The sequence below is a fragment of the Streptomyces sp. GbtcB7 genome (genome assembly GCF_019091445.1).
Lineage (GTDB): Bacteria > Actinomycetota > Actinomycetes > Streptomycetales > Streptomycetaceae > Streptomyces > Streptomyces mirabilis.
This window is the reverse complement of sequence record NZ_JAGXJM010000016.1, coordinates 113,232-170,112: the sequence shown is the minus strand read 5'-3', so window position 1 is coordinate 170,112 and position 56,881 is coordinate 113,232. Positions and strand designations below refer to the sequence as shown.

Annotated in this window: 52 protein-coding genes (2 of these 52 only partly in view); 25 read left to right on the top strand and 27 right to left on the bottom strand. The window is 69.8% G+C overall.

All coding sequences use genetic code 11. From position 1 onward, the window contains the following. Positions 1–793, top strand: partial view of a 2,3-diaminopropionate biosynthesis protein SbnB gene (gene sbnB / locus KVT44_RS26080; protein WP_217569019.1) — the 3' portion only. 242 nt of this gene lie to the left of the window's left edge; the window shows 793 of its 1,035 coding nt (coding positions 243–1,035); its start codon lies off the left edge, out of view; the stop codon is at positions 791–793. A gap of 60 nt (positions 794–853) precedes the next feature. Here the strand turns inward: sbnB and KVT44_RS26075 are convergent, their stop codons facing one another. Further along, the gene (locus tag KVT44_RS26075) at positions 854–1,279 is read right to left on the bottom strand and encodes an ATP-binding protein (protein ID WP_099924824.1); all 426 of its coding nucleotides are present in this window, start codon (positions 1,277–1,279) and stop codon (positions 854–856) included. A gap of 197 nt (positions 1,280–1,476) precedes the next feature. On the opposite strand from KVT44_RS26075, the gene KVT44_RS26070 reads away from it, so the two are divergent. Continuing rightward, positions 1,477–2,241 (top strand): IclR family transcriptional regulator, encoded by a 765-nt coding sequence (locus KVT44_RS26070; protein WP_060899177.1) that lies wholly within the window; start codon positions 1,477–1,479, stop codon positions 2,239–2,241. A gap of 42 nt (positions 2,242–2,283) precedes the next feature. Further along, the gene (gene glpK / locus KVT44_RS26065) at positions 2,284–3,798 is read left to right on the top strand and encodes a glycerol kinase GlpK (protein ID WP_217569017.1); all 1,515 of its coding nucleotides are present in this window, start codon (positions 2,284–2,286) and stop codon (positions 3,796–3,798) included. Positions 3,799–3,943: 145 nt separating this feature from the next. Here the strand turns inward: glpK and KVT44_RS26060 are convergent, their stop codons facing one another. The 4 genes from KVT44_RS26060 to KVT44_RS26045 all read right to left on the bottom strand — a co-directional run bounded on the left by KVT44_RS26060 (position 3,944) and on the right by KVT44_RS26045 (position 9,371). Continuing rightward, positions 3,944–5,995, bottom strand: coding sequence for a DUF1996 domain-containing protein (locus KVT44_RS26060; protein ID WP_217569133.1), 2,052 nt, complete (start codon positions 5,993–5,995; stop codon positions 3,944–3,946). A 177-nt stretch (positions 5,996–6,172) separates the two neighbouring features. Continuing rightward, the gene (locus KVT44_RS26055) at positions 6,173–7,456 is read right to left on the bottom strand and encodes a sugar ABC transporter permease (RefSeq protein WP_217569015.1); all 1,284 of its coding nucleotides are present in this window, start codon (positions 7,454–7,456) and stop codon (positions 6,173–6,175) included. A gap of 5 nt (positions 7,457–7,461) precedes the next feature. Beyond that, complete coding sequence (locus KVT44_RS26050; protein WP_217569013.1) at positions 7,462–8,244, bottom strand: ATP-binding cassette domain-containing protein; 783 nt, start codon at positions 8,242–8,244, stop codon at positions 7,462–7,464. Between the two features lie 38 nt (positions 8,245–8,282). Then, positions 8,283–9,371: a substrate-binding domain-containing protein gene (locus tag KVT44_RS26045; protein ID WP_217569011.1), complete on the bottom strand. Its 1,089-nt coding sequence runs from the start codon at positions 9,369–9,371 to the stop codon at positions 8,283–8,285. A gap of 181 nt (positions 9,372–9,552) precedes the next feature. Here KVT44_RS26045 and KVT44_RS26040 point away from each other — a divergent pair, with 181 nt between their 5' ends. Together KVT44_RS26040 and KVT44_RS26035 are read left to right on the top strand one after the other, a co-directional pair. Then, entirely contained in the window at positions 9,553–12,087 is a 2,535-nt protein-coding gene (locus KVT44_RS26040) for a SpoIIE family protein phosphatase (protein ID WP_190171685.1), read from the top strand. After that, on the top strand, positions 12,084–13,169 hold the full coding sequence (locus KVT44_RS26035) for a sugar ABC transporter substrate-binding protein (RefSeq protein ID WP_217569009.1): 1,086 nt from the start codon (positions 12,084–12,086) through the stop codon (positions 13,167–13,169). The genes KVT44_RS26040 and KVT44_RS26035 overlap by 4 nt, the downstream gene beginning before the upstream one ends. A 61-nt stretch (positions 13,170–13,230) precedes the next feature. On the opposite strand, the gene KVT44_RS26030 is transcribed toward KVT44_RS26035, so the two are convergent. Further along, positions 13,231–14,025, bottom strand: a complete 795-nt coding sequence (locus KVT44_RS26030) for a polysaccharide deacetylase family protein (protein WP_217569007.1) — start codon at positions 14,023–14,025, stop codon at positions 13,231–13,233. Between the two features lie 210 nt (positions 14,026–14,235). After that, positions 14,236–15,183, bottom strand: coding sequence for a DUF4982 domain-containing protein (locus tag KVT44_RS26025; RefSeq protein WP_217569005.1), 948 nt, complete (start codon positions 15,181–15,183; stop codon positions 14,236–14,238). Between the two features lie 18 nt (positions 15,184–15,201). On the opposite strand from KVT44_RS26025, the gene KVT44_RS26020 reads away from it, so the two are divergent. Further along, complete coding sequence (locus KVT44_RS26020; RefSeq protein WP_217569003.1) at positions 15,202–15,927, top strand: GNAT family N-acetyltransferase; 726 nt, start codon at positions 15,202–15,204, stop codon at positions 15,925–15,927. Between the two features lie 80 nt (positions 15,928–16,007). Here the strand turns inward: KVT44_RS26020 and KVT44_RS26015 are convergent, their stop codons facing one another. Together KVT44_RS26015 and KVT44_RS26010 are read right to left on the bottom strand one after the other, a co-directional pair. Further along, a complete protein-coding gene (locus KVT44_RS26015; RefSeq protein WP_217569001.1) occupies positions 16,008–17,786 on the bottom strand; it encodes an MFS transporter in 1,779 nt (592 codons plus the stop codon). Beyond that, positions 17,783–18,244, bottom strand: coding sequence for a MarR family transcriptional regulator (locus KVT44_RS26010; protein ID WP_308314113.1), 462 nt, complete (start codon positions 18,242–18,244; stop codon positions 17,783–17,785). The genes KVT44_RS26015 and KVT44_RS26010 overlap by 4 nt, the downstream gene beginning before the upstream one ends. 220 nt (positions 18,245–18,464) lie before the next feature. Between KVT44_RS26010 and KVT44_RS26005 the strand changes: the two genes are divergently transcribed. From KVT44_RS26005 to KVT44_RS25995, 3 genes are all read left to right on the top strand, one after another. Beyond that, on the top strand, positions 18,465–20,021 hold the full coding sequence (locus KVT44_RS26005) for a hypothetical protein (RefSeq protein ID WP_254649872.1): 1,557 nt from the start codon (positions 18,465–18,467) through the stop codon (positions 20,019–20,021). A 63-nt stretch (positions 20,022–20,084) separates the two neighbouring features. Next, on the top strand, positions 20,085–20,942 hold the full coding sequence (locus KVT44_RS26000) for a class I SAM-dependent methyltransferase (RefSeq protein ID WP_217568999.1): 858 nt from the start codon (positions 20,085–20,087) through the stop codon (positions 20,940–20,942). Positions 20,943–20,953: 11 nt separating this feature from the next. Then, the gene (locus KVT44_RS25995; RefSeq protein ID WP_217568997.1) at positions 20,954–21,775 is read left to right on the top strand and encodes a class I SAM-dependent methyltransferase; all 822 of its coding nucleotides are present in this window, start codon (positions 20,954–20,956) and stop codon (positions 21,773–21,775) included. A gap of 36 nt (positions 21,776–21,811) precedes the next feature. On the opposite strand, the gene KVT44_RS25990 is transcribed toward KVT44_RS25995, so the two are convergent. From KVT44_RS25990 to KVT44_RS25975, 4 genes are all read right to left on the bottom strand, one after another. After that, a complete protein-coding gene (locus tag KVT44_RS25990; protein ID WP_217568995.1) occupies positions 21,812–22,333 on the bottom strand; it encodes a hypothetical protein in 522 nt (173 codons plus the stop codon). Next, positions 22,330–23,043, bottom strand: coding sequence for a hypothetical protein (locus KVT44_RS25985; protein WP_217568993.1), 714 nt, complete (start codon positions 23,041–23,043; stop codon positions 22,330–22,332). The genes KVT44_RS25990 and KVT44_RS25985 overlap by 4 nt, the downstream gene beginning before the upstream one ends. A gap of 125 nt (positions 23,044–23,168) precedes the next feature. Continuing rightward, positions 23,169–23,603 (bottom strand): HEAT repeat domain-containing protein, encoded by a 435-nt coding sequence (locus KVT44_RS25980; RefSeq protein WP_217568991.1) that lies wholly within the window; start codon positions 23,601–23,603, stop codon positions 23,169–23,171. Continuing rightward, complete coding sequence (locus KVT44_RS25975) at positions 23,597–23,749, bottom strand: hypothetical protein (protein WP_217568989.1); 153 nt, start codon at positions 23,747–23,749, stop codon at positions 23,597–23,599. Before KVT44_RS25975 ends, KVT44_RS25980 begins: the two co-directional genes overlap by 7 nt. 210 nt (positions 23,750–23,959) lie before the next feature. On the opposite strand from KVT44_RS25975, the gene KVT44_RS25970 reads away from it, so the two are divergent. The 3 genes from KVT44_RS25970 (at position 23,960) to KVT44_RS25960 (ending at position 27,304) form a co-directional block, all read left to right on the top strand. Continuing rightward, positions 23,960–25,291: a hypothetical protein gene (locus KVT44_RS25970; protein ID WP_217568987.1), complete on the top strand. Its 1,332-nt coding sequence runs from the start codon at positions 23,960–23,962 to the stop codon at positions 25,289–25,291. A gap of 227 nt (positions 25,292–25,518) precedes the next feature. After that, positions 25,519–26,307 carry a DUF3472 domain-containing protein gene (locus KVT44_RS25965; RefSeq protein WP_217568986.1) on the top strand — a complete coding sequence of 263 codons (789 nt, stop codon included), beginning with the start codon at positions 25,519–25,521 and terminating at the stop codon, positions 26,305–26,307. Between the two features lie 103 nt (positions 26,308–26,410). Further along, positions 26,411–27,304, top strand: a complete 894-nt coding sequence (locus KVT44_RS25960; RefSeq protein WP_254649871.1) for an aminoglycoside phosphotransferase family protein — start codon at positions 26,411–26,413, stop codon at positions 27,302–27,304. A gap of 69 nt (positions 27,305–27,373) precedes the next feature. Here KVT44_RS25960 and KVT44_RS25955 read toward each other — a convergent pair whose 3' ends face one another. The 4 genes from KVT44_RS25955 to KVT44_RS25940 form a co-directional block, all read right to left on the bottom strand. After that, positions 27,374–28,372 carry a sugar phosphate isomerase/epimerase gene (locus tag KVT44_RS25955; RefSeq protein ID WP_217568982.1) on the bottom strand — a complete coding sequence of 333 codons (999 nt, stop codon included), beginning with the start codon at positions 28,370–28,372 and terminating at the stop codon, positions 27,374–27,376. A gap of 35 nt (positions 28,373–28,407) precedes the next feature. Beyond that, entirely contained in the window at positions 28,408–29,604 is a 1,197-nt protein-coding gene (locus KVT44_RS25950; protein WP_217568980.1) for a Gfo/Idh/MocA family protein, read from the bottom strand. A gap of 84 nt (positions 29,605–29,688) precedes the next feature. Next, entirely contained in the window at positions 29,689–30,546 is an 858-nt protein-coding gene (locus KVT44_RS25945; RefSeq protein ID WP_190171796.1) for a sugar phosphate isomerase/epimerase, read from the bottom strand. A 354-nt stretch (positions 30,547–30,900) separates the two neighbouring features. Beyond that, the gene (locus tag KVT44_RS25940) at positions 30,901–31,929 is read right to left on the bottom strand and encodes a sugar ABC transporter substrate-binding protein (protein WP_217568978.1); all 1,029 of its coding nucleotides are present in this window, start codon (positions 31,927–31,929) and stop codon (positions 30,901–30,903) included. Between the two features lie 445 nt (positions 31,930–32,374). On the opposite strand from KVT44_RS25940, the gene KVT44_RS25935 reads away from it, so the two are divergent. Continuing rightward, a complete protein-coding gene (locus KVT44_RS25935; protein WP_308314112.1) occupies positions 32,375–33,406 on the top strand; it encodes a LacI family DNA-binding transcriptional regulator in 1,032 nt (343 codons plus the stop codon). Positions 33,407–33,530: 124 nt separating this feature from the next. Here KVT44_RS25935 and KVT44_RS25930 read toward each other — a convergent pair whose 3' ends face one another. After that, complete coding sequence (locus KVT44_RS25930; protein ID WP_217568976.1) at positions 33,531–34,229, bottom strand: response regulator transcription factor; 699 nt, start codon at positions 34,227–34,229, stop codon at positions 33,531–33,533. Positions 34,230–34,460: 231 nt separating this feature from the next. On the opposite strand from KVT44_RS25930, the gene argG reads away from it, so the two are divergent. Further along, positions 34,461–35,909, top strand: a complete 1,449-nt coding sequence (argG, locus tag KVT44_RS25925; protein WP_075029507.1) for an argininosuccinate synthase — start codon at positions 34,461–34,463, stop codon at positions 35,907–35,909. A 275-nt stretch (positions 35,910–36,184) separates the two neighbouring features. Here argG and KVT44_RS25920 read toward each other — a convergent pair whose 3' ends face one another. After that, entirely contained in the window at positions 36,185–37,318 is a 1,134-nt protein-coding gene (locus KVT44_RS25920) for a glutathione-independent formaldehyde dehydrogenase (protein WP_099925925.1), read from the bottom strand. Between the two features lie 177 nt (positions 37,319–37,495). Between KVT44_RS25920 and KVT44_RS25915 the strand changes: the two genes are divergently transcribed. Further along, positions 37,496–37,687, top strand: coding sequence for a hypothetical protein (locus KVT44_RS25915; protein WP_060896721.1), 192 nt, complete (start codon positions 37,496–37,498; stop codon positions 37,685–37,687). 175 nt (positions 37,688–37,862) lie between these two features. Here KVT44_RS25915 and KVT44_RS25910 read toward each other — a convergent pair whose 3' ends face one another. Further along, a complete protein-coding gene (locus tag KVT44_RS25910) occupies positions 37,863–39,161 on the bottom strand; it encodes an MFS transporter (protein ID WP_217568974.1) in 1,299 nt (432 codons plus the stop codon). A 77-nt stretch (positions 39,162–39,238) separates the two neighbouring features. Here KVT44_RS25910 and KVT44_RS25905 point away from each other — a divergent pair, with 77 nt between their 5' ends. Continuing rightward, positions 39,239–39,796 (top strand): TetR/AcrR family transcriptional regulator, encoded by a 558-nt coding sequence (locus tag KVT44_RS25905; RefSeq protein ID WP_099924848.1) that lies wholly within the window; start codon positions 39,239–39,241, stop codon positions 39,794–39,796. Between the two features lie 182 nt (positions 39,797–39,978). Here KVT44_RS25905 and KVT44_RS25900 read toward each other — a convergent pair whose 3' ends face one another. Beyond that, positions 39,979–40,119, bottom strand: coding sequence for a hypothetical protein (locus KVT44_RS25900; protein WP_217568972.1), 141 nt, complete (start codon positions 40,117–40,119; stop codon positions 39,979–39,981). Between the two features lie 117 nt (positions 40,120–40,236). After that, complete coding sequence (locus tag KVT44_RS25895) at positions 40,237–41,688, bottom strand: cytosine permease (protein WP_217568970.1); 1,452 nt, start codon at positions 41,686–41,688, stop codon at positions 40,237–40,239. Positions 41,689–41,965: 277 nt separating this feature from the next. Between KVT44_RS25895 and KVT44_RS25890 the strand changes: the two genes are divergently transcribed. Next, positions 41,966–42,952 (top strand): calcium-binding protein, encoded by a 987-nt coding sequence (locus tag KVT44_RS25890; RefSeq protein WP_308314111.1) that lies wholly within the window; start codon positions 41,966–41,968, stop codon positions 42,950–42,952. A 318-nt stretch (positions 42,953–43,270) separates the two neighbouring features. Here the strand turns inward: KVT44_RS25890 and KVT44_RS58330 are convergent, their stop codons facing one another. Both KVT44_RS58330 and KVT44_RS25880 read right to left on the bottom strand, forming a co-directional pair. Then, complete coding sequence (locus KVT44_RS58330; RefSeq protein WP_254649869.1) at positions 43,271–43,516, bottom strand: LamG domain-containing protein; 246 nt, start codon at positions 43,514–43,516, stop codon at positions 43,271–43,273. A 382-nt stretch (positions 43,517–43,898) separates the two neighbouring features. Next, positions 43,899–44,273, bottom strand: coding sequence for a helix-turn-helix domain-containing protein (locus KVT44_RS25880; protein ID WP_099924852.1), 375 nt, complete (start codon positions 44,271–44,273; stop codon positions 43,899–43,901). A gap of 365 nt (positions 44,274–44,638) precedes the next feature. On the opposite strand from KVT44_RS25880, the gene KVT44_RS25875 reads away from it, so the two are divergent. Next, positions 44,639–45,043, top strand: a complete 405-nt coding sequence (locus KVT44_RS25875; RefSeq protein ID WP_254649868.1) for an ANTAR domain-containing protein — start codon at positions 44,639–44,641, stop codon at positions 45,041–45,043. Positions 45,044–45,062: 19 nt separating this feature from the next. Here the strand turns inward: KVT44_RS25875 and KVT44_RS25870 are convergent, their stop codons facing one another. Beyond that, positions 45,063–45,875 (bottom strand): SAM-dependent methyltransferase, encoded by an 813-nt coding sequence (locus KVT44_RS25870; protein ID WP_217568966.1) that lies wholly within the window; start codon positions 45,873–45,875, stop codon positions 45,063–45,065. Positions 45,876–46,017: 142 nt separating this feature from the next. On the opposite strand from KVT44_RS25870, the gene KVT44_RS25865 reads away from it, so the two are divergent. Next, entirely contained in the window at positions 46,018–47,421 is a 1,404-nt protein-coding gene (locus KVT44_RS25865) for a PP2C family protein-serine/threonine phosphatase (RefSeq protein ID WP_254649867.1), read from the top strand. Positions 47,422–47,479: 58 nt separating this feature from the next. Beyond that, positions 47,480–47,635 carry a DUF6131 family protein gene (locus KVT44_RS25860; RefSeq protein ID WP_096240213.1) on the top strand — a complete coding sequence of 52 codons (156 nt, stop codon included), beginning with the start codon at positions 47,480–47,482 and terminating at the stop codon, positions 47,633–47,635. On the opposite strand, the gene KVT44_RS25855 is transcribed toward KVT44_RS25860, so the two are convergent. Together KVT44_RS25855 and KVT44_RS60110 are read right to left on the bottom strand one after the other, a co-directional pair. Next, positions 47,626–50,874, bottom strand: a complete 3,249-nt coding sequence (locus KVT44_RS25855) for an alpha-L-rhamnosidase (protein ID WP_217568962.1) — start codon at positions 50,872–50,874, stop codon at positions 47,626–47,628. The two genes, KVT44_RS25860 and KVT44_RS25855, sit on opposite strands and share 10 nt — an antisense overlap. Positions 50,875–51,054: 180 nt before the next feature. Next, complete coding sequence (locus KVT44_RS60110) at positions 51,055–53,166, bottom strand: acyltransferase family protein (RefSeq protein ID WP_217568960.1); 2,112 nt, start codon at positions 53,164–53,166, stop codon at positions 51,055–51,057. 313 nt (positions 53,167–53,479) lie between these two features. On the opposite strand from KVT44_RS60110, the gene KVT44_RS25845 reads away from it, so the two are divergent. The 5 genes from KVT44_RS25845 to KVT44_RS60610 form a co-directional block, all read left to right on the top strand. Next, positions 53,480–54,091, top strand: coding sequence for an MFS transporter (locus KVT44_RS25845; protein ID WP_217568958.1), 612 nt, complete (start codon positions 53,480–53,482; stop codon positions 54,089–54,091). Positions 54,092–54,121: 30 nt separating this feature from the next. Further along, on the top strand, positions 54,122–54,439 hold the full coding sequence (locus tag KVT44_RS25840) for an MFS transporter (protein WP_302832099.1): 318 nt from the start codon (positions 54,122–54,124) through the stop codon (positions 54,437–54,439). 205 nt (positions 54,440–54,644) lie between these two features. Beyond that, positions 54,645–55,070 carry a nuclear transport factor 2 family protein gene (locus KVT44_RS25835; RefSeq protein ID WP_217568954.1) on the top strand — a complete coding sequence of 142 codons (426 nt, stop codon included), beginning with the start codon at positions 54,645–54,647 and terminating at the stop codon, positions 55,068–55,070. Then, the gene (locus KVT44_RS25830; protein WP_217568952.1) at positions 55,067–55,906 is read left to right on the top strand and encodes an NmrA family NAD(P)-binding protein; all 840 of its coding nucleotides are present in this window, start codon (positions 55,067–55,069) and stop codon (positions 55,904–55,906) included. The genes KVT44_RS25835 and KVT44_RS25830 overlap by 4 nt, the downstream gene beginning before the upstream one ends. Then, positions 55,903–56,881: the 5' portion of a TetR family transcriptional regulator gene (locus KVT44_RS60610; protein WP_308314110.1), read on the top strand. 968 nt of this gene lie beyond the right edge of the window; only the first 979 of its 1,947 coding nucleotides appear in the window; it begins with the start codon at positions 55,903–55,905; the stop codon falls past the right edge of the window. Before KVT44_RS25830 ends, KVT44_RS60610 begins: the two co-directional genes overlap by 4 nt.

Below are 56,881 nucleotides of genomic sequence, written 5' to 3'. Positions count from 1 at the left end.
GATCTCCAGCTTTCCCGACAACGTCCAGGCCGGCATCCCCAGGGCCTCCGCGGTACTGATCCTCAACGACCACGACACGGGCTACCCCTTCGCCTGCCTGGAAAGCTCCATCATCAGCGCCACCAGAACCGCCGCGTCGGCGGCGCTGGCCGCGGACCACCTCACCCGCAACCGGCTGCGCCCCACCCACATCGGGTTCTTCGGTACCGGCCTGATCGCCCGGTACATCCACACCTTCCTGACCGCCCTGGGATGGTCCTTCGAGGAGACCGGCGTCTACGACCTGTCCGGCGACAGCGCCGCCGGTTTCCGCGACCACGTCCAACAGAGCGACGCCGCGGGCCGGGTCACCGTGCACGAGAGCGCCGAGGCAGTCATCCGCTCCAGCGACCTCGTCGTCTTCGCCACCATCGCGGGCGAGCCGCACATCGGCGACCCGGCCTGGTTCGACCACAACCCCCTGGTCCTGCATGTGTCCCTGCGCGACCTCGCACCCGAGATCATCCTCGCCTCGGCCAACATCGTCGACGACGTCGACCACTGCCTCAAGGCCGACACGTCCCCCCATCTGGCCGAGCAGCTCACCGGCAACCGTGACTTCCTGCACGGAACACTCGCCGACGTCATGACCGGCCGAGTGACACCACCCACCGACCGGCCCCTGGTGTTCTCACCCTTCGGACTCGGTGTGCTCGACCTCGCCGTCGGCACATATGTCTACAACGAGACGGCCCGCTCCGGGCACCTCCACGTCATCGAGGGCTTCTTCCATGACCTGCGCCGACACGGCTGACCGGCAGAGTTCGCTTCACATGGAGTGAGACACGCGTTCTCGCCAACGAGAGTTTCGCTCTCAGGGTGCGACGAGATCGGCCCACCGAGTGATCCCGCCGGAGTGGACACGTATGCCGTGCCGAGCCGCCAGCGCGTGGACGATCTCCTGGCCCCGGCCGTGCTCGTCCGGATCGATTCCCGGGGGCGACTGTCCGGCCGGAAGCGCGGATCCCGCGTCGGTGACTTCGACGCGCAGCGTGCTGAGCCCCTCGGCCCGTACCCAGGACAGCCGCAGCTCCGCCGGGGGCAGGGCGTGGACGATCGCGTTGGTGAGCAGCTCCGAGACCACCAGGAGACAGTCCTCGGCGATCTCACAGGACACGTTCCAGTCGGCGAGGACCGCCTTCACCCGCCGGCGTGCGGCCGAAACGACCTCGGCGACGTGGGGCAGCGGGCCGACGTGTTCGACCGCCTCCCGAAGCATCGTATTGAGCTGTGCCGCCATGTCTTCTCCTCCGGAGCGCTGTCGGCGGGTGCCGAGCCTCAGCGCGCGTTGCCGGGCCTCAGTGAACGGTAGGAAGCGAAGTGGGGCCGGTCAATGAACGGCGGTCGCCATTACCGAACGCTCACCTTCGCCCGGTGGTGAACCGGCGGTGGCCTGCACATAAAGCGAACCCTCCGTGGCGGTACTAGGCTCGCCTCATGGCCGGCCCAGTCCAGTCGATCGAACGGGCGGCGGCGATCCTGCGTCTGCTCGCCGGTGGGCCCCGTCGACTCGGGCTCGGCGAGGTGGCGGCCTCGCTCGGGCTGGCGAAGGGCACGGCGCATGGCATTCTCCGCACCCTCCAGCACGTGGATTTCGTGGAGCAGGACGCGTCGACCGGAAAGTACCAGCTCGGCGCGGCGCTGCTGCACCTCGGCACCAGCTACCTCGACATCAATGAGCTGCGGTCGCGCTCCATCAACTGGGCCGATGCCCTGGCCGCCCGTAGTGGGGAAGCGGTCCGCCTGGGCACCCCCTTCGAGGGCCAGGTCCTCGTGATCCATCACGTGTTCCGGCCGGACGACACCCTCCAGACCCTGGACGTGGGTTCACTGCTGCCTCTGCACGCCTCCTCGCTCGGCAAGGTGCTGCTGGCGTACGGGACCGCGTCCCTCGAGTCGGCTTCGGAAGCCGGGCTGGAGGCCTACACCCGGCACACCCTGGTCGCACCGGAGAAACTCACCCGGGCGCTCGCCGAGGTCCGGGAAGTCGGCTGGGCCGCGGAGATCCAGGAGATGAGCATGGGGGAAGCCGGTATCGCCTCGCCGATCCGGGGGCACGGCGGCCTCGTCGTGGGCGCCGTCGGCCTCTCCGGCCCGGTCGAGAGGATCTGTGACAGCCACGGCCGTCCCCGGCCGAACCTGATCACCCTGCTCCGCGAGGCCGCACGGGCGATCTCCAGAGATCTGGGAGCAGCACGCTAGGAGAACCCCGCCTCCTCGACACATCGGAAGGCAGACCGGATCATGGTTGAACGGTATGTGATGTCCATCGATCAGGGCACCAACTCCACCCGATGCATTCTGTTCGACCACCACGGGCGGCTGGTGTCGGTCGTCCAGCGGGAGCATCAGCAGCACTTCCCCAAGCCCGGCTGGGTCGAGCACGACGCCGTCGAGATCTGGCGCAATCTGCGGCGCATCATGCCCGAGGCGCTCTCCGACGCCGGTGTCGGCGCGGGAGAGGTCGCCGCCATCGGTATCGCCAATCAGCGCGAGACGACGGTGCTGTGGGATCGGCGGACGGGTGCGCCGCTGGGCAGGGCGATCGTCTGGCAGGACACGCGTACGGCACCGCTCGTCGAGGACCTGAGAATCCGGCCCGGGGACGAATTCTTTCTCGAGCGTTGCGGTCTGCCCCCCTCGACCTACTTCTCGGCACCGCGGATCCGCTGGCTGTTCGACCATGTGAACGGACTGGATCAGCGCGCCAAGGACGGCGAGGTGCTGTTCGGCACGATGGAGACCTGGCTGATCTGGAACCTCACCGGGGGCGCGGACGGTGGCCTGCACATCACCGACGCCACCAACGCCAGTCGCACCATGCTGATGGACATCCGGGCCCTCACCTGGGACGAGGAGCTGCTGGAGTTCTTCGGGGTTCCCCGCCCCATGCTGCCCGAGATCCGGTCCTCGGCCGAGGGCTACGGGGATGCCCGCTCGGTCCTCCCGGGTGTCCGCATCACGGCAGCCCTCGGTGATCAGCAGGCCGCCCTGTTCGGCCAGACCTGCTTCACACCGGGTGAGGCGAAGTGCACGTACGGAACGGGCAGCTTTCTGCTGCTCAACACCGGTACCGATCTCGTGCGGTCCCGGCACGGACTCCTCACGACCGTCGCCTACAAGATCGGGGACCAGCCCCCGGTCTATGCCCTGGAAGGATCGATAGCCGTCACCGGCTCGCTGGTCCAGTGGTTCCGTGACCGTCTGGGACTGATCAACAGCGCTCCGGAGATCGAGACCCTCGCGCGGACGGTCGAGGACAACGGCGGTTGCTACATCGTCCCCGCGTTCTCGGGTCTCTTCGCACCCCACTGGCGCAGCGACGCACGCGGTGTCATCGTCGGTCTCACCTCCTACATCACCAAGGGACACCTGGCCAGAGCCGTCCTGGAGGCCACCGGCTGGCAGACGCGCGAGGTCGTCGACGCCATGAACGCCGACTTCTCGGTCCCGCTGAAGGAGCTCAAGGTGGACGGCGGCATGACAGCGGACAACCTGCTCATGCAGTTCGTGGCCGATGTGCTCGATGTGCCCGTGGTGCGGCCCATGGTCGCCGAGACGGTCTCCCTGGGCGCCGCCTACGCCGCGGGGCTTGCCTCCGGCTACTGGCCGGACCTGGAAGTGCTGCGCCGTAACTGGCACCGGGCCGCCCAGTGGCTGCCGGACATGGACTCCGAGCGGCGGGACCTGGAGTACGACAACTGGCAGCGCGCCGTCGAGCGGTCGCTGGGGTGGATCAAACCGCCGAGGCCCAGGTGATTCCCGGGCGACGTCGACCGCGCGCCGGAGTGCCCGTCCGCGGGTGGCCGGGAACGCCGAACACCGCGCCGCCCGTACCCGCGGAGTACGGGTACGGGCGGCGCGGTGTGTGCGGCCCGGGGGTGTCGTTACCCCGAGGGTGTTGTTACACGGAGCTGCGCCGGATGCGGCGCAGGAGCACCAGGCCCGCGATCACGAGAACCCCTCCGGCCGCGGCCGGCCAGAGGTTCGTGCCGGTGTCGGCCAGATCGCCGGTGACCGCCTGCGGTTCGGTCTGCGACTGCGACTGCGAACCTGCCTGTGACGTGTCCTGCGCTGTCGCCTGCGTGGACGGGGCGTCCGCGCCCGCAGCCGGCGTCTGCGCGCGGTGGGTTGCTTCGCTGCCGTGGTGCTCGTGCGCGCCGCCCTGCGGTGCGGCGGCCGTGTCGCTCGCCGCGGCCGAGGGTGACGTGTCCGCCTTGGGCACGACGACAGTGCCGGTGCCGGTGGTCTGACCGCCGCGCGTCGGCTCGGTGGTGCCGGGCGTACCGGCCGGAGGCTGCGTGGTCTGCGTGTCCGTGGGGGCTGCGGAGGCTGTCGCGTCGTTGCCGCCGGACGAGGCGTCAGGACTCGGGGACGGCTCGCCCTGCGACGGCTCGCCCGTGCCGGCACCGCCGCCACCAGCACCGCCGTTGCCACCAGCACCGCCGCCGGCCCCTCCACCAGCACCGTCGCCGCACTGTCGCCCGGCGTTGATGCAGTCCACCATCTCCCGCATGAGCGATGCGTCGAAGACGTTGATGAAGTCGTCGTGGTCGGTGATCGCCTTGTGCACCTGCTCCGGGAACCCGTCCACGGCGTACGGGTTCTTCACCTGGCCGTTCTCGAGGGTCGGCGCCGGAACGTCGTAGACCAGGCGCATCGTCAGCTGCGGGATCGCCTTGAAGCCGCCCGCGCAGTTGCCGTTGGCGTCGGCGAAGGCGACGTGCGTGCGGTGGTTGGCGCTGTCGATGTTCTGACCGTCCCAGCAGCTCTGGAAGGCGAACGACCGCACCACGCTGCTGCCCTGGGGACAGATCGGGTACTTGTCCGTCAGCTGCACCTTGTCCTCGAAGCCGGTGCAGCTCCAGTGGGCGTTGGCGTTCGCGGGGCCGTTGGTGAACGCCTTCGCGTCGCCCGTGATGATGCGCAGGAACGTCGGCATCTCGACGACCTTGCTCTGCGGGTTGCCGATGAACTCGATCTGCGCCTGCTTCGCCTGCAGGACCTTCCCGACGTTGCCCTCCAGGCCGCCACCGTTCTTGTCGGCGTCGAACTCCTGCGTGCCGTCCTGCACTCGGAGCACCGGCCAGTAGTACGTGGACTTGTCGCCCTGGTTCTGGCACGTGGTCGCGGCTTTGGCGAGATCGTCGTTCGTGGCGAACGCGTCGTTCGACTGGTTGCCGACGTAGTCGTGCAGGTGATGGGCGCCGTTGGTGACACCGGGGGCGACGATCACGTTGTCGGTGTTGAACTTCTTGTTGGCGTTCACACCGCACGAGCTGGTGAACGTGCCGGTCGAGGCGTTGCCGCCGCTGCCCGGCTTCTGCGGCACGTTCGGCTGGAGCGTCGTGATGTCCACGAAGTCCGCTGCGACGGGGCCGCTGACGGCGCTCGCGCCGCCGCCCTGCTGGCCACCGCCCTGTTGCCCGCCCTGCTGGCCGCCGTTGTTGTTCTGCTGCTGGCCGTTGCCGTTCTGGCCACCGGCGTTGTTCTGGGTCTGGTCCGCGGGGACCGCGGTGCAGGTGGCCAGAGCGTCGAGCGAGTTCGGGGCTTCGGCGCCCGCGTTCTTGAAGTCGGTCTTGATGCGGTCGATGACCGCGCCCCGCTTCTCCTTCAGCGGACCGAGGATCGCGTTCTGGACGAAGTCCGCGTCCTGTGCCTTGGCCTGCTGCTCCGAGGACATTCGTGCGTACGCCTCGGAGACCTGCTGGTCGAGAAGGGCGAGTTCCTTGTCGACGTCCGCCCGCGCCTGCTGTGGCACCTCGGCGAGTTTGCTGCCCACGTCCGGACAGTCGATCGTGGCGGCTCCCGACCAGGTCTGGTTGCTCGGGTTCGCCTGACCGGGCGCACCGGCCGAGCCGCTCTCGGTCGCTGAAGCGTAGACATTGACCGCTACCAGCCCTCCTCCGCCCAGTATCAGTGCGGCTGCGGCAAAAGTTGCACGCTGTGCCCCCATGGGGCGTCTGCGCGTGTTGCGTCTCACGTGTGTACTCCTACGTCCCGTGGCAGGCCAGGCATGGAAATCCCCCGTCCCATACGCAGGCGAGCCCGGTAGCGTTCAAACACCGCACGAATTCACAGCAGCCTCGTAGCTCGCGGCCAAACCTGCCACGATGATCTCGGCCCACACCCGTCAAGCCCGCCCGTGTGCCTTCTGCGAGCGGCGTGACAGCGAGTCGATGACCACCGCGGCGAAGAGCACCCCGCCCGTGATGATGAACTGGACGGCAGCGGGGGTGTCCGTGAGCGCCATGCCCGAGGCGATCGACTGGATGATCAGCATGCCGAGCGCGGCAGACCAGGTCGTGCCGCGTCCTCCGAACAGGCTGGTGCCCCCGATGACAGCTGCCGCGATGGCATTGAGCAGCAGGACGCCCGAGCCCGAACTCTGGCTCACCGAGGTGATGCGCGAGGCCAGGAACAGACCACCGATCGCGGCCATCGTGCCCGAGATCGCGAGCACCGCGGTCTGCACCCCCGTGACACTGAGACTGGCGCGACGGGCTGCCTCGACGCTGCCGCCGAGTGCGTAGATCTGCCGCCCGTAGTGCGTGCGGCGCAGCACGATGTCCAGGCCGGCCACCACGACGAGGAAGATCAGGAGGGCGAGCGGCAGGCCCTGGAAACGGTTGAGCAGATACGCGCCGGTGAACGCCATCACCGCGAGTACTCCGGTGCGCGCCACGATTCCCCGCAGCGAGCGGTACGGCATGCCGACGGTCTTGCGGCGCCGCCTCTCCTGGTAGCACACGAGGAAGACCATGGCCGCGGCGATCGCCGCCAGGCCGTAGGCGACGGCGTCATTGGTGAAGTAGTAGCTGGTCAGCTTGGCGACGAGCCCGTTCTCGTCGAGGTTGACGGTGCCGCTGGTCCCGAGGACGTACAGCATGAAGCCGTTCCAGGTGAGCAGTCCCGCGAGCGTGACGACGAACGCCGGCACCCGGGTTTTCGCGAAGGAGAAGCCCTGGATGGTTCCGGCCGCGGTACCCGTGAGCACCCCGATGATGGCGGCAAGCCATTCGGGCACGCCGTTGTTCACGTTGAGAACGGCGAAGACGGCCGCCGCGAGACCGCTGATCGAGCCGACTGACAGGTCGAGTTCACCGATCAGCAGGACGAAGACGACGCCGACCGCGATGAGACCGGTGCCCGCGACGTCCACGCTGAGATTGGACAGGTTCCGGGGCGAGAGGAAGCTCTGGTTCAGGGACTGGAAGGTGATCCAGACCACGGCGAGGACGAGGACGACGGGCAGTGAGCCCAGTTCGCCGGCGCTGAGCCTGCGCCGGGCGACGGCGGCCCAGCGATCGACGACACGGACGACGGCGCGGACGAAGGCCTGCCCGCGGCGGGGCTGCGGGGCCTCGGCGTCGGGTTCGGTGGGTTCGGCCCGAGCGTTGTCCGCCGTCCTGCGCATCCCTTTCACCACCCCGACTCGTGGGAGGCCATCCGGTGGGGCTCGTTCTCCGTGGCGCCGGTGACGGAGGAGATGATCTGTTCCTGAGATGCGGTGTTCACGTCGAAGAAGCCGTTGTTGCGACCGAGCCGCAGCACGGCGGCCCGGTCCGCGAGAGCTTTGACGTCGCCCATGTTGTGGCTGATGAGCAGTACTCCCAGGCCGCGGTCGCGCAGCTGGTCGACGAGGTCCAGGACCTCGCGCGTCTGCTCGAATCCCAGAGCCGCGGTCGGTTCGTCCAGGAGGAGAACCCGCGGGTTGGCGAGGAGCGAGCGGGCGATGGCGACTGTCTGCCGCTGGCCACTGGAGAGTGAGACGGTGGGGACCCGTAGATCGGGGACACCTTTGGTCAGGCGTTCCAGCAGGTGCCTGGTACGGCGCTCCATCTCCACCTCGTCGAGGAACCCGAACCTGCGGATCTCGCGCCCGAGGAAGAGGTTGCCGACGACATCGAGGTTCCCGCACAGCGCGAGGTCCTGGTAGACGGTGGCGATACCGAGGTCCCGGGCGTCGTGGGGGCGTTTGATGGGGACCGCCCGTCCTTCCCACTCGATGGTGCCCTTGTCCGCGGGGGCGACGCCGGAGATGACATTGACGAGGGTGGACTTGCCGGCCCCGTTGTCCCCCAGGAGAGCGACGACCTGGCCGGCGTAAATCTCCAGTTCGATGTCGGTGAGCACCTCGACGACGCCGTAGCGCTTGCACACGCCACGCAGCGCCAGCAAGGGGGGAGTCGGCACGGTCACCATCTCCTTCCCGGGGCCCGGACCTGCTCGGTACCTGCCTGTCAGGTGAGCCCCGCCTTGCCGCAGGCGGCCACGAGTTGGGGGGTGCAGATCTGCCGGATCGTGTAGACGCCGTCCTTCACCAGGGTGTTCTTGATGTTGCCGACGGTCACGGACACGGGGGTGAGCATGGTGGCGGGAACCGTCCTCCCGTCGCGGGTCCTCACCTTGCCCGTGGCGACCCGGTCGAGGTTTTCATGGCGGGCCGCGGCCACGGCCATGGCCGCGGCGGCTGAAGCCTCGGGTGCGAAGGGTTTGTAGACGGTCATGTACTGATCGCCGGCGACGATGCGCCGCAGGGCTCCCAGTTCGGCGTCCTGCCCGGTGACGGGAGGCAGTGGGGCGACCTTGTTCGCCTTGAGGGCGGAGATGCTGCCGGCGGCGAGGCCGTCGTTGGCGGCGTAGACCCCGTGGATGGTGGAGACGCCGAGGGCGGAGATGGCGCCGGACATGTCGAGGTTCGCGGTCTCCGGCCGCCACTGGAGGATGTCGTACGCCTTGCCGATCCTCACTCTCCCGTTGAGCACGGACAGCGCGCCCTTCTTGAACGCCACCGCGTTGGGGTCACTGGGATCGCCGTTCATCATGACGATCGCGCCGGTGCGCGCCTTGGCGCCCATCGCCTTCAGCAGTGCCCTGCCCTGGAGCCTGCCGACCTCTTCGCCGTCGAAGGAGGCATAACCGGAGATCGGGCCCTCGGAGAGACGGTCGTAGGCGATGACCGGGATACCTGCCGCATGGGCCTTCTTGACCGCGACACCGAGCGATCTGGCGTCGACGGCCACGAGCACGATGGCATCGACCCCCCTGGTGATCATCGAGTCCATCTGCTCCTGCTGGGTGGCCACATCGCCCTTGGCGTTGACGTGCTCGACCGTGCAGTCGTGGCACAGCTCCGTGATCTTCTTCGTGAGCAGTGGCGTGTCCTGTGTCTCCCAACGAGTCGTGGTGGCGTCGGGCAGCAGCACACCGATCGTCAGGTGGTTGCCACCGCCGGAGCCGCTCCCGGCGTCGTGCCCGCAGGCCGTGAGAGCGACGGCCGTCGAGATCGCGGTCACGACGACGGCCGCGCCCCGGATGCAGGCCTTCATGCGAGAGACCTCCCTGTCCTTCACCTCGCGCGGCGAGGGCCCGGTGGCAGGACGACCACGTCGTAAGTGTGACACCGGCTGATGAATATGTCCTATTGATACCCATATACGATTCTGGTGTGCGGGTGCCTGATTTCCATCCGTCGGCACCTGACGCATCGACGGGAGGTAGGTCGCCGACATGCCTCATGACGGCCGTGCCCGGACCGGGGTCCCGGAGCCACGGGCACGCGAGGCCGACGCCGCCGACACCGGTTCACCGCCTCCGGTGCCGGAGGCGGTCACGAGCGAGCGGGCCCTGACGTTCGTGGGGGCGGCACTGACAGCGGTCTACCTGCCCGGTCCCGGGAATCAGGAGCTTCGGCTGGTGGAAACGGCCGGATGCGCCCGTTGCGAGTACGGGCTGCCGGAGCGTTTGCCGCTGTCCGGCGACTCACCCGCGGCGCATACCTTTCGCACCGGCCGGCCACTGTGGCTCACTTCCGAGGCGCTCGCCTCCTACTCCACGGGCGGGCCCACGCCCCCGCGGCCGGAGACGTCGCTCGCCGCACTGCCCCTCGGGACGGAGCGCGGTCGCCTTGGCTGCCTCGTCGTCGTGGGGGATTCGACGGACGGCTTCGAGCCCGAACAACGCCGCTTCCTGGAGCAGTACGCCGACGCGGTCCTCGCCGTGCTCCGGACAGGAACCGGCCGGCCCGCTCCGTCGCCGCTACTGAGTCCGGCCCTGCGGAGTCTGTGCGTCGGCTCCTTCGTCATCACGCCGGACACCGGCCTGATCGAGGCGGACGAGACGCTGCTCGAGCTGGCCGGCATCACGCCTGACGACTTCGACGGCAAGGCGGACACCCTGCTCGCGCATGCCCTCCCGGAGGACATGCACGCGCTGATGTCGGTCCTGGAACCCTCGACCGAGACGGTCGGCCGGCGGGAGCTGGAGTTCCGTGTCCGCCGCCCGACCGGTGAGATGCGCTGGCTGAGCCTGAGCTGCCAGGTGGTGGCCGGCTTCGACGGCCGGCCGGAGCAGGTACGGGGTGTGGTGACGGCGACCTCGGTCCTACGGCAGAGCGCCGACGACGTGTCCAGGATCCAGTGGCTGACTGCCGCACTCGACGATGCCGTAACGGTCCGTGACGTCAGCCGGGTGGTGGTCACCGCGCTGGGTGAGCCGCTGGGCGCCGACCGGGTGGCGCTCGCCGAGTTGCAGGACGACCGGCTCGCCGTCACCGTGCTCGATCCGCCCGAGCCCGCCGCCTGGCCGCAGTGGTGGCGTTCCGAGTGGCGTTCGGAGTGGCCCGACGCACCGGTCAGCGCCCTGCCCACCCTTCAGATGGCTCTGCGGGACGGACGTATGGATCTGTGGTCCGCCGGCGCGGCCCTCGAACCCGGACTCGCGGGCATCGGCGCCGGAGGTCTGGCCGTCCTGCCGCTCCCCGCCAAGGGCTGGGTCGCCGGCGTGTGCCTGGTCGGCTGGGACCAGCCGCACGAGTTCGTCCCCGAGGAGCGGTTCCTGCTGACCGCCACCGCGGCACTGGTGGGACAGGCACTCAAACGTGCGCGCGCACACGACGCCGAACAGGAGCTCGCGACGATGCTGCAGCGCAGTCTCCTGCCCCGGCGCCTGCCCGAGTTGCCCGGCGGGACGGCCGTCGCCCGCTATCTGCCCGCAAAGCGGGGGTTGCAGGTGGGCGGTGACTGGTACGACGTCATAGCCCTCTCCGAGGACCGGGTGGCGCTGGTCATCGGCGACGTGCAGGGACACAGCGCCGGAGCCGCGACGATCATGGGTCAGATGCGTACCGCGATCAGGGCGTACGCCGTGGAGGGCCATCCGCCCGACGTGGTCGTCTCGCACGCCAACCGGCTCCTCGTCGGTATGGAGACCGATCTGTTCGCCACCTGCTGCTATGCCGAGTTGGACATGGAGGAGGGCAACGCCCTGTTCGTACGGGCCGGGCACCTCGCACCGCTGGTGCGCCACCCCGACGGCAGGACCGAGGAGGTACAGGTCGAGGGCGGACTCCCGCTGGGCATCCTCGCGGACGCGGAGTTCCCCATGACCACCTGCGCGCTGGCCCCCGGCACGGTGATCGTCATGGTCACCGACGGCCTGGTCGAGGCCGTCGACCTGCCGCTGGACGAGGGCATGGACCGGACCCGCACCGCGCTCGCCGCGGCTGATCCGGCGGATCCGGGGGAAATGGCCGACGAACTGCTCGGCGAACTCGACCCTCGTGAGGACGACGTGGCGCTGTTGCTGCTGCGCTACGACGGCATGAAGACCCGACCGATACGGGCCGGCTGGGCGGTGTGGCGGCTGCCCGACGCCGTCATGCACGCACGCCGTTTCACCGCACGCGCGCTGCGTCGGTGGAAGGTCGAAGAAGTGACCGACACGGCGTTGCTGGTCGTGTCGGAACTGGTCACCAACGGCCTCGTGCACACTCAGGGCCCGGTCCGCGTCGACCTGATGCTGCGCGGAGACCGGGTGCGGGTCAGCGTGAGCGACTGCTCGCCGCGTGCCCCGGCCAAGCCGGTGATCGTGGACTGGGACGCGACCGGCGGCCGAGGTCTGCTGCTGGTCGAAGCGATGTCGGAGTCCTTCGGTTCCGTGCCGGTGGCCGGCGGCAAGCAGGTGTGGAGCGAGCTGGTCGTGCCGCACTGCGAGCAGGCTCACGTGGACTCGGGGCCCCGGACGGAGCGAGGGGGTCTGCCATGAGGACCCGTACACGGCAGGTCGTCGCGGTGCTCGTCGCGGGATTCATGACGACGTCCCTGGCCGCCTGCGAAGAACTGGAAGAGGAGAGGGGCAAGGACAGCTTCACCGTCGGCCTGCTGCTCCCGAGCCGAACCGTCCCCCGCTGGGAGCGGTCCGACAAGCCGCTGATCGAGAAGCGGCTGAAACAACTGTGCCCCCACTGCACCTTGGAGTACGCCAACGCCCAGAACGACGCGATGAGGCAGCGGCAACAGATGAGCTCCATGATCACCAAAGGGGTCAGGGTCCTCATCCTGGACGCCACCGACACCAGGGCACTGCGCTCCTCGATCCAGGAGGCGCACGAGTCGGATGTCCCGGTCGTCGCCTACGACCGGCTCGCCGAAGGCCCGATCTCGGGCTACGTCAGTTTCGACGGTGCGCAGGTCGGCAGGCTCCAGGGCGAGGCGCTCCTGAAGGCCATGGGTGACAAGGCGAACGGCGGAAACGTCGTCATGATGAACGGCGATCCGAGCAGCCCCAACGCGGATTGGTTCCGTAGCGGCGCACTGTCCGTCGTCTCCGGCAAGGTGAGGATCGGAAGGGCGTACGACACCCAGGGCTGGAGCATGGACAGCGCCCACGCCAACATGTCCGCCGCGATGGCGGCCCTGGGCCCGGACCGGATCGACGGCGTCCTGGCGGCCAACGACACCATCGCCGCGGGCGTCATCTCCGCTCTCAAGAGCGCCCGGGTCAAGCACCTTCCTCCCGTCACCGGCCAGGACGCCGACCTCGACGCCGTGCAGCGCATCGTCAGGGGCGAGCAGTACATGACGGTCTACAAACCCTTCAAGGCGGAGGCCGACGCGGCCGCCGCCATGGCCGTCGCCCTGGGACGCGGGGAGGACCTGCGCGGGATCGCCACGACGACGACCGACAGCCCCACCACCAGGCACATCCCCTCCGTCCTGCTCATGCCGAGGGCGGTGACGGTGGACAAGATCAAGACGACGCTCCTCAAGGACGGCATCTACAGGGTCGACGAGATCTGCACAGCCGAGCTCCGGCCCGCTTGCGAAAAGGCCGGACTCACCCGCTGAAGGGTCGGACTCACCCGCTGAAAGGCCGGACTCTCCCGCTGAGAGGACGAGTGGCGGGTACTCAGCGCACGGGAAAGCCGAAGGAGTACCCCTGCTGCTTCAGCCAGGGCAGGACCTCACGCAGGGCGGCCACGGTCTGGGAGCGGTCCCCGCCGGCGTCGTGGAAGAGGATGGTCGGGCCGTTGGAGATCTCGCTCTTGACGGTGGCGACGATGGCGCCGGTGCCGGGGTGTTCGAAGTCCTTGGAGTCGACGTTCCAGCCGAGCGGTCGCATGCCGTGGGAGGCGGCGAGGTGGCGGCTGTAGGGGGTGAAGGCGCCGCCCGGGGCGCGGTAGTACTCCGGCCGGACGCCCCCGGAGGCCTGGGTGATCATGCGTTCGGCGTCCAGGATCTGCTGGGACTGGTAGGCCTGGGACTTGGTGTCCATGGTGGTGTCGTGCGAGACGGTGTGGTCGCACAGCCGGTGCCCGGCGGCCACCACCGCCTTGACCAGGTCCGGGTGGGCCTGGGCCTGGGTGCCCACCATGCAGAAGGTGGCCTTCACGCCGTTGTCCCGCAGCACCTGGAGGACCTGCGGCGTCCACGTGGGGTCCGGTCCGTCGTCGATGGTGATGTTGACACCGCGGGCCCCGCGGTCCGAGGAATGGGCGATGTCCACCGACACCGGCTTCCCGCCCGGAGCCTTGGACCCGGCGTTCGGTGCGCCGGAGTGCGCCGAGCTGCCGGCCGGCGTGTGCTGCCCGTCGACGGGATTGGCCTGCGCGGTCCACAACGAGGTGGCGGCGGCCGCCGCCGTCACCCCGACCGCCGCCGCGAGAACCCGCCCGTGCCAACCCCGTCCCCCATGCCGCGACATGTCCGCCCCACTCCTCGTCGTCCTTGTGGATCTCGTGCACCCGTGAGGACGGTGATGGGCCGCCGGGGGATGCGTCCGTTACCGATCACGGACAATTCCGCGGGGATTCGGAGACAGAGCGGCGACACCACGCAGGGAAAGTCCTCCGAACGAGCGGCGGCGAGCCCGGCGTTGGTGACCCCGACCCCCTCCTCCGGTATGCGGCCCGGGCTACGGCTGACCTCGGTCCGAGCGGGCTCGCTGCTGACCGACTGTCAGCGCGAGTGCCGCCGGTCGCAGTCCGGGTGCGCTCGCGGTGAGGGTGACGCGACCCGGCCTCTTCGCGGGCGGGAGGATCGTGAGTGCCTGCCCGTGCCAGGTGTGGCGGCGTGGTTGTCGGAACCTGTCGACGTTGTGCGGATTGCCGTTGCCCACGGCGGCGAGCTCACCCGCGCCGTCGACCTGGAACATCACCTTGAGCGTCGCGTCGGGGACGAGACGGCCGTGGCTGTCGGTCACTTCGACGAGCACGTGCGCGAGGTCGTCTCGGCTCGTGGTGAGATCCGTGACGTCCGGAACGAGCCGCGACGCGGCCGGAGCGCCCACCGTCCCGAGCGTCGTTCGGCCGATCTCCTCACCGTCGCGGCCGGCGACCGCCGTCAACTCGCCGGGGGCGTACGGCACGGTGAACGTGGCCGTGGCACGCTCGGGAGTCGCGGCGCCGCCCGGGACCTCGGCACCGTTGAGCAGCAACCGCACACTGTCGCCCGGCGTGTAGACGTGAACCGTCATCGGGCGGCCGGGCTCGACGTCCCAGGTCCAGCTCGCCAACTCGTCGAAGTAGCCCCACCAGACGGCCACTTGCTCGGTCCCCGGCAGCGTCGGACGCTCCACCAGCATCTCCACCGGGCTGACGCCGGACACGGCCGCCCGCCAGTGGTTCTGCGGTTTGCGTCGGCCGGTCGACCATCCGGGCATGACGTCCTGGTCGCCGATGCCCGCGGCCGTCCCCTCGGGCGCCATCGGCGTCTTGCCGATCCCGGACTCTCCGAGACAGTCCCGACGCCGCGATACGCCGCCACCGGGGGCTCCGCGCCAGTCCTCGACGGCGTCGTGACCGACCCGCTTCTCCGCGCCGCCGTCGGGGCTTCGGCCGGACGATCGTGGGAGCTGGGGCATGCTGACAGGATGGGAGCCATGTCGAGGGAACCGCTGCTGGTCAGAGCCCGTGGGCTGTGGGAGGGCCTGGCCCAAGTGCCGGTGTCGTTCGCGCCGACGGGCGGTGTGGACGTGGTGGTCTCCCCGGAGTCCGGGATGTGCCCGGTCGGCTGGGTCGGAGTGGTCGCCCTGGGCGGATCGGCGATCGCGACCGTGCCGAGCGAGAGTGCCGCCGCGATCGTTCGCGACGCGGTGGCGGGTCTGCCGGTGGAAGACGTCGTGGATGGCGTTGCGGTCCGGGAGGTGCTGCCCGTGGCCCGGGTGCTGGGGCCGGCAGCGCTGGCGTACGTGTCTCCGGAGGCTTTCCGTCCGGTGGAAGCCGGTGCGTGGACGGTGGAGCAACTGCCGGCCAGTCACCCGGAACTGCGGCTTCTGGAGCGGGCGGCAGGTCGTGAGGACGCCGGCGAGGCCGCATTGGACGAGATCACGTCGCCCGTGTTCGTGGTCCGAGAGCACGGTCAGGTGGTTGCCGCTGCCGGGTATCGGGCCTGGCCGAGTCGGACCGCGCACGTCGGCGTGCTGACGGCGCCAGGAGCGCGAGGACGGGGGCTGGCCCGGGTGACGGGCTCGGCGACGGTCGCGCATGCCCTTGCTGCCGGGCTCCTGCCGCAATGGCGCGCCCGGCCTCCCGCCTCCCGGCGTGTTGCCGCCGTACTGGGTTTCGAGGAACTGGGCTTCCAACTCAGCGTTGAGATCGCCGGTTGAGATCGTCCGGAAGCGGTCGACGGCCGTTCTCGGGCCGCCCGTACCGGAGTCGCACGGCCGGCCTGGGCGACGACCCGCTCCTACGAGGGTGCGTTGTTCCGGCGCTGTTCCGCCGGTGCCGGGCCGGCCGCAGCGGGCGGTCGGCTCTGCGGTGGGTTGTCCGGAGCGGGACGCGGCCCGCCGCGTAGGGCCGAGGCGAGGGCGGAGACCAGCGCCATGCCCGCGGCGACGCTGAAGACGATGGCCAGTCCGTGGTGGAACGGGCCGGAGACCAGTTGCGGGAAGAAGGTGTGACCGGTCAGGGTGGCGTGCTGGGCCGCGGTGAGGTGGGTGAGGGTTCCACCGGATCCGAGCAGGTGCTCGATGGGGTTGTTGCCGAGGAACGTGGCGAACAACGTGCTCACAGGCGGCAGCGAAGCGGCATGCTCGGCGGTGCCGGCCGGTACGCCGTGCGCCTGGAGTCCGCTGCTGAGCGCCCCGGGCAGGGATGAGGCCAGTCCGGAGACCATCAGGGAGAAGAACACACCGATGGACAGGGCGGTGCCCGAGTTCTGGAACGTGGAGCGCATGCCCGAGGCGACGCCCCGGTACTCGGGCGGCACGCTGCCCATGATCGAGGACGTGTTCGGCGCGGAGAACATGCCCTGGCCCAGCCCGTTGAGCAGGAGCAGCGCCGCGAAGAGCCCGTAGTCGAAGTCGATGGGCAGCGCGAGCAGCCCGAGGAAGGAAACCGCGACGACGACCAGGCCGGTCGTGGAGAACATCCGGGCGCCGAACCGGTCCGACAGGTACCCCGACACAGGACCCGCGATCAGGAAGCCGAGCGTCAGCGGCAGCATGAAGATGCCCGCCCACAGCGGGGTGTCCTCGAACGCGTAGCCGTGCAGGGGCAGCCAGATGCCCTGCAGCCAGATGATGAGCATGAACTGCAGCCCGCCGCGTGCGATCGCGGTCAGCAGCGCCGCCAGATTGCCCGCGGCGAACGCCCGTATCTTGAACAGCGACAGGGTGAACATGGGGTCGGCGACGCGCGACTCGACGTAGCAGAAGAGCAGCAGCAGTACGACGCCGCCGATCAGGCCGCTGAGCACCCACGGATTTCCCCAGCCGGTGGCGTCGGAGCCGTAGGGCTGGATGCCGTAGGTGATGCCGGCCAGCAGGATTCCGGCGCCCGCGGCGAAGGTGATGTTGCCCAGCCAGTCGATGCGGCCGGGGCGCCCCGCCGCGGTCTCGCGCAGGCTCAGGTACGACCAGATGGTGCCGGTGATGCTGATCGGCACGCTCACCCAGAACACCGCGCGCCAGTCGACGGCGGCGAGGAGGCCACCGGCGAGGAGGCCGAGGAACTGGCCGGCGAGCGCGGTGATCTGGTTGATGCCGAGGGCCATGCCGCGCTGCCGGGTGGGGAAGGCGTCGGTGAGGATCGCGGCCGAGTTGGCGGTGAGCATGGAGCCGCCGAAGGCCTGCACGATGCGCCAGAGAATCAGCCACATCGCGCCGGCGCCGGCCCGGAAGGGGTCGAGGGACAGCGCGACGGAGGCACAGGCGAAGATGAGGAAACCGAGGTTGTAGATCTTGACCCGGCCGTACATGTCGCCGAGTCGGCCGAGGACGACGACGAGTACGGCCGACACCAGGAGATAGCCCAGGATCATCCAGAGCAGATAGCCGATGTTGCCGGGCGCGAGCGGGTCGAGCCCGATCCCGCGGAAGATCGCGGGCAGCGAGATGATCACGATGGAGGCGTCCATCGTGGCGATCAGTACGCCGAGCGTGGTGTTGGACAGGGCGACCCACTTGTAGCCGGGGCCCGCGGGGGTGTCCTTCCGACGCGTCCAGCGCGAGGTTTGCGCGGTCACAGCCGTTCCGCCAGTCGGTCGAGGAGGGGCAGGGCCGACGCGAGTGTCCCGCGCTCCTCCGGGGTGAACTCGTCGAGGACGGCCGAGAGCCGGTGTACGGACTCGGAGCGCCGCTCCGCCAGCATGGCCCGTCCCTCCTCGGTGATCGCCACGATGATCCGTCGCCCGTCCGCCGCGTCGGGGCCACGACCGACGAGCCCGCGCTGTTCGAGTACGGCGAGCGTGCTGGCCATCGCCTGTGGCCGTACGCGTTCCAGGTCGGCGAGGGATCCCGGGGAGCTGGGGCCGTCGGCGGCGAGCCGCGCGAGCACCGAAACGCCGGAGAGTGACACGTCTCCCACGGCGTGGGCCTGGCGCAGTCGCCGGGTCATACGTCCCACGGCGAGGCGCAGGTCGGAGGCGAGCCGGACGGTGTCGCTCGGTCCGTGGGTGTGATCGGTACCTGCTTCTATATCCACCTGCACAAGTACTAACAATAGGTTTATCAGTCTGGGCTGGCCAATCAAATGTTAGTAATGACCGGACGGGTGATCTTCGACGCGGCAGGGTGATCCCCGACGACGACACTCCGCTTCCCGTGTGCCGCACTGCCGCGGCGCACCCTCTGTCGCGCCCGAACGATTGAACGTACTCTGACAAGTCATAGAACTTCGGGCGTGATTGACTGGGGGAGCCGTCATGTCCTGGGACAACAACGGCCCGCGCGCCGGATTCGTCGTACCGCCGATGCCGAGCGCACCGCCGCCCGCTCCGGCTGACGGGCTGCGAGCGGCCGCGGTGGCACTGCTGAACCTGTGCGGACTGGGCCTGGGCTATGCGCTGGTGCGCCGGCGGGGACTCATGGCGCTGTGCTGGGTCGCGACCGCGCTGCTGCTCTTGATGGCCCTTCCCGCGGACCCGGACGGCGTCCCGGGCGCAGCCGTCGTCGTCTACCTGGTCTTCCTCGGTCTCGCGGCCGTTCATGGTGCGGTCGTGGGTCTGCGGACCCGTCTGGTGTGGCCGCCGCGCGCCTGGCTCGCGATCGCGCTCGGGGTCGTCCTTCTGGCCGTGCCGACCGGAGGCGTCGTCCTCTACGACGGCGCGCGTGACGAGGCCACCGAGGCGATGCTCATGGACCGGTTGGAGCGGGCGGACAAGCTCGTCCAGACCGCCGGCAAGCAGCCGTTCGCGACGGCGGAGGCCGACTACCGCCGGGCACTGGCGGTCTATCGGGGCCTGCGCGGCGACCATCCCGGTTCCCGCGCGGCCGCCCGGGTCCCCGACCGGCTCAAGACGTACTACGCCACAGTCGGTGCGCCCTTCGACCAGAAGAACTACTGCGACGCCATAGCGCCCTTGAAGTACCTGCGCACCGTACCCAGGACCATGGGCAAGCGGGAACTCGGAGCACTGTCCACGTGGCCCGACGATCGGCTGGCGACCTCGCTCTACGAGTGCGCGTCGCAGTCGCTCAGCGGTGGCGAGGCGGACTGGACCACGCACTTCAGCGATCTCCTGACGACGTTCCCGCGGTCCGCGTCGGCCGCGAAGGTGGAGCCGGCGGTCAAGACGGCGGTCGACAAGGCCGTGAAACAGGTGGCCGGCGGCGACCCCTGCACGGCCGTCCAGCACCTCAACAGCCTGGGTACCCAGGTCCGTGCGCTGCCGGGAGAAGAGGCGGGGGTGGCCGCGGACCTCGGCAAGGACGCCGACCGGGCCGACACGACCGCGGACTCGGGTACGTACGCCTGCGGAGTGGACCAGTACAAGCACGGGCGCTTCGACGAGGCCGTCACCACGATGAACGACTTCGTCAAGAACAATCCGCACCACACGAACCGAGCCCGCGCCCAGAAGATCGCCATCGCGGCGGAAATCGCCCAGACGGTGCCCGCCGCGGGCAAGAGACTGCCCACGACGGCATCCGGCGGCAGTATCTCCGTCACCGTCAAGAACGACAGCCCCGACGACATCACCGTGATGTACACGGGGCCGGTGACGGGAAGCTTCCCTCTCAAAGCCTGCGGGAGTTGCACGTCCTACTCCCTCACCAGCACGCTCGTGCGAGGCTTCACACCGTGCAACGACAGCGGGAAGAACTATCCGCAACGGACCATCCGACTGCCCGCGGGCACCACGTACTTCGCGCACAAGGCCCGGAGCGGAACCGGGAAGTCCCCGGCCTCGGACACGGCCAAGCTGAGGTCCGGCTACATCTACACCGAGTGCGCCTACACGACGAGCTTCGGCTACTGACGCCTCCGTGTGTGGGATGGTCGTTGCCCCGACTCGGAGACTGATCGCAAGGAGAGGGGCATCGTGGCGGACGAGCAGAGCGAGGTACCGGACAGCACCGCGGTGCGCGTCGCCCTCTGGCGGGCGATGCACGTGCGGGTCGACTCGCCGCCCCACGTGATCGAGGACGAGATCGGGCTGCGACTGGCGGCACCTGATGAGGGATGGCGGCTCCGCCCGGACATGGACCCGCGGGGCACCAGCGGGTTCCGGGCGGCCATCGTGGCCCGAGCTCGATTCATCGAGAACCTGGTGGCCGAGCAGGTCGGCCACGGCGTCGCCCAGTACGTCGTGCTGGGCGCCGGTCTGGACACCTTCGCCCAGCGCAGGCCCGAGATCGCCGCCCGCCTGAGCGTGTTCGAGATCGACCAGCCGGGCACCCAGGCCTGGAAGCGCCGACGCCTGATCGAACTCGGCTACGGGATCCCCGACTGGCTGCGACTGGTGCCGGTCGACTTCGAGGCGGGGGCGGACTGGTGGGATCAGCTGTCCGACGCCGGCTTCGATCCCGGCCGGCCGACGGTCGTCGCCTGCACCGGCGTCACCATGTACCTCACCAAAGACGCCACCGCGGCGACCCTGCGGCGGCTCGCCCTGCTCGCCCCCGGCTCGACGCTCGCCATGACCTTCATGCTTCCGGCCGAACTCGTCGATGACGCCGACCGCCCCGCACTCGAGGCGACCAAGCCACAGGCGCAAGCGGCCGGAACGCCGTTCAGCAGCTTCTACGCCCCGCAGGAGATGCTGGCGATGGCCCGTGACGCCGGCTTCAAGGGCGTCCACCACGTGTCGGGAACCGTCCTCGCCGAACGCTACTTCGCCGATCGGACCGACGGCCTTCGCCCGTCGAGCGGAGAAGATCTGTTGCTGGCGACTACCTGACGGGTGTTCGCATGGCAGGTGACGTGAGTTTCGAGCCCGATCTCTACCGAGGTACGGCCGATTACTACGACCGGTTCCGGCTTCCCTACCCCGACGCGATGATCGCCGATCTCGTACGCCGGGCGGCCCCCTCGGGGCATGGGCGCCTGCTCGACCTGGCATGCGGCACCGGCCAACTCGCCTTCCCGCTGCGCGGCTCGTACGCGGAGGTGTGGTGCGTGGACGCCGAACCCGGCATGACCGAAGTGGTCCGCGCCAAGGCGATCGCCGTCGGCGCGGCCCACATCCGTACGATCACCGTCGGCGCCGAGGATCTGCCGGCCGGGCCGGACAGCTTCGAGTCGATCGTCATCGGCAATGCCTTCCACCGGCTCCGCCGCGCCGCGGTCGCCGGACTCGCCCACAGCTGGCTCAGGCCCGGTGGCTGCCTCGCACTGTGCTGGTCCACCTCCCCCTGGGCGGGTTCCCAGGACTGGCAGCGGGCGCTCGCCGGCGTGCTGCGCACATGGCAGAACGCCCTCGGCGCGGCCGGACGCGTTCCGCCCGGCTGGGACCAGCCGAGGCAGCGGGACCCTGACCACGACGTGTTGTCCCGTGCCGGGTTCCAGCCCGCCGGACGCCACGAGTTCTCGGTCGAGCACCACTGGACGATCCGTGAACTCGCCGGACACATCCGGTCGACATCGTTCCTGCCACCGCCGGTGCTCGCGGACCACGCCGCCGCCTTCGACGCCGACCTCACCGCCGAACTCAGCCGCCACACGGCCGACGACCGCCTCACCGAGACGGTCGGTTTCGCCTACGAACTGGCCCGCAAGCCGGCACGGGCGTGAAAGCCGGCGGGCGACGGTGGTGGGTTGTGGGTTGCTTCAGGATGGCATCGGCTCGTCGAGGAGGATGCGGGCGAGACCGCGCAGCTCGTCGTCGTCCTTCCACGTGACGCGACGCGGAGAGGTGGCACAGAGCTCCAGCAGGGGCCGCAGCTCCGGCGGGGTGGTCGCGAGGGCGCCGGCTGTCCGCATGCCGGCAAGGACGCGCAGGGCATCACGGCGGTCGTACCAGGCGGTGTCGTCCGACGCGTAGGTGGTGGTGGGCGCGGCCCATGTGAGGAGGAAGGGGAGCACGGGCCGCGGGTTGCCGGTGATGCGCCAGTAGGCGTCGGCGGCCTGCGAACGGCCGTACTCCCGTGGGTCGTTGAGCAACGCGATGACCTCCGGCGCGAGTGGCGCACCGAGCGGGCCCAGCCGCCCGACGGCAGGGAGGATGCCGGGCGGGGACTGCGTACGCAGCAGGTCGCGCAGGGTCTCGACGGCCGGTTCGGCATTCCCGGTGATCAGGGCCCTGGAAACGGCGGCCTCCGCGTGCACGTCGTGCCGCGCCGTGGGGTTCACGGTGGCCAGCAGGTCGGTGGTCTCGGCGTCGTGCCGGACGGGCCGAGTTCCCCCAGCAGACGGGCGGCCGCGACGGTGGGGTGCTCGCGCAGGGCCTGCTTGAGCTGGGGGAGGTGCGCGGCGGCCAGGTCGGGTCCGAGGGCGTCGAGCAGCTCCGCACCGCCGCGGGCGATCAGCTCGGGAAGCACCGGGTGCAGGCGGGGCAGGGCCTCGTCACGGTGGTGGGTGAGGAACGTGGCGAGGACCGGTCCGCTGAGGTTGCCAGGCTGTTCGAGCAGGCGCAGGTCGCCGCAGCCCGCCAGCGCCAGGCGCGCGCACTCGACCACTTCGGCGCGGGCCAGGGCCCGTTGGGCTGCCCGGATCGTCCGCTCCCGCCCCGTGGAGCGGGGTCGGACGATTTCCGGGCCGTCGGTGACCGTGGCAGCGGCGCTGTGCGGGACAACGGCACGGTCGTCGTCCGCGCCTTCGACGTCGACCCACAGGAGCCCGTGCCCCTTCCCGCGGCTCGACTCGCGGCCGGCGACGCCGGGAGCGTACGGGGAGCCGGCCGCGTAGTCCTGCTCGTCACCGGCGGCCTCGGCGAGCAGCAGGTCGCGGACGCGGCTGCCGGGGTCCCCGGCCCGGGGCATCAGGCCCGCGATCGCGCGCACGATCGAGGAGCGCTCGGCGCCGTCCTGGTGCAGGGGCAGTGCCTCGGCAAGCGCCGCCACGCACTGTGCCTCACGGTCCCGCCACCGCTGATCGACTTGTCCGACCAGGCGGGAGCCCCATCGGTGGGTGTCACCGGCCGCGATCCATGCGCGCGCGACGCTCAGCGCGCCCTCCGGATCCTCGGTCAGGAGCTCGTTCTCGCGGTCGCGACGACCGCCATCAGGGCCGCGGGATACGGAGGTTCGGCCCGGTCCAGGCCCGACAGCGCGGCAGCCAGGCGGACTTCCCGATCGCGGTCGTCAAGGGCCGTGGCCTCGCGGTCCCGTACGGTCGCTGGATCAGGATCGAGCAGCGCGAGGGCGGTAAGGGCGTCGGCCCGAGTCAAGGCGGACGGATCGCTCTCGTGAAGGTCCGCGAGCGTGCGGACCACGGCAGGGTCGGCCGGACGCGTCCCGACGTACGCCAGCCGGATCGCGGCCTGCCGCACGAAGGGATCGGGGTCGGTCAAACACCCCATCAGCAGCGGAAGTTCGGCCAGGACCGCCGCGCGAACCCGCCCACCGAGGGACTCCGGCGCGGGCACTCCCCGCTCATCGAGCTCGGCGAGCCCGGTCAGCACTTCCAGGAGAGCTTCTCGATGCCCTCCGTCTCCGGGGACTCTTCCGCGTACCGGACGCGGATCATCTCCGGAACGTCGCCGGCCGGCCCATAGGCATGCTCAAGGGCCGCCCAGTCCACCTCGTTCAGCTCTTCGGGCGCGCGCACGACCGCACCCTACCGACCCCGGCGGCGACCTCGGGGGCGGGCATCGTCGACGGACGGGGCAGGGGACGCAGTAGAGTGGTCGAACGGGCGCGCGGGGCGCCTCCGGGTCCGCGGTAAGGGCAGAGCCCACCTGGTGTACACGAGCGCGTCATGATGGCCTACCGTCCTTCGGCCGGTTCGGCGGACCACCGGTTCACCGAAGGAGTCTCCGTGCCGACCACACCAAAGACCGTGCCCCTGCCCGAGCGCGCCAGTCTGGAACAGCTCAAGAAGCGGGCGAAGGACTTGCGGCGGGCCGTGCGCTCCCAGCAGCCCACCGCCTTGGCGCTCGTCGCGCGGCACGCGCCTGAGAGTCGGGATCCGCTGGTCGAATTCAACCTCGACACCGCGCAGTTGGTGATCGCCCGCCTGCATGGATTCCCGAGTTGGCCGCGCCTGCGGCAGCACCTCGCCGCGCATCCCGGGGCGCTCGGTGACCAACGGCGCTCCGGCGCTCGTAGGGTGGAGGAATTCTACCGTCTGCGGACCGGGTGGGCCTCCACGGCGGACGTACGCCGCTGCGCCGCGGCCGCGACGCGTGCGCATCCCGATCCGGCCGACTGGCAGCCGTTGCTCACCGCGCGCCGCAACGGCGTCAGGGTGATCGCATTCGGCTCGCCGGACGGAGTGGTGTTCGCGGAACTCACTCCGAAGCGGGTCACGTTGTCCCAGCCCGGCGTGGGCGCGTCGGCCGGCGAAGGAGCGTCGGTGACGTTCCACACGGAGTTCGGCACCATCGCGGGTGTTGTCGCACCCGAGGTCGGCAGCCTGGTCGTGGAACGGCCCGCGGACCGGCGCCCGCTGGGATGGACGTTGGTCGCCGACGGTGTGTTCGTGGCTCCCAACGCGTTCCTCGTCGACTCCACCGGCCTCGTTCTGCGGACCAACGGCAGCCCGAAGGGCGAGATCGTGCCCGTCGCGGCACTGCCGGAGCGCGCGACCGCCGTCGTGGACCGGCCCGCACCGGCCGTCGAGGACCCCGCGCTCGCCACCGAGGATCTGACCACGGTTCTCGCGGCGGCCGACGCACCTCCGATCGTCGATCCGGAGCAGTGGCGACCCGGTGCTCACGTCGATCTCACACCGCACGAACGAGTCCGGCTCGGCCGCTACGGCAAGCTGCTCGTCTGGCACACCACCGGTGACCGGGCGAGTGCCGAGGACCCGTTCGTGTTCGACTTCACTCCTCAACAGGGTCCGGTTCGGGACTTCGCCGTGGTCGGAAAGGACATCGCGGCCACCCGGATGTACTACGACTTCGCGGACGGCGCCAGCGGCACCATCGCCGTGGTGGGCCTGGTGGAAGACGCCCACATCGCCTCGGTCGTCCTGCGCCGCGACGGCATGCCCGACCTGGCGGCACGAATCACCGGAGGGACGTTCCTCATCGCCGGGCCCGACCTCACCGACCTGCCGGAGCGCGGCCCCGTCACGGCCGTCCTGGTCGCCCTGGACCACTCCGGAAACGTACGCGAAGAGCTTCCCTACCAGGAGCAGGACTGACGCGACCGCATGGGAAGGACGTGGACGAGAACGCGCAGGTGCGACGCGTGGACGCCGTAAAGGGGGCGTGACGGAGCACTCGGGCAGCGTGCCATTACTTCCCCCCGCGCCCCTTATGCCTTCTATGCCCGTTCGCCTAGCGTGGTGGCGCACGACCACCGCCGGGTTCGGACAGCCGACGCGGGGGCGGTCGGCGTGAACAGGGGGTGGGGACGATCAACAGCGGAATGGCACGTCCACGGGGCCGGCGCTCTCGGGCGCGCGGGATTCTGGGATTCGTCGCGGCCGTCTGCGCGGTGCTCATGCTGAGCACGGCGCCGGCACAGGCCGCGCAGCACCAGGACGCCAACGAGTACGCGATATGGAACTTCCACGGCGCCAAGGGGTTCTGGAACATCGACCAGCGGGTGCAGATCACACAGAAGGCGAACCACTCGTACTGGGCCATGATGTGGGACTTCACGGCCACACCGGGCAACGGCGGGTACATGGGCCTGCAGACCGACGGGACGCGCTTCAACCACACGACCGGTGAGACGGCGATCTTCTCGCTGTGGAACGCCAACGCCAGCAGGGGGAGTTGCGGGCCGTTCGGCGGCGAGGGAACGGGACTCAGTTGCCGGCTCGCTTATGCCATCGACCGGCAGACCGACTACCGGCTCCGGGTGTGGCGCCTGAACGCGGACGCGGGAGGGCAGTGGTGGGGCGCGTGGATCCGGAACATGAAGACAGGCGTCGACACCGCCATCGGAAGTCTCCGGGTGCCGCGCAACCAGACCCTGCTCGGCGTCCCGTCCAACTTCAGCGAGTACTTCGGCACCGCCGTCGCCTGCGACAAGGTGCCCCGGTCGGTCGCCTACTTCACCCAGCCCGCGGCGAACGCACAGGGCAACGGCTCCTACCGATACGGCTCCACGTACGAACGGTCGACCCGCGGCCGTTGCACGGGCGGAAACGTGCAGTTGGTCGACCTGGGGTGGACGAAGGCCGCCAAGGTGACACTCGGCGGACGGTGACATCAGGCTCGGGCGCCCCCTGTGGCCCATCGCGAACCGACCGGAGCCTATTCTCAATTCGGGGGGAGCGGTTCGGCCACTTGCGAGGGACGTGTTGAGGGAGTTGACCCTGGTCGGACCGGAGGTCCGCGATCGGTTCGTCGTTCGGTTCGGGCCCGACGTGCTGGGCTGGTGTGATGAGTTGCCGGTCGTAGTCGGCCGGCTCGCCGCTCGCTGGGATCTGGAGCTCGTGGGGGCGGGTGGGGGAGGCACATCGAGGGTGTTCCGGTGTCTGCGGCGCGAGGACGGCAGCCCTGTGTGGCTGAAGCTCACGCCGGACCCCGTGATCGCCACCGAGGAAGCCGAAGCTCTGCGCGCATGGGCGGGGACGCCATCGGTTGTCACCATGTTGGCGCAGGAGCTTGGTGAGGGAGCCCTGCTGCTGGAGAGCGTGGAGCCGGGCGTGCCGGTGAGGGAGCTCGCGTGGCGGTTGCCCGAGGTCGCTGTGCTCCTTCGGGAGCTGCGGGCGCCTGCTCCCACACCGGCGCAGCGTTCGGTGTTGCGGCCCTTGTCACATCGGATCGGATTCCTCTTCGACTTGACCAGCCGCAGGTTGGCCGGGGCCGGGGGGAGCGGACTGTTTGACTCGGCCCTGCTCGCTCGAGCCCGAACGGCAGCCCTGGAACTGGCCGCCAGTGGCCCCGTGGGACTTGTGCATGGCGATCTTCATCCGGCCAACGTGCTGTCCGGTCCGGGCGCGGGCATGGTGGCGATCGATCCACGGCCCGCATGGGGCGATCCCGACTTCGACACGGTGGACTGGGTGCTGGATGGAGTTGTGGAGCGGGTGGAGTTGGAGCGGAGGATCGAAGAGCTGTCGGTGCTGGTTCCGGGGCTGTCTCCCGATCGTGTCCTGGGCTGGTGCCGGGCCCTCGCCGTCCTCATCGCGGTCCCCAGGATCTGTGAGCGGCGGAACGACTCGGAGACTGAATTCCTTGTGAGGCTGGCTCGCAGCTGACCGGGTGACCTGGGGCAGTCGATGGCCCCGTGCCCGTCGGTGGGCACGGGGCTGTGCGGGGGGATGGAGCTACAGGGCGGTCGCGGCGCTGTGCAGGTTCTTGGCGGCCAGGGCGAGTCCCTCGGTCTGGGAGTAGGCGGCGTCCTCGTGTTCGATGTTTACTGCCATGTCCGGGTCGATCTCGGCGAGGGCGCGCAGGAACTCGGTCCAGTAGGCGATGTCGTGTCCGGCGCCGACGGCGACGAACTTCCACGCGGGGTTCTCGGGCCAGGCGTTGCACCAGAATCCGTAGCCGGTGGGCACCTTGCCCGGCGCGTGGGCGGGTACGCGGGTGAACGAGGTGTCCAGCACGCCACGGATGTCGGCGCCGGGGCAGAGGGTCGCGTCCTTGGCCGCGGCGTGGAACACGAGCGGGCCCAGCCACTTGATGCAGGCGACGACGTCCATGCCCTGCCACATCAGGTGTGAGGGGTCCATCTCCGCGCCCACGTTCGTTGCGCCGGTCTCGTCGACGAGCCGTTTCAGGGTGACCGGGGAGAAGACCAGGTTGTGCGGGTGCATCTCGATGGCGACCCGGACGTCGTTCTCCCGGGCCAGCGCGTCGATCTCCTTCCAGAACTCGACGGCCACGCCCCACTGGTAGTCCAGGACGTCCATGTAGACGCCGTCCCAGGGGTTGACGACCCAGGACGGGTACGTGGCGTCGGGGTCGGAGCCCGGGGTGCCGGACATGGTGACCACGTGCCTCACACCGAGCAGGCCGGCGAGGCGGATGGTGCGGCGCAGGTCGTCGGCGTGTTTCGGGCCGACGCCGGGGAGCGGGTTGAGCGGGTTGCCGTTGCAGTTGAGGCCGGTCAGCTCCATCCCGCGGTCGGCGAAGGTCGCCAGGTACTCCTCGCGTGCGGTGGCCGAGGACAGCAGCAGGTCGACCGGGCAGTGCGGGGACGGAATGAAGCCGCCGGTGTTGACCTCCACGGAGGTAAGGCCGTTCTCCTTGAGGATGTCGAGGGCCTCGGTGAGAGGCCGGTCGTGCAGACAGGCGGTGTAGGCGCCGAGCTTGAGGGCCATGTGTGTGCTCCTTGGACGCGGGTGGGGGCAGGCGGTCAGGCGGCGGGCGGGACCGTGACGGCGGTGCCACCGCCCAGGGAGGATTCGACGACGGCCCGGATGATCTCCATGGTCCGCAGTGCGTCGGCGAAGGTGGCGCAGGCCGGCAGCGGCTCGGCGACGTCGGCGGCCTGGTCGAGGAAGGCCCGGGCCTGGTAGGTGAAGTTGTCGGCGTTGCTGGCGCCCACACCCGGTGCTTCCATCGGGACCCCGCCCGCGAAGTACGGCAGTTGCGGGCCGGCGATGATCTGGCGCGCGCCTCGGGTACGAGCCTCGGGCTGGGCGTCGTCGAAGAGGTACTCGGCGGGCCGGTGCTGGTCGAACGCGGCGCGGCCAGCGACGCCCAGGATGTCGAAGGACAGCCCGTTGGGCAGGCCGAAGCCGGTGCGTGTCACCGAGAACGTGCCGATGAGACCGGACTCGAAGCGGGCGGTGAAGGACGCGGTGTCCTCGTTCTCGACCTCGCCGAACTCGTCGGAGACGGGAGCCGCGTTGTGCCCGACGACCGCGCCCAGCGGCAGGGGCCGCTTGGGGATCTGCGTCGACAGCACGGCACCGGAGACCGAGGCGATGGGACCGGCGACGTACTCGGCGGCGTCGATGACGTGTGAGCCGATGTCCCCGAGCGCACCGGAACCGAGGCCGCCCTTGAACCGCCAGCTCAGCGGCCCGTTCGGGTCGGTTGCGTAGTCGCACCAGTAGCGGCCGCTGAACAGGGTCGGGTCGCCCAGCTCGCCGCGCCGGACGTGCTCGCGGATGGCGGCGATGGCGGGGGAGCGGCGGAAGGTGTACCCGACGGCGGTCACGACATCGGCGGAGCGCTCCAACTCGGCCATGGCGCGGGCGTCTTCCAGCGAACCGGCGAGCGGCTTCTCGCACAGTACGTGCTTGCCCGCGGCGACCAGTGCCTCGGCGATCGGTCGGTGCAGCGCGTTGCCGACGACGATGCTGACGGCGTCGATCGTCGGGTCCTCGGCGACGGCCTCCCAGCTCGGCAGTGCCTTCTCGAAGCCGTAGCGGCGGGCGGCGTCCTCACCGAGTTCGATGTTGGCATCGGCGATCGCGGCCAGCCGGACCGGCGGCAGACCGGCACCGAAGACCGTGTTGACGTTGCGGTAACCGGCGGCGTGGCTGCGGCCTGCCATACCGGCGCCGATCACCGCGACAGACAGGGGCTTGGCGGACGTGGTCATGGGGGGGCCTCTCTCAAGGAAGGTTCACAAGGAAGGAAGGTCGGCCCGCACCCGGGACGTCCGTGCCGGGGCGGCCGTGGTCCGTCAGGACCAGGTGGCCAGGTACTCGTCGATTTTCTTCCGCATGAAGACGGAGGACTCCTTGGCGCGTTCTTCCCAGGCGAAGACACAGGCCGTGAGGGTGCCGTCGAAGCCGTTGGCGCGCAGCTCGCGGAAGAGTTCGTCGAAGTCGACCTCGCCCTGGCCGATGTCGAGGTGCTGATGGATCCGGGCCGACGTGCCGGGCGGGTTGAGGATGTAGCGGTTGCCGGAGGACGCGGTGTGGTCCAGGGCGTCGGCGAGGTGGACGTGGGTGAGCAGGTCGCCGGCGTGCTTGATGATGCCGGGAGCGTCGTTGCCGATGTGGAAGGTGTGCGGGGCGCAGTACAGGAAGCTGACGTTCGGGTGGTTGATGCCGCGGATCAGGTTGATCGCGTCGTGGCCGTTCTCGATGAAGTCGTCGGGGTGCGGCTCCAGGGTGAGGCGGATGCCCTCCTGCTCCAGGAGCGGCAGCAGGTCGTCCATCGACTTCCAGAACTGGGCCTCGCTGCGGTCCGGATCCTCGGGCCGGCCGTTGAGCTCGGAGATCATGCTGTCCACGCCGAGATCGGCGGTGATCCGGATGGCGCGCTTCCAGTAGCGGACGGCGGCCTGCCGGGCGTCCTCGTCCGGTCCCGACCAGCGGAACAGGGGCAGGACGGACGAGACGCCGACGCCCGCCGAGTCCAGCGCCTTGCGGAACTTCCGTACGGTCGCGTCGTCGACGCGCGGGTGCCGGAAGAAGGGGATGAAGTCCTCCCGGGGAGAGAGTTCGATCCACTCGTAGCCCAACTCCGCGACCACAGCGGGCAGTTCGAGGAGCGGAACGTTGCGGATCATGTAGGGGTCGAGGGCGATCTTCACGAGAGTGTGCCTTCCGGTCACGGGGAGACGGTGGATCGTTGGGGCAGGACGTCCTCGGTCCAGCGGCGGTGCCCGGCGGTGCCCGGCGGTGCCCGGCGGTGCCCGGCGGTGCCCGGCGGTGCCCGGCGGTGCCCGGAGGTGGGCGGAGGTGGGTGGACCGCCTTGTGCACCGGGATGCCGTCACGTCATGTCCGACCTGCGCGTGGGGCCTTTACGTGCCCGAACGAGATCTCGTTCTTGGCGCCCGGGGGAGGACGCGTGTCACAGGGCGCTGGGCGGTCCGGCCGTCGGTCGGCTTGGGGCCGGGGGCCGGCGGTGTGGTCACCGCCGGCTCAGCCTGCTGGGTCATGGTCTTCACCGGGTGCCCTTCGCGGCGAAGGAGGCGACGGTGTCGACGTTGGACTTGTCGACGAAGGCCGGGCCGGTCAGGATCGGCTGCTCGCCGCCGCCGCTGTAGTTGCCGTTCGTCTTGTAGAGCCACAGCGAGTCGACGGCGAGGTAGCCCTGGAGGTAGGGCTGCTGGTCGACGGCGAACTGGATGCTGCCCTTCTCGATGGCGGAGATGAGGTCCTTGTTGAGGTCGAAGGTCGCGACCTTCGCCTTGCTGCCGGCCTCGGACGTCGCCTGCGCGGCTGTCAGCGCGAACGGGGCGCCGAGTGTGACGACCTCGTCGATGGACTTGTCCTGCGCGAGCTTGGCGGTGATCGTCGACTTCACGGACGGCATGTCGGTGCCGTTGACGTAGAGGTTGTCGGTCTTGCCGCTGAAGGTCTTCTTCACACCGGCGCAGCGCTGTTCCAGGTTGACGTCCCCCTGGGCCTGCACGACGCACAGGGTGTGCTTGGCGCCGGTGTCGTTGAGCTTGGTGCCGAGCGCCTGGCCGGAGACGGACTCGTCCTGACCGAAGAACGACAGCAGGCCCTGCTTCTTCCATTCGGACAGGCCGGCGTTGAAGCCGACGACCGGGATGCCGGCCGCCTCGGCCTTGGCGACCACGGCCTTCATGGCGTCGGGCTTGGCGAGGGTGACCGCGATGCCGTCGACCTTCTGGTCGATCGCGTTCTGCACGAGGTTGGCCTGGTCGGCGGCGGTCTCGTCGTTGGAGTAGATGAGCTTGACGTTGTCCTTGGCGGCGGCGGCCTCGGCGCCCTTGCGGATGGTGTCCCAGAAGGTGTCGCCGGAGGGCGCGTGGGTGACCATCGCGATCGTCATACGGGGGGTGTCGGCCTTGCCGGCCGACACCGCGGCCCCGCTCTCCGCGGCCTTCTTCCCGCCGAAGCTGCTGGAACAGCCGGCGAGGGTGAGAGCGGCCGCGGCGGCCACCGCCACGGCGGGGGCGATTCTGCGGAATCGGGGAGAACCGGGAAGGGATGTGTGGCTCATGGCGCGTGCACCTCGCTGTGCAAGTGAGAGGGAGTGACGGGCAGTGGGCTGTGGATTCGCGGCTGCTGGATGGGGCCGGGGAGGTCGCGGCGGCCTCGGTCGGGGCGCGGTGCGCGGGAGAGGCCTGCTGCATTGGGTGCGGCGGGGCTCAGAAGCGGGTGGGGTGCCCGGAAGCTGTTGGCAGCCGGACACAGGCCCTCGACCCGGTGGAGTCGGTGGCTTTGGGTGCGATGACCGTCCCGGGGTCGAGACGGTGCGGTGGCTTGGGGAACTCGGTCTGCAGGATGGTGACGCGGCCGGGCTCGGAATGCCGGGAGCCGTGGCGGTCCGAGCTGACTTCGTTGGAACGTCAGGACAATTTAAAGCGCTTTAAGTTCTGGTACTATCGGCTCGTTTCGTGAACGTGTCAAGGGTGTTGCCCGAGGAGATCTGCCGGGAGGTGCGAGTGGACGATGACGCTTCCGCGAGTCGCAGGGACGGCGCGAGCAAACGCCCCCGACTGGAGGACGTGGCCGCCCGCGTGGGCGTGTCCACCGCGTCCGTCTCCCTGGTGCTGCGTGGTGTGCCCGGCCCCAGCGAGCGCACCCGGCAACGCGTCCTGAAGGCCGCCGCCGAGCTCGGTTACCAGGTGGACCGCACCGCCAGTCTGCTGGCCAGCAGGCGCACCCGGCTGCTCGGTGTCATGGTCGACATCCACAGCCCCTTCCACGCGGATCTGGTCGAGCACCTCCACACGGCCGCCGAGGAGGTCGGCTACGACCTCGTCCTCAGCACCCAGACCCGCACCCGCGACGAACACACCGCCGTCGAGACGCTGCTGGCCTTCCGCAGCGAGGCCCTGATCCTGCTCGGCCCGACCGCCTCAGGGGACGCACTCGCCGCGCTGGACCGCAAGGCTCCCGTCATCGCCGTCGGCCGCCGGATCGCCGACGCCGACCTCGATGTCGTCCGCTCGGCCGACGACGACGGGGTCGGCCAGGTGGTCGACCACCTGGTGGAGCTCGGCCACCGCGCGATCACCTACGTCGACGGCGGCAAGGGTGTCATCGCCACCGACCGTCGCCGCGGCTACCGCGCCGCTATGCGCCGTCACGGCCTGGACGCGCACATCCGGGTTCTGCGCGGCGACAACACCGAGGCGGCCGGCGAACGTGCCGCCCGCCAGCTGCTCGACGGCGCCGAACTCCCCACCGCCATCGTCACGTTCAACGACCAGTCCGCCATCGGCGTCCTGGCCGCTCTGTCCCGTGCCGGGGTCGCCGTCCCGGGCGAGGTGTCCGTGGTCGGCTACGACGACGACGCCCTCTCCCGCCTGAGCTGTTTCAATCTGACCACGGTCAGCCAGAGCGCCCGTGAACAGGCCCGGCATGCGGTGGTCGCCGCCGTCGAGCGCCTGGACCAGGGCCGCACCGAGTCCCGCGAGGTCGTACTGACCCCACGGCTCGTTCTGCGTGGCACGACCGCGGAGCGCGTCTGACAGGCGTTTTGGGGCCACCGCCTGCACGCGGGCGCGGTGCGAAGAGGAGGCGTGGCCTACGGGGAGTGGCACCGCGAGGCGGACCTCCCTCGCGGAGTCGGCGGCCTTGCGGTGCGGGTCGGCGTCAGGCGGCCGGTCGCACCAGGCCCGACTCGTAGGCGAAGGCCACCGCCTGCACGCGGGCGCGGGCGCCGATCTTGGCGAGGATGTGGCTGACGTGTGACTTGACGGTGGTCGGCGCGATGGACAGCCGCGCGGCGATCTCGGCGTTGGACCAGCCGGAGGCGACGGCGGTGAGGACGTCGCGTTCCCGCTCGGTGAGCATGTCGAGCCCTGTTTCCTGCTCGGTGGTGCGGGCCGGGCGTTCCTGGCGGACGGCGTCGATGAGCGCGCGGGTGACGCTGGGCGTGGTGACGGCGTCTCCGGCGGCCACGATACGGACGGCCGCGGTCAGTTCGTCGGGGGTTGCGTCCTGGGGGAGGAACCCACTGGCTCCGGCGCGCAGTGCCGCGTAGGCGTACCCCTCGTGGCTGCTGGAGGTCAGGACCAGTACGCGCGGGGGGCGCCGGCCGGCTCTGACGGGCTCGGGCGCCGGAAGTGGGGTGAGGGGGCGGGTGATGCGGCGGATGGCCTCGACGCCGTTCGGATCGGCTGCGTGGTCGCCCATCACGACGACGTCGGGACCGAGCGCGGCACTCATGCGGACAGCCTCGGTGCCACTCGTCGCCCCGCCGACGACGGTCAGGTCGGGTTCGGCCGCCAGAAGCACGTGCAGACCGAGCCGGTGCAGGGACTGGCTGTGCACGACGAGTACGGAGGTCATGACGGGCGCCCTTCGTGAGGGTGGGGGCGGCTGCCGACGTGGGTCGGGTGTCCGCCACCGCACTCCCTGTGAACGAAACGGTTTCGTTCACTTCGGTGCCATCAGCGTAGCTCCGGTGCTATCGAAACGGCATCGTTTTCTTTGTGGTCTCGGTCACTTCTCGACCCGCGGGGCGTCAGTCGCCCGCGGAGTGGCCTTGCATGACCATGCGGGATGTTGCATAATCTTGCCATGTCCAAGGTCCTCACTTCCCTCCCCACCGGCGAGCGCGTCGGCATTGCCTTCTCCGGCGGGCTCGACACTTCGGTCGCCGTCGCCTGGATGCGCGACAAGGGTGCCGTGCCGTGCACGTACACCGCCGACATCGGTCAGTACGACGAGCCCGACATCGCGTCCGTGCCCGGCCGTGCCACCGCGTACGGCGCCGAGATCACCCGGCTCGTCGACTGCCGTGCCGCGCTGGTCGAGGAGGGGCTGGCCGCGCTCGCCTGCGGCGCGTTCCACATCAGGTCGGGCGGGCGCCCGTACTTCAACACCACACCGCTGGGGCGTGCCGTGACCGGCACGCTGCTGGTGCGGGCCATGCTCGAGGACGGGGTGCAGATCTGGGGCGACGGCTCCACGTTCAAGGGCAATGACATCGAGCGATTCTACCGGTACGGGCTGCTCGCCAACCCGCACCTGCGGATCTACAAGCCCTGGCTGGACGCGGACTTCGTCACGGAGCTCGGCGGCCGCAAGGAGATGTCGGAGTGGCTGCTCGCGCACGGGCTGCCGTATCGGGACTCGACGGAGAAGGCGTACTCCACGGACGCCAACATCTGGGGCGCCACGCACGAGGCCAAGACCCTGGAGCACCTCGACACCGGTATCGAGACGGTCGACCCGATCATGGGCGTGCGGTTCTGGGACCCGTCGGTGGAGATCGCCACGGAGGATGTGACGGTCGGCTTCGACCAGGGCCGTCCGGTCACGGTCAACGGCAAGGAGTTCGGCTCCCCGGTCGACCTTGTCATGGAGGCCAACGCGATCGGCGGCCGGCACGGCCTCGGCATGTCCGACCAGATCGAGAACCGGATCATCGAGGCCAAGAGCCGCGGCATCTACGAGGCCCCCGGCATGGCGCTGCTGCACATCGCCTACGAGCGTCTGGTCAACGCGGTCCACAACGAGGACACCGTGGCCGCTTACCACAACGAGGGCCGGCGGCTGGGTCGGCTGCTCTACGAGGGCCGCTGGCTGGACCCGCAGGCGCTGATGGTGCGCGAGTCGCTGCAGCGCTGGGTCGGCACAGCGATCACCGGCGAGGTGACCCTGCGGCTGCGCCGCGGCGAGGACTACTCGGTCCTCGACACCCGGGGCCCGGCGCTCAGCTACCACCCGGACAAGCTCTCCATGGAGCGGACCGAGGACTCGGCGTTCGGCCCGGTGGACCGCATCGGCCAGCTCACCATGCGGAACCTGGACATCGCCGACTCCCGTGCCCGTCTCGAGCAGTACGCGGGCCTGGGCCTGGTCGGCAGCGACCACCCGACGCCGATCGGCGCCGCGCAGGCGGCCTCGACCGGTCTGATCGGCGCCATGGACGAGGGCGGCGCTGAGGTGATCGCCTCGCGGGGCGAGGCCACGGACGAGGAGACGATGCTGGACCGCGCCGCGATGGAGTCCGGCACGGACTGACGTCGGCCACCGGTCGTACGTACGCGGGCGGCGAGCCCCGGCGGATTCTGTTCCGCCGGGGCCCGCCGTCGTCCGCTGCGCGAGGGGGAGGGGTTCACCGCCTTGGCTCCCGTCGCCGACAGCGACCTCACGCGCGGGGAGTGGCGGGGCCAGGACCCACGGACACACCGTCCGCCGACGTTCCCTGCCCGCCGGGGAACTCCCGGCGCATCCGGCAGGGCATCACATCGCGACAGCCGACGAGCGGCAGTGGCGGGAGACTGCGGTCCGCAGGGCTACGGGTGCAGTATCACCTTCGTGTAGCCCTCGATCCGCTTGTCGAACTTGTCGTAGCCCGACGGTGCCTGATCCAGGGGCAGTTCGTGGGAGACGACGAAACTGGGCTTCGCCCTGCCCTCGATGATCATGTCGCGCAGGTACCGGTTGTAGCGCTTCACGTTGCACTGTCCCGTCCCCACCCGCAGGCCCTTCTCGAAGAGCTTGCCGATCGAGACGAGGAGCATGCCCTGCTTGGCCTGCTCGTCCGGGCCGCCGGGGTCGGAGGGCACATAGAGGCCGGGCACCCCGAGCGCTCCGGTGGCTCGAACCGTGCCGACGAGCGAGTTCAGGACGGTCGCCGGTTCTTCGCGGTCCGTGCCGTGCCCTGTCGCCTGATAGCCGACGGCGTCAATGCCCTTGTCCGTGCCGATGCCGTCCGTCTGGTCCTTGATCTGCTCGATCGGGTTGCCCTCGGAGAAGTTGATCGGAACCGCGCCTATCTCCTCGGCCTTCTGCAGCCGTTCGGGGACCCGGTCCACGACGAAGACCTTCTTCGCGCCGCGCATCAGAGCCGAGTAGGCGGCCATGAGTCCGACAGGCCCTCCGCCGTACACCGCGACGCTCTCGCCCGGGCGGACCTGGGCGAGCTCACAACCGTGGTATCCGGTGGGGAAAATGTCGGCGAGCAATATGAAATCACTCTCGTGCTCGTTTCCCGGCGGCAGCTTCAGGCAGTTGAAGTCGGCGAAGGGTACGCGCAGGTATTCGGCCTGGCCGCCCTTCCAGGGGCCCATGGCGACGTATCCGTACGCGCCGCCCGCGAAACCGGGATTGACGGTCAGACAGTAACCGGTGAATCCCTCGACGCAGTTCGTGCAGAACCCGCAGGCGACGTTGAAGGGCATGACCACACGGTCGCCCTCCTTGAGTGAGGTGATGCCCTGGCCGAGTTCCTCGATGATTCCCATGTTCTCGTGGCCGAAGACGATGCCGGGCTCGGCGGCGGTACGGCCCTCGTACATGTGCAGATCGGATCCGCATATCGCGGTGGAAGTGACCCGTACGATCACATCGTTCGGATGCTGGATGCTGGGCTTTTCAACCTCTTCGACCGCAACGCTGAACGGCCCTTTGTAAACGACGGCCTTCACGGCTGCCACCTCCGCTCGGTGACGCATGTATGTGATGTCCACGCCCCCGCCCGCATTCTCCGCGTGACCCATCTCTCATGATTCTCCGTACTGCGCGATCGGACAACCCGGTAACGTCGATGTGAATAACTGCCCGGTGCCGTGCAGAGAAATTGCAGTGGAGAGGGAGGCCGAAAGATGTCAGCACAGCGACTGGGAACGCTGCTTGTCCCCGTGCCGGGATTGTCCGGCACCACCTACCCGCCGGGAACGACCGTGACGGTCCGCGGCCGAGGCGCTACGGTCGACGGCTTCGTCAACGGCGACTGGCTTCCGCTGTCGTGGTGGGAATTCTCCGACGGCCTGCGCGAGGACATCGCCGACCGCTGACCTTCCGCGCCGATGCCGTCGCGGGCATCGGTGATGACGACGGTCCCGGGCGCGGTCGTGTCGTTCCTCTGAAGTCCAAAGCTCCCCGGCAGTGAGCCTCTGTGCCTGCCGGGGGCTTCGTGTGCCCGCCCACCTGTCATGGATGGGTGGTGAGGGCGTCCGTGTCGGAGTTCATCTAGTGGTGGGCCGTGGCGGGCCCGCCGCACTGGCCGGTGTTCCTGGCCCGTCCCCTGCGGAGCCGTTGGGCGGCGAGTGCGAGGGCGCTGAAGGCGATGACGGCCGCGCTGTAGACGACCGAGGTCTCGTGCAGGCCGACGTTCGTGGCGGCGATCCCTGCGACCACGGCCGGGATGCTGAAGGCCAGGTAGGAGATGACGAACGCGACCGCGAACAGTTCGCCCCGCTCGGCCGGCTCGGCGATCCGGGCCAGTGTGCCGAAGCTGGCGAGAGCCGAGCCACCGAAGCCGACTCCGGCGATGGCGGTGCCGGACGCGGCCATGGTGAGCGAGTTCGCCTCCACACCGCCCAGACCGACGGCCGTGCCGAGCAGCAGCAAGGTGGCCGAGAGGGCGAGCGTGCGCTCGGTGGGCCAGCCGCGCAACGCGAAGGCCGTGATCGAGGCGGGCACGCAGAGCAGGGTGACCACGAGGCCGCCGATGACATGGCTGGACAGGCCGAACAGGTTGGCGGCCACTGACGGACCGAGTGAGAGATACAGTCCGCCCAGTGCCCAGCTCGCCACCAGGATCGGCACGAGTGCCATCAGGTCCGTGCGCAGTCGCGGAGCGACGCCGAGGCGCGGCTGAAGCGACCGTACGACGCCGGGCCGGCGGTGTGCCGTCTCGGGTATGAGGGCGACGAGCAGACCGGCGAGGACCAGAGCCGCGAGCAGCAGCACGTAGACCAGTCGGGTCGGATGCGGCCCGTACTCCGCGAGGACACCACAGCCCAGTGCGCCGAGGCCCAGCCCGAACGTCGGGGCCGCACCGGTGATGACGCCGGCGCGGTGCGGCGCGTGGGGCGGGTTGAGATCGACGAGGGTCGCGCCGAGTGTGGTCATGGCCGCGCCGGTGGCGACGCCCTGGACGAAGCGGGCCGTCAGAAGGATCGAGACGTCGTCGGCGACGATGAACAGTGCCATGGCCACCGCTTCGAGGGCGATGGCCGATGCCAGGACCGGTCGGCGGCCGATGTGATCGGACAGTGCGCCGAGTACCAGGAGTGCCCCGATCATTCCTACGACGTACACCGCGAAAACGGTGGTCAGCGTGGTCGCCGAGAAGCTCCACTCGTGCTGGTAGATGACGTAGAGCGGCGACGGCGCGCTCGACGCGGCCATGAAGAGGACGAAGACGGCCGCGATGGAGGAGAAGGCCACCGGTCGGCTCAGCCCCCGCCGCACACGACCGGACGGCGGGCCACCTGGGACTGAGGCTGACGGGATCTTCTTGTAGGACGTGGGTGCGTCAGACATGCGCTCTCTCTCCGAATGCAGTGATCACTGCGTTAGCTGTCCTCCCCTAACGCAGCGATCAGTGCGATAATTTCCGCATGACCGAAGCAACATTCCAGCCCCGTCCCGGCGGCCGCTCCGCGCGGGTGCGCGCGGCCGTTCACCGCGCGGTCGGGGAGCTGCTCGCCGAAGAGCCGACCGAGGCGCTGACCATTCCCGCCATCGCGGCGCGCGCCGGCGTGCACGCGACCACGGTGTACCGGCGTTGGGGTTCAGTGGCACAGCTCCTGGCCGACGTCGCCACGAGTCGGTTCAGCGGCGATGTCGTGGTGCCGGACACCGGCTCTCTGGTGGGTGACCTGGAGCGGTGGACGGGCGATGTCGCCACCGACCTCGCCGATCCCGACGTCCTCGCCCTGATGCGGGCGACGATCGGCTCGGGTCCGGAGGGCGGCAGCGCCTGCACGGCCGACCGGCACGCTCAGCTCGGGGCGATCATCGAGCGGGAGCGAGCTCGAGGAGGCAAGGTGCCGAGCGTGGAGCGGGCCGTCGACGGACTGCTCGGTCCGCTGTACTACCGCGCGATCTTCAGCGGGGAGCCCGCGTCCGGGGAGTGGGCGCGGGGTCTGGTCGCGCCGTTGCTCGCGGCGGTCTAGGGCCTGTCCGGCGGATCAAGTCGCAGGAAACGGGCGGTGCCTCATGAACGCCGGTGGGCGTGCCAAGCCCCGCGTCTGCGGCATGATCCGCCGGACAGGCCCTAGTGCTGTGACCGCACAGGTCGGCCGGGACGGAAGGGCACCGGCCGCAACCGATCGTGCGGAAGGCGGCGCCAGCCGCGTCACACGTCGTACGCCGAGAAATCGACGACCGCTGTCGAGTGCTTGCCGTACTGCACGGTGGTGAAGACCGTCCGGGCGATCCACCCCACGAAAGCCATCGGGAACGCCACAACTGCGGCGAGCACCCATTTCCGCCTCATGATCACCCTTTGCTGTTGTTCGCGCCCCCAGCGGCGGCCGTCACTCTGCAAGACAGACAGGACGCACAAAGGTGCCCCGCGGTTCTCGGCCCGTTGTTCCGGGCGCCCATGGCAAGGTCATGGCTCTCGGTGCTCATGGGCCGCCGATTCCAGGGTCGCGATCTCCGCCTCGGCCAGGCGGGTCTCCGCATCGACATCGATCGACCGGGTGAGCAGCCAATAGAGCACCGCGGACACGGGCAGCCCGATGAACAGGGCGATGTCCGCACCGCCGAGCGCGTGGGCGGCGGGTCCGACGAAGAGCGTGCCGACGGAGAAGAACGGCACCATGACGGCGAAGCCGACCAGGTAGGAGATGATGCCGTGCCAGCCCCAGCGGCCGTAGATGCCGTGCGGGTTGAAGATCTCGGCGACCGCGTAGTGGCCGCGGCGCACCACGTAGTAGTCCATGAGGTTCACGGCGGTCCACGGAATGAACAGGTAGAGCACCAACAGCAGGAAGTTGTTGAAGTTCTCGAGGAAGTGGGCGGTGGAGGCCAGTGCCCCCACGACGGAGAGCGCCGCGGTGAGGCCGATCGTCACGAGCCGTACGGCGACGGTGGGCCGCACTCTCTTGAACGAGTCGATCGCGCTGATGAGTGTGAGGGATCCGCCGTACATGTTCAGGGCGGTCACCGAGATCAGGCCCAGGGCGGAGAACAGCAGGACGATGGCGCCGAAGCCGCTGAAGACCTTGTCGCCCGCCGCGTTGATCGAGCGGACGGTCTCGAAGTCCTTGCCCGCCCACGCGGCGAGCAGAGCTCCTAGACACATCAGCCAGATGCCGCCGAGCGCCGACCCGAAGTACGTCCAGTAGAAGGTCTTGCGGACGGTCACGTCCGGCGGGAGGTAGCGGGAGTAGTCCGAGACGTAGATGGCCCAGCTGATCTGGTATCCGGCGACCACGCCGAACTGCGCGAGGAACGGGGTCCACTGGAAGCCGCCGAGGTCGAAGGAGCCCGGGGGATAGTGCAGGGTGAGCAGGATGCCCACGGTGAAGATCCCGAAGACGACGAGGAAGGTGTAGGTGAGGACCCGCTCGGCGCGGTGGATGACGTCGTAGCCCACCAGCGCGATGACGAACCCGATGAGTGTGACCACGACGACCCACAGCTTGACGCCGCCGTGCAATGTGGTGTGCAGGGCCTCACCGGCCAGGATCGTGTTGAAGATGTTGAACCCCGCGTACTGCACATAGGCGAACAGCCATACGAGCAGGGCCCCGACGTAGCCGAACTGCGGCCGTGACTGGATCATCTGCGGCAGTCCCAGCTGTGGGCCCTGCGCGGAGTGGAAGGCCATGAAGAACGTGCCGAGGATGGTGCCCGCGGCGATCGCGATCAGCGACCAGATGAGGTTGCCGCCCTCGGTGATGCTGATCAGCCCTACCGCCAGGGTGGCGATCTGCGCGTTGGACATGAACCACAGAGGCCCCAGGTGCCAGAGTTTTCCGTGCCGCTCGTCGAGGGGGACGTAGTCGATGGAGCGGATTTCCAGACCCGATACCCGTGGCTGCGACGATGTGGTCACGAGTGCCTCCTTTGAGCGGGTTCATCATGTGATGAGAAGATTAACCATCTGTGATCACGTTCATCCTCTTGTCGTACCGGCCGAGGAAGGCCGTACCGGTCAGTATGTCCGACCGGCACGCAGTGCAACCCCAGCTGCGGCACGCCACTGAAAGGATGAAAACGGCCCCTGCCGGGCTGCTCCGGCAACGCGCCCTGGAGGCGTCCTGTCCTGCAGTGCCGTCGTCCTCGCGGCGACCGCCCTCGTCGGAGCGGGGGAGGCACAGGCCGCCGCGCGGGTGCCCACCTGTTTCGGCCGGCCGGCGACGACCACGGGCACCAGCGGGACACCGGGGCCGGACGTGATCATCGGCACCGCGGGCGCCGACGTCATCGACGGCCTTGGTGGCAACGACCTGATCTGTGGTCTGGGCGGGGACGACCGTCTCATCGGCGGCCCGGGTGCCGACTCCCTCGACGGCGGAGACGGCGACGACAGCCTGATCGGCGACAATCTCGGCGCCACCGGAGCCGTGAACGCCGCCACGGGCCAGGACCTGCTGTTCGGCCGTGCCGGGAACGACACTCTGGTGGGCGACAACTCCGCTCAGCAGGGCGCCGCGGCCGGCGCCTCGGCCGACCGCCTGTTCGGCGGGCCCGGAGATGACAGCATGGTCGGTGACAGCAGGGGCGACACCGCCTCCGGAGGTGCGAACGACCATCTCGAGGGCGGCGACGGCAGCGACAGCCTCATCGGGGACGCCTTGGGATTCTTCGGCGCCTCGGGGGCCGGCGACGACGTACTCCTGGAAGGGCTCGGGGAGTTGGGCGACGCGACGGGCGACAGCGTCGCCGTCTCGGGGAACGCGAGTGGGGCCGGCGGTGACGACGTCATCGACCTCGGCGAGGACGGCGGCACGATCGCGATCGGGGACCACTCCGCTTCCGGGGGCACCGCGGTCGGCTCCGGCAACGACCGGATCGCGGGAGGAAGCGCGGGGGAGTTCCTCATCGTCGGCGACAGTTCCCTGGGGGATGCCACCGGGGCGACCGCCGGGCGCGATGTGATCTACGGGCGCGGAGGCAACGACCTGCTGTTCGGCGACAACATCGACCAGAACACCCGGAGCGTCCCGGGAGTGGGCGGGATCGACTCGATCGACGGAGGAGCCGGGGACGACATCCTCAGGGGCGGCCCCAACGCCGATTTCCTCAACGGCAACACCGGTACGGACGACTGCGACGGCGAGCAGGGGACCGACGTAGAGATCAACTGCGAGATCTGACCGCCCAGGGATCCGATGACCGAGCCGAAGCCGCACGTCCCGCTCGAGATACGGACTGTGCGAGATTCGGCCTGCGCGAGATTCGCCTGCGAGGAAGCGCCCGCACAACCGGCCGACAGACTCCCTGCCACCAGGACGGGCACCCAACTCCCGAGCCCGTCCGCGGAGGTGTTCACGCATCCGGTCACGCATTCCTCCGGGCACAGGGCCCGGGAGTCTCCATGGGCCGTGGGCCGGGGATTACGCGCGGCCGGTGAGCTTGCTCGCGAGCACGTCGACGTACTCGATGGAGGGCGGTTCACGGAGGAGCTCGGGTCCCTACTCGTCCGAGGCGAGGGCTCGATCGAAGACCCGTACGTCCCTGATGGCACCGGGGAAGAAGTCGGTGGCCTGCCGTCGGTACGTGGCGCGCCCGATCATGAGGGAGCCGGGTCCGGCGAGCGGGGCGGTGTCCTTGACGGCGGCCTCCTGGACCCCGTTGACGTACAACCGCAGGCGGCGGTCGGCGGCGTCCTGGCTGACGGCGGTGGCGAAGTGGTCGGGAAGGCGGACGGGCAGACCCATGCCGCGACGGTGAAGCCGTGTCCCTTGCCGGTCCGCAGGGCCGGGCCCCAGGTGACGATCCGGCTGCTGACACCGTCGAACTCGGCTGCGCCGCTCTTGCCCGCACGCCGGCGGACCCCGCTCGCGGTGCCTTCGTCGACTCCGGCGGTGTCCGCGGCGGTCGAGCCGGAACGCTCGTCGAGCGGCCAGGCGTCGACCGGTTTCACCGCCGGCGCCGCGGACGCCTTGGAGGAACCGGCGGAGGAGCGGGTCAGGTGCAGACCGACGGAGACGCCTACGGCGGCGACCGCGGCGAGTCCCGATCCGTGTGGGCGGATACGGCTCCCTCAACAGACCCCGGCGACATGCCGGTTGGTCGCTGCTCTCGTCCCGGCCGCAGAGGTCAGTCCGTCGCGTGCCGAGCGGAATGGTCGAACGCCAGCGAGTGCTGCTCGGGCTCGGGCCTGCCGTCGCGCCGTGCCTCGTGCTGGTCGAGGAGGGTCAGTAGGCCCTCTACGCTCAACCCGGCTTCCGCCGGGTGCCGGAGGATGGTCCCCGGTTCGATGTGGTAGATGTTTGAGCGGCCCTGGCGGGTGTGGGTGAGGTAGCCGTCCTGCTCCAGATCGGAAATGATCTTCTGGACGGCGCGCTCGGTGAGTCGGCACCGTGCGGCGATGTCGCGGATACGGGTTCCCTGATCCCTGGAGATCGCGGCCAGCACTCGGGCGTGGTTGGTGAGAAAGGTCCAGCCAGTATGTCCCTGCGGTACTTCACCCATGTCTTGAGGATACGGCTCGGCATTCGCGCATTCAAAAGGGTGAAAGAAAGTTCCTGTATCTCTTGACGGGTGAGGATCCGAAGGCCGACGCTTGGAGCAGTGAGATAGGCGGATGCCCCAGGAGCGACTGCCATGCACGAACGTCCACTCTCCGTCCAGGTCGGCAGCGAAGGCTTTTGCCCGCTTCTGATGGTCGTGGCACGTTCGGCCGGTGGGCGGGCGGCCGCCGCGATCTCCGGTGACATCGACACCGAGCACCAACTCCAGCGCTCTCTGCGCGAAGCCCCTACGCGGTCGATCGGCGGGCCGCCGACGGCCGTGACAGGCATCCCGGCACGAACGACTGAGCGCACAAGGAGGATGGGTTGAGCGACGACGCCGAGCAGGACCTGCGCACCGAAGTCGTCCAGCTCAAACGGGCCATGCAGACCCGGCCGGTCATCGATCTGGCCCGGGGAGTCCTGATGGCCTCGTTCGGCCTGAGCGCCGCCGACGCCTGGAACGTATTGGTCGAGGTGTCCCAGCACACCAATACCAAAGTCCACGATGTCGCCGAAGACCTGGTCGGCGCCGTCAACGGAGGTCCGCTTCCCGACCCGCTCCGGCAACACGTGTCCGCGGCGGTCGCCGAAGTCCTCGGTCCCCATGCCCCCAACCATCCGAGCGCCGAGTGGACCCCTCCCATCGACCGGACGTCACACACGGACGGTGACAAAGACACGCCGCCCATGTCCGACCGACGTCGCGATCTGTCGTCGGACCCACTCTGATCCCTGGCCTCCGGCCCCGTCACGCCTGCTTGCGGCCGACACCCGCGTACACCCAGTACTCCGACGGGTTCGCCGGGATGTGGTCGTCCGGGGCCGGGCGCCACAGGGGTACGTAGACCAGGTCGGGCTCCACGAGGTCGAAGCCGTCGAAGAGGTCCCGGATCTCGCCGTGGGAGCGGGCGGTGACCGGGGACGTGGCCTTGGACCGGTACAGCTGCCCCACGGCGGCGGCCGTGTCCGGGCGATCCTGGTTCGTCGCATGCGTGAGCGCCAGCCAGCTCCCCTCGGGGAGGGCGTCCCGGAACGCGGCCACGATGCCGGCGGGGTTCTCCTCGGGCGTGATGAAGTGCAGGATCGTGATCATCAGCACCGCGACGGGCTGCTCGAAGTCGATCAGCTTCCGTACCTGCGGGGACGACAGGATGTCGGCCGGCCGGCGGATGTCGGCGTCGACGATGTCCGCGCCGGGATTGTCGGCGAGCAGGGTGGTGCTGTGGGCCACGGCCACCGGGTCGCTGTCCACGTAGACCACCCGGGCGTCCGGGCTGGCCGCCTGTGCCACTTCGTGCACGTTGCCCTGTGTGGGGATGCCCGATCCGAGGTCGATGAACTGCCGTATCCCGGCCTCGACCAGAAAACGCACGGCCCGGCCGAGAAAGGCGCGATTGGCCCGCGCCAGCGTGCGCACCTGGGGGTCGATCGCCGTGAAGGCCGCCAACGCCTCCCGGTCTATGGGGAAATTGTGCTGTCCGCCGAGCATCGCGTCGTACATCCGGGCAACGCTCGCCTTGTCGGGGTCGATCCCCTGCGGGAGACCGTCGTTGTCGGCCAACTCAACTCCCTGTCATGTCCGTGATCTTGACGCTCCATCATATAGTTGCCGACCATGTGTGGCGGGACGATGCCCAGGCCACGCTGCCGGAGCCGCGCCCCACCGGAAAGGCACAACCCTGCGGAACGAAGCGCACTGTCCCATGGACGACGAACCCGCCACCGCGCGTTCACCCCGTCGCCGGGCCTTTTCCCCCGCGGCCGACGCCATCGGCTCGGAGCTCGACCTGCGCCTGTCCGGCAGCCAAGTCGTCGACGCGCTGACGCCCGGGTTCTGCGACGCGGCCTCCGTCTACCTGCTGGAGCGCTGGCTGCTGGAGGAGAACGCGTACGCCTCCGCGGAACCACCGCAGATCGAGGCCCGCCGACTGGCGCTGCGCATCGGAACGGACGCGCCCGAGGACTGGGAGGGGCTGCTGCCGGTCGGCGAGGTCATCGTCTTTCCGCGCGGGACGCCCTACACACGTGCCATCGCCACCCTCCAGACGCAACTGCTCGACACGGTCGACGCCCATACGTCCGCGCGGCTCAGCACCTCCGGCGGCGGCGACGCCCGTATGGACGTCCTCCTGCGCACGGCTTCCTTCCTCGTCGTCCCGCTGCATCTGCGCGGTACCGCCGTCGGATTCATCGCCTGCACGCGCGGCCCGGACCAGGCGCCCTTCCTGCCCGCCGACGCCGAGGCCGTGGAGTCGCTGGCGGCGCGCGCCTGTGTGGCCCTGGACAACGCGCGCCGGTACGAACGCGAACGCCGTACGGCACAGGCCATCCGTCGAAGCCTGCTCCCCGCCACCGAGCAGGTGTTCGAGGGATGTCGTATCGCCCACGGCTACCTCCCCGCCGGGCACGACAACATCATCGGCGGTGACTGGTTCGACGTACTGCCCCGGTCGGGAGGCCGCGTCAGTCTGATCGTCGGGGACGCCATGGGGCACGGTCCGGAATCGGCCGTCGCCATGATCCAGCTGCGCACCGCCGTCCGTACCCTGGCGGGACTGGACATCACCCCGGCCGAGTTGATGCACCGTCTCGACGCGCTCGCCTGTGACACACCGGGAGCTTCCTTCGCCACGTGCATGTACGCCGAGTGGGACGCGAGGCGCCGCATCTGCACCTTCGTCGGAGCCGGCCATCCGCCCCCACTGATCCGCGATCCGGGCGGACGGACCGGGCCGGTCACTCTCACCAGCCCGGGCCTGCCCCTCGGACTCGGCATGGGGACGTACGAACCCACCGTTCTGCACGTGCCCGACCCGGTGCTGCTCCTGCTCTACAGCGACGGCCTGGTCGAGTCCCGCCACACCGACATCGACCAGGGCATCGCCCGCCTCGCCGGCCTTCTCGACACGGACGGCGACGACCCCGACCGCGTCACCGGGCCGGACACCCTGGAGTCCCTGTGCCGGCGGCTGCTGCACGGCACGTCGGCCACCAACGACGGAGCGGACGACCGTACGCTCCTGCTCACCGAACTCGTACCCGCGAAGATCCCACCCCCGCCGCGGGAGCCGGAGAGCTCCCCCGATCGCCTGCCGCGACCGCGTTAGGAGTTGCCCTGCGGTGGTACACGGAGGTGACGAGGGGGGCTCATTGCGGGAGGTTGCAATGCTTGTCCTCGGCATCATTCTGCTCGTCGTCGGTTTCGTCACGGGCCTTAGCATTCTTTGGACGATCGGTGTGATCCTCGTGATCATCGGACTCGTCCTGTGGATCCTCGGGGCTGCCGGACACGCTGTCGGTGGTCGCCGCCACTACTGGTGACTGGGGTCGCGGGTGGCCCCCTGTGCGCGCCAGGTCGTGAAACGGTGGTCGCCGGAGCCGACCTGGTACACCACGTAGCCGTCCTCTGTCCGCCGAAACGTCGCGTGGGTGTGGGTCACCGCGTCCGGGTCTTCCCCGGGTATCCACACCTCCGCGGTCGTGTTGGGAGGCACGGCGCAGCTCAGGACGAACTCGCCGGATCGCTGCCGCCACCGCGTGGAGACCGGGCCGTAGCCGGAGGTGAACGTGGCGCGGGAGGAGGTGACGTCGCCGCCCGGGCGGGGGCGTATGACGATCTCGCGGTAGCCGGGCCGGCCCGCCGAGATGCCGGCGATGTTGGTGTACATCCACTCGCCCACCGACCCGTACGCGTAGTGGTTGAAGGAGTTCATGGCCGGGGTCTGGAAGCTGCCGTCGGGCTGGATGGAGTCCCAGCGTTCCCACATCGTGGTGGAGTCCTTGTCGATCTGGTAGCCCCAGCTGGGGAAGGAGCGTTGCCGAAGCAGCCGGTGGGCGACGTCGGTGTGGCCGGTGTCGGTGAGGACGGGCAGCAGCCGGGGCGTACCGAGGAAGCCCGTCGAAAGGTGCCAGTCCTTGGCCTCGATGAGTGCGACGAGGCGGTCGGCCGACGCCTTGCGCAGCGCGTCCGGCAGCAGGTTCATCGACAGGGCGAGGACATAGGCCGTCTGCGTGTCGCCCTTCACCTTGCCGGCGGCGGTGACGTAGGCGTTCTGGAAAGCGGTGCGGACGCGCGCGAAGAGGTCGAGATAGGGGGTGGAGTCCTTGCCGAGCTCCTTGGCCGTGCGGGCCGCGAGGTCGGCGCTGTGCGCGAAGTACGCCGTGGCGATGACGTCCTTGGGAGTCTCGTCGGAGACGTTCAGCCAGTCGCCGTACCCGCCGGCCGGCCGCAGCAGGTGGTCGCTGTTCCTCTCCAGGTACTTCAGCCAGGCCTGGACGGAGGGCCAGGCGTCTTCCAGGACCTGTCGGTCCCCGTACGCCTGGTACAGGGACCAGGGGACCGTGACGCCCGCGTCGCCCCATCCGGCGACACCGTTGCCGACCGTGCCGACCATGGGTGCCACGTCCGTGAAGGCGCCCTCCGGAGTCTGCGCGTCGCGCAGGTCCACGAGCCACTTGGTGAGGAAGCGGGCCGATTCCATCGTGTACGCCGCCGTGGGCGCGAAGACGTTGATGTCGCCCGTCCATCCCAGGCGCTCGTCGCGCGCGGGTGTGTCCGTCGGGACGGACAGGAAGTTGCCGCGCTGCCCCCAAGTGATGTTGCTGTGCAGCTTGTTGAGCATCGGGACGTCGGTCTCGAAGTCGAGGGTGAAGGGCGCGGAGGTGTGCATGACGCGGCCGGTCACGGCCGTCGCCGGGGGAGTGCCGGGGAACCCGGTCACTTCGACGTAGCGGAATCCGTGGAAGGTGAAGCGCGGCTCGTACGTCTCCTCGCCGCCGCCCTTGAGGGTGTACGTGTCGGTGGCCGCGGCGGTGCGCAGATTCGCGGTATAGAGGGTGCCGTCGGGGTTGAGCACCTCGGCATGCCTCAGACGTACGGTCGTTCCCGCCTCGCCCGAGACGCGCAGCCGTACCGATCCGACCATGTTCTGGCCGAGATCGAAGACGAAGACGCCCGGTTCTGGTTCGGTCACCGTCTTTGCCGTGAGTTCCCCGGCCACCCGGACCGGGCCGTCCACCTGCGCGACGATCAGGTCGGGAGCGGCGTCGCCCGCGGCGCGGACGTCGAGCCAGGTACGGTCGTCGAAGCCGGGTGAGGTCCAGCCGGAGGTCTCCTTGCGCGCGTCGTACGTCTCGCCGCCCAGCAGGTCGGCGGAGACGATCGGTCCGGAGGCGGCCCGCCAGTCCGTGCCCGAGACGACGCGCTCACTCGTCCCGTCGGCGTACTCGACCTCCAACTGCGCGAGCAACGCGGGACGTTCGCCGTACTGGTGGGGTCCGAACATCCCGACGTTGCCCGCGTACCAGCCCGGAGCCACGTACGCGCCGACGGCGTTGGCGCCGGGCCGCAGGAGCGTGGTGACGTCGTACGTCTGGTACTGGACGCGTGTGCGGTAGTCCGTCCAGCCGGGAGCGAGCTGATCGCGGCCCACACGGCGGCCGTTGAGGTGGGCTTCGTACAGGCCGAGAGCCGTGGCGTACAGGCGGGCGCGGGCCACCTTCTTGCCCGGGAGCCTGAACTCGTGGCGCAGCTGGTTGGCCGCGTACGACGCCGGGACGACCCGCCCCCAAGGCCCGGCTCCCCAGGCGGCGGCCTCCTTCGCCGCCGGCCAGCCGCTGTCGTCGAAGTCCGCATCGCGCCAGTCGGCGGCGGGTTCCTTGTCCGTCGACCTCCAGGAGTCGTCGGTGACGATGCGCTGTTCGCCGGATGCCGTGTGCAGGACGAGGACGGCGACCAGACCGGCGGGTCCCTCGGTCGCGTTGGTCGCCGAGACCGCGAGGACGTTCTTCCCGGAACGCACCTGAGCGAGGACGTCGATCACGGCCGGCCGGCGCCAGCCCTCGTTGTCCGTCGCCAGGTCGGTACGGGCCACCTCGGTGCCGTTCACGGAAACGGCGTACACGTTGTCGGCGGTGATGGCCAGGGTCGCCGCCGTGACGCCGTCCGGGAGATCGAGGGCGCGACGGAACCAACGGGTGGCCGCGGGCGCGCTGTTGGCCGGCTCGCCCTCGGGGAACCAGATCCAGGCGCTGCCCTCCAGCGACGGTGCTTCGGTGAGAGCCGGAGGGGCCGAGACCCATTCCGCCGACCACTGTGCGGCGTCCATGAGGCCCGTCTCCCACCATGCCGCCGTGCTCCAGGCGGAGGCGTCGCCCTTGGCGTCCCAGACGCGTACGGACCAGAAGTAGCGCGTCCGCGGCTTCAGTTGGGGGCCCGCGTACGGGACGAGTACGGACTCACCGGAGGTGACCTTCCCGCTGTCCCAGACATCCGGGTGCGAGAGGTTCGACGCGCTGGAGGCGACACGGATCTGATAGGCGCTCTGGCGCACCCCCGGTTCGTCCGAGGCCATCGGCCAGCTCAGCCGCGGGTGTTGCGCGTCGAGGCCCAGGGGGTGCTGAACGTACTCGACAGTGGGCGTGGTGATGCGCAGGGCACCGCGTGCCGCACCCGTTCGGGCTGGTGCGGACGCCGTTGCGGCCACTGCTGATCCGGTGTCGGCGACGGCCGCGGCCGTTGTGGCCGCCGATGCCGCCAGGAAGTTCCTCCTGCTGATCACTGGGGCCCCTCACGTAGAAACGATGAATCGATTCACGGCGGTGAACGTAGGGGCGTGCGGGACGGAGGTCAATGAGTGTGCGGGATTTTCTTGCTGAGCTGCCGGGTCGGTACGTGCTTTGGGTGGAGCCCGACGCGTCCGATGCGGGGGCGATTGAACGGTTTCAATCGCCCCGTGTGCTCAGGACGAACTGACGAGGCGGTCCAAGGAGTCGGCGAGGACGGGGGTGAGGGCCGCGGCGTACGCCTCGGAGAGGTGGCTTTCGTCGCGGTAGACGACGGTGTTGGCGACGACGACGGGGCAGAGGCCCGTGCGGATCGCGCAGACCCAGGGCCGGGGGTCGATGACCGCGGCGCCGGTCGCGACGGCGGCGCTGCGGATGGCGGACTGGCGGGTCGCATCGTGGATCGCGTCCGGCAGGTGGTTCGCGCAGGCGTGCAGTTGCAGGGAGTTGTCGGCGGCGCAGTCGACCGGGTCGCCCTTGGGCCAGGGGGTGTCGAGCAGGGCGGCCACATGGGCGCCGGAGGTGCCGAGGTCCCGGAAGGTGTCCTCGAAGCCGGTGGTCCACTGCCGCAGGGTGTCGTCGGCGGGCTCGGCGGGGTCGCCCGCGTCCGAGGAGGAGACGACCACCAGGGCAGGGTGAAGGGCGTTGATCCTCGCCACGGCGTTGGAACGCCAGGTGTCGCAGGCCGTGTACGGCTTGTGGCGGTTGATGATGGTCACGCCGGCGACCTTGCAGGAGGCCTTCGTCAGTGAGACCAGCTTCCATCCGCGCTCGGTCGCGAGGCCCTGCAGAGCCGGGAACCACTGGGCCGCGTGGGAGTCGCCGAAGAGCACGACGGTCCGGGAGGACGCGCGGTTGCCGTAGACGCACGGCGGATTCCGCGTGCTGTCGTAGTCGACGTGGCAGCCGTCCCGGTAGACCGCGGACCGGGAGGACTTCACCTTCGGCAGGGCCGGGGTGAGGTTGTTCGGCAGGCTGCCGGAGGACGCGGCCAGGAGCTCGGCCAGCCGCGCCTGCGGGTCCGGTGCGCCGGCCAGCTCCTGCGCCAGTACGGGCGCGGGGCCGCCGACTTCGATCGTCGGCGGGACCGCCGCCGCCGTCAGCGCCAGCACCGTCGCCCCCGCCGACAGCCCGACGCCGAGCGCCAGGGCCCGGTTCGGCCGTCCCCGGAACGCCCGGTGGAAGCGGACCGGGTTCTCGACGAGGCGCAGCGTCAGCCAGGCCAGGCCCAGCGCGACCGCGCACAGCCCGAGCGCGAGCGGCACCCCGGCGGTGCCGTCCGTGAGGCCCAGCGCCACCGGGGCTAGGACCAGCAGCGGCCAGTGCCACAGGTACCAGCCGTACGAGAGCCCGCCCAGCCACACCATCGGCCGCCGCCCGAGCAGCCACCCCGCGCCGTGCGAGGCGGGCGCGCAGCCACCGGCCAGGACGAGCGCGGCGCCGAGGACCGGCAGGAGGGCGTGGTAGCCCGGGAAGGGCGTCTCGTCGTCGTACCAGACTGCCGCCAGCGCGACGCAGGCCAGGCCGAGCCAGGTCAGCGGGGCCGCGAGGGCGGCGGGCAGTCGTTCCAGCCGGGCCGTGGCCAGGGCCGGCAACGCGCCGGCGCCGAGCTCCCAGCCCCGGGTGGGGGAGCCGAAGTACGCCCAGGGCGCCGAGGAGTTCGTCACCAGGACGCTGACCACGAACGACCCCAGGCACAGCGCCCCGAGCACCAGCGCGATCGGTCGGCGCCGCCCGCGGGCGGCCCGCCAGCTGAGCAGCAGGAGCAGCGGCCACACCAGGTAGAACTGCTCCTCCACGGCGAGCGACCAGAAGTGCTGGAAGGGCGAAGGCGGACTGTTCTGGGCGAGATAGTCCGTACCGGCCGCCGCCAGCCGGAAGTTGACCGCGTACAGCGCGCTACCGAGGGCGTCGCCCGCGTACTCGGCGAGCCGCGCCTTCGACAGGAACAGCCATGACCCGGCCAGCGTGACCGCGATGACCAGGGACGACGCGGGCAGCAGCCGCAGCGCACGGCGGGCGTAGAAGGTGCGGACCGACAAGCGGCCGGTGGTGGCGAGTTCGCGCACCAGCAGGGACGTGATGAGGAAGCCGGAGATCACGAAGAAGACGTCGACCCCGACGTATCCGCCGCTGACCTGTGCCACCCCTGCGTGGGAGAGCACCACGAGTGTGACGGCCACCGCGCGCAGCCCCTGGATGTCCAACCTCAGCGAGTGGCCTCCGGGTGGTGCGGTTCTGCCGCCCGCTGGGATGGTACGGACCTCGGCGGGCGTGGTGCTCGGCATCAGGCGCAACTCCTTGGGGGACTGACATGGATTGATGCCGTACTGTTCGGCCGCCGCCCGGAGTTCGGGTGAACAACGCCTCAACTTCACGAGAATCCCCGGCGTGACGAGAACCCCCGGCGCGCCCGTGCGGATCCCGCTGGTCGGAGGGTTGACCCCGCCGTGCGGATGTCGGGCGGTCGCATGGGGGAGGGGAGGCAATCCGTTCGAACGTCGCGGTCCGCCACCTGTCCGTGGCGATGGTGGCGGCGGGTCGGCTCCCGCACGATCTTCCGGGGGATTCCTGGAATGTCGTGCTCGAGTGAGGGACGTCTTGTCGACCGATTCCGCGACGGCGACCGACCATGCTGCTGTTCGTGCAATGCCGCTGGGCGAGGCGCTGGACGGCGCGCCGATGTCCCGGTTCCATGTCCGGTTCTGGCTGCCGGCGGGACTGGGCATCCTGCTGGACGGCTTCGACTTCTTCATCATCGGGGTGGCCGATCCGCTGGTCGCCAAGGACTTCGCGGTCGGCTCCGCGCTGCGGGGACTGGTCTCCGCTGCCGCGATCGTCGGTGCGATGTGCGGCGCCGCGTTGCTGGGGCCGTTGGGGGACCGGATCGGCCGTAGCCGGATCTTCCGGCTGGACCTGTGGATGTTCGTGGTCTTCTCGGTGCTGTGCACCCTGGCCTGGGACGCCTGGTCGTTGGCGGGCGCGTTCAGTCTGCAGGCGGCCGGGATCCTGCTCAGCGCGGTGGTCGGTGCCGTGGTCCTCAACGTCCTGCCGGAGGTCGACTCCTGGCGGATCATGCTGAGGTTCGGCGTGCTGCCCGCCCTCCTGATCATCTGGCTGCGGCGTCGCCACCTACGGCGTGGGCATCTTCACCCCCACCCTGCTGGCCTCGTTCGCACTGGCCGGTGCCAACGGCACGTTCATCGCCGATGACATCGCCTTCACCAAGGGCACCGCCGTGCCCTGTTCAACACCTTCATGAACCTGGGCCCCAACTCCACCCCCTTCACGCTGCCCGCCGAGGTGTTCCCCTCCGACATGCGAGCCGCCGGCCACGGCTTCGCCACCGGGTGGGGCAAGTTGGGCGCGGCCCTGGGCACCCTGTTCCCGGTGCTCCTGGCGCGGCTCGGCGAGAGCCTGTTGCTCTACGGCGTGGCGGTCACCAGCGCGCTCGGCTTCCTGGTGACGTACCTCTTCCGCATCGAGCCGCGCGGACGGTCGTTGCAGGAACTGTCGGGACCCGATGCCGCCGCACTGGCGCCCCGTGTCACCCCTCCGTGACCCTTCGGCGTCACCGGTCGCGCTCAGGGTTGCGAAGCGGACTGGCGGTCCGTAAGCTCCAATACATGCGGACTGTCGGTCCGCTTTTATTCGGGTGGCCCGCCGCGGGGAACCGTCATCACTGGATATCGCGCTTCTCGTGACGAGTGGCCGTACCCCACGGGCTGGGATCGCCGTGTCTTCGAGCAGAACGGAAACCTTGATCATGGCAATGCCAATGACGGCCGCGGAGCTGTACCGCCACGGTCTGCGACTGCTGGTGGAGAAGGACATCCCCGGCTGGGTGGACCTGTGGGACGAGGCAGGCGTCCTGGAGTTCCCCTTCGCGCCCCAGGGCTGGCCGGAGCGGCTGGAGGGCCGGCAGGCCATCGGGGACTACATGCGCCACTACCCCGACCACGTGGACGTCCACGACTTCCCCGACGTGACGATCCACCAGACCACCGTCCCCGAGACGATCGTGGTGGAGATGCGCGGAGTCGGCCGCTTGGTCGAGACCGACAGCCCCTTCGACATCACCTACATCGCCGTGGTCACGGTCAGGGACGGACGCATCACCTCCTACCGCGACTACTGGAACCCCCTCGCCGTTCAGCAGCCCGGCGCCGACTTCGTAGGAGCCAACCGATGAACGCCCCCAGTGCCACCTTGGTCATCGGGGCCACCGGCACCACCGGTAGCCGTGTCGCCGCCGGGCTGATCGCCGCGGGCCACCGGGTCAAGGCGGCCGGCCGAAGCGCCACCCCGGTGGAGGGTGCGCAGGCTGTCCGCTTCGACTGGAACGAGCCCGCGACCTTCGGTGAGGCCCTCGACGGCGTCGACCGCGTCTACCTCATCCCGCCGATCGGCTCCTCGGACCCGGCCGTAGTCATGCTGCCCTTCCTCCGCCAGGCCCGATCGGCAGGCGTGCACCGCGCGGTGCTGCTCAGCTCATCGGCGATTCCCGCGGGCGGTCCGGCGGTGGGACAGGTCCACCAGGCCCTGCCCGGCCTGTTCGAGCAGTGGGCGGTGCTGCGGCCGTCCTGGTTCATGCAGAACTTCGCCGGCTTCACCCCCCACGCGCGCAGCATCCGCGAAGACGGCGCCATCCTGACGGCCACGGGAGCCGGCCGCGTCGGGTTCGTCGACGCGGAGGACATCGCCGCCGTCGCCGTACGTGCCCTGACCGACGAGCAGGCCCCCAATGCCGGCCTGATCCTGACCGGGCCGCAGGCGCTGAGCTACGACGACGTCGCCGCGATCATCACCGAGGTCACCGGCCGGCCCGTCGTGCACCGTCATCTGACGTTCGAGCAGCTGCGCGACCGCTGGGCGGCGGAGATACCGCTGGAGTTCGCCACCATGCTGGCCGGCATGGACCGTGCCATCGCCGACGGCGCGGAGGACCGTACCTCGGACACCGTCCAGCGCCTCACCGGCCGCCCCCCGGGCACGTTCCGCGCCTTCGCCGAACGGGAGTTGTCATGAAACAGCTGATGTTCCATGACGATCCACCCTTCTGGTTCGAGACCCTGCGCAACCTGGGTCTCGCCGCCTACGGCGGCTCGGACGTCGGCGAAGTCATCGCCACCGCCTCCCGCGTCACTCCCGGCGACTACGACAGCTGGCACGACGCCTGGCTCTCCACCGCCGAACGCCTGGAGGCCGAGGCACGCGGAAGCCACCCCGTCAGCGCACGCGACGGACTGCTGCGCGCCTCCAGCTACTACCGGGCGGCCGAGTTCTTCCTCCACGGTCACCCCGAGGACCCGCGCATCGACCACGCCTACGAGCGCGGCGTCTCCTGCTTCCGCGACGCCATCGCCCACTTCCCCGGCGTCACGCCCGTGGAGATCCCCTACGAGGACACCGAGCTGCACGGCTACTTCTACCGGGCGGCGGGCGAGGGCCCGAGGCCGGCAGTGGTGATGCACAACGGATTCGACGGCGCCGCCGAGGAACTGCACTTCTCCGGCGCACTCGGCGGGCAGGAACGCGGCTACCACGTCCTGACGTTCGACGGCCCGGGGCAGCCCGCAGCCATCCACCGGGACGGGCCGGCCTTCCGGCCGGACTGGGAGAACGTGGTCGGTCCCGTCCTGGACTTCCTCACCCAGGACCCCGGTGTCGATCCGGCCCGTACCGCGCTGCTCGGCATCAGTCTCGGCGGCTACCTCGCGCCCCGCGCGGCCGCCTACGAGCCGCGCCTGGCAGCCGTCGTCGCCCTCGACGGTGTCTTCGACGCCGTCTCCGCCCTGACCGCGCACCTTCCGCTGCCGCACGAAGAAGCCGTCCGGCGCGCGGCGGCCGAGCACGACGAGGAAATGGACCGCCTGATCGCCGACGCCCGGGCGCTGAGCCCGATCCTGCGCTGGGCCTTCGACCACGGCCGCTACGTCACGAGGGCCTCGAGCGACCGCGAGTTCCTGGCCGAGTACGCCCGCTACAGCTTCAAGGACGGGA

Coding starts and splice junctions, on each gene's coding strand:
- KVT44_RS26060 (WP_217569133.1), bottom strand. CDS start 5,995: ATGGGGGCACAGCGTGCAACTTTTGCCGCAGCCGCACTGATACTGGGC.
- glpK (WP_217569017.1), top strand. CDS start 2,284: ATGGTTGAACGGTATGTGATGTCCATCGATCAGGGCACCAACTCCACC.
- KVT44_RS25835 (WP_217568954.1), top strand. CDS start 54,645: ATGGCAATGCCAATGACGGCCGCGGAGCTGTACCGCCACGGTCTGCGA.
- KVT44_RS60110 (WP_217568960.1), bottom strand. CDS start 53,166: ATGCCGAGCACCACGCCCGCCGAGGTCCGTACCATCCCAGCGGGCGGC.
- KVT44_RS25915 (WP_060896721.1), top strand. CDS start 37,496: ATGTCAGCACAGCGACTGGGAACGCTGCTTGTCCCCGTGCCGGGATTG.
- KVT44_RS26040 (WP_190171685.1), top strand. CDS start 9,553: ATGCCTCATGACGGCCGTGCCCGGACCGGGGTCCCGGAGCCACGGGCA.
- argG (WP_075029507.1), top strand. CDS start 34,461: ATGTCCAAGGTCCTCACTTCCCTCCCCACCGGCGAGCGCGTCGGCATT.
- KVT44_RS25965 (WP_217568986.1), top strand. CDS start 25,519: ATGGCACGTCCACGGGGCCGGCGCTCTCGGGCGCGCGGGATTCTGGGA.
- KVT44_RS58330 (WP_254649869.1), bottom strand. CDS start 43,516: ATGGGTCTGCCCGTCCGCCTTCCCGACCACTTCGCCACCGCCGTCAGC.
- KVT44_RS26050 (WP_217569013.1), bottom strand. CDS start 8,244: ATGGTGACCGTGCCGACTCCCCCCTTGCTGGCGCTGCGTGGCGTGTGC.
- KVT44_RS26035 (WP_217569009.1), top strand. CDS start 12,084: ATGAGGACCCGTACACGGCAGGTCGTCGCGGTGCTCGTCGCGGGATTC.
- KVT44_RS26055 (WP_217569015.1), bottom strand. CDS start 7,456: ATGCGCAGGACGGCGGACAACGCTCGGGCCGAACCCACCGAACCCGAC.
- KVT44_RS25905 (WP_099924848.1), top strand. CDS start 39,239: ATGACCGAAGCAACATTCCAGCCCCGTCCCGGCGGCCGCTCCGCGCGG.
- KVT44_RS26005 (WP_254649872.1), top strand. CDS start 18,465: ATGTCCTGGGACAACAACGGCCCGCGCGCCGGATTCGTCGTACCGCCG.
- KVT44_RS25950 (WP_217568980.1), bottom strand. CDS start 29,604: ATGACCACGTCCGCCAAGCCCCTGTCTGTCGCGGTGATCGGCGCCGGT.
- KVT44_RS25865 (WP_254649867.1), top strand. CDS start 46,018: ATGGACGACGAACCCGCCACCGCGCGTTCACCCCGTCGCCGGGCCTTT.
- KVT44_RS25830 (WP_217568952.1), top strand. CDS start 55,067: ATGAACGCCCCCAGTGCCACCTTGGTCATCGGGGCCACCGGCACCACC.
- KVT44_RS26045 (WP_217569011.1), bottom strand. CDS start 9,371: ATGAAGGCCTGCATCCGGGGCGCGGCCGTCGTCGTGACCGCGATCTCG.
- KVT44_RS26025 (WP_217569005.1), bottom strand. CDS start 15,183: ATGCCCCAGCTCCCACGATCGTCCGGCCGAAGCCCCGACGGCGGCGCG.
- KVT44_RS25860 (WP_096240213.1), top strand. CDS start 47,480: ATGCTTGTCCTCGGCATCATTCTGCTCGTCGTCGGTTTCGTCACGGGC.
- KVT44_RS25930 (WP_217568976.1), bottom strand. CDS start 34,229: ATGACCTCCGTACTCGTCGTGCACAGCCAGTCCCTGCACCGGCTCGGT.
- KVT44_RS25910 (WP_217568974.1), bottom strand. CDS start 39,161: ATGTCTGACGCACCCACGTCCTACAAGAAGATCCCGTCAGCCTCAGTC.
- KVT44_RS25995 (WP_217568997.1), top strand. CDS start 20,954: ATGGCAGGTGACGTGAGTTTCGAGCCCGATCTCTACCGAGGTACGGCC.
- KVT44_RS25940 (WP_217568978.1), bottom strand. CDS start 31,929: ATGAGCCACACATCCCTTCCCGGTTCTCCCCGATTCCGCAGAATCGCC.
- KVT44_RS25955 (WP_217568982.1), bottom strand. CDS start 28,372: ATGGCCCTCAAGCTCGGCGCCTACACCGCCTGTCTGCACGACCGGCCT.
- KVT44_RS26020 (WP_217569003.1), top strand. CDS start 15,202: ATGTCGAGGGAACCGCTGCTGGTCAGAGCCCGTGGGCTGTGGGAGGGC.
- KVT44_RS25900 (WP_217568972.1), bottom strand. CDS start 40,119: ATGAGGCGGAAATGGGTGCTCGCCGCAGTTGTGGCGTTCCCGATGGCT.
- KVT44_RS26030 (WP_217569007.1), bottom strand. CDS start 14,025: ATGTCGCGGCATGGGGGACGGGGTTGGCACGGGCGGGTTCTCGCGGCG.
- KVT44_RS26075 (WP_099924824.1), bottom strand. CDS start 1,279: ATGGCGGCACAGCTCAATACGATGCTTCGGGAGGCGGTCGAACACGTC.
- KVT44_RS25880 (WP_099924852.1), bottom strand. CDS start 44,273: ATGGGTGAAGTACCGCAGGGACATACTGGCTGGACCTTTCTCACCAAC.
- KVT44_RS26070 (WP_060899177.1), top strand. CDS start 1,477: ATGGCCGGCCCAGTCCAGTCGATCGAACGGGCGGCGGCGATCCTGCGT.